Annotated in this window: 33 protein-coding genes, 1 tRNA gene and 1 riboswitch (1 of these 35 running past the window's edge); of the genes, 24 read left to right on the top strand and 10 right to left on the bottom strand. The window is 72.8% G+C overall.

The window, feature by feature from the left end; genetic code table 11:
• The 5 genes from ACWCPM_RS24425 to ACWCPM_RS24405 form a co-directional block, all read left to right on the top strand.
• Positions 1 to 546 (top strand): flavodoxin-dependent (E)-4-hydroxy-3-methylbut-2-enyl-diphosphate synthase (locus ACWCPM_RS24425; protein WP_450978378.1); only part of this gene is annotated, 546 nt, incomplete at its 5' end.
• A gap of 31 nt (positions 547 to 577) precedes the next feature.
• Complete coding sequence (dxs, locus tag ACWCPM_RS24420; RefSeq protein ID WP_450978377.1) at positions 578 to 2,608, top strand: 1-deoxy-D-xylulose-5-phosphate synthase; 2,031 nt, start codon at positions 578 to 580, stop codon at positions 2,606 to 2,608.
• Positions 2,605 to 4,032 carry an aspartate aminotransferase family protein gene (locus ACWCPM_RS24415; protein ID WP_450978376.1) on the top strand — a complete coding sequence of 476 codons (1,428 nt, stop codon included), beginning with the start codon at positions 2,605 to 2,607 and terminating at the stop codon, positions 4,030 to 4,032. Before dxs ends, ACWCPM_RS24415 begins: the two co-directional genes overlap by 4 nt.
• Before the next feature lie 84 nt (positions 4,033 to 4,116).
• Positions 4,117 to 4,737: a helix-turn-helix domain-containing protein gene (locus ACWCPM_RS24410; protein ID WP_450978375.1), complete on the top strand. Its 621-nt coding sequence runs from the start codon at positions 4,117 to 4,119 to the stop codon at positions 4,735 to 4,737.
• Positions 4,734 to 4,850, top strand: coding sequence for a DUF6126 family protein (locus ACWCPM_RS24405; protein WP_450978374.1), 117 nt, complete (start codon positions 4,734 to 4,736; stop codon positions 4,848 to 4,850). Before ACWCPM_RS24410 ends, ACWCPM_RS24405 begins: the two co-directional genes overlap by 4 nt.
• Positions 4,851 to 4,928: 78 nt before the next feature.
• On the opposite strand, the gene ACWCPM_RS24400 is transcribed toward ACWCPM_RS24405, so the two are convergent.
• Complete coding sequence (locus ACWCPM_RS24400) at positions 4,929 to 5,726, bottom strand: tyrosine-protein phosphatase (protein ID WP_450978373.1); 798 nt, start codon at positions 5,724 to 5,726, stop codon at positions 4,929 to 4,931.
• 447 nt (positions 5,727 to 6,173) lie between these two features.
• Positions 6,174 to 6,340, top strand: a riboswitch (cyclic di-AMP (ydaO/yuaA leader).
• Positions 6,341 to 6,344: 4 nt separating this feature from the next.
• Between ACWCPM_RS24400 and ACWCPM_RS24395 the strand changes: the two genes are divergently transcribed.
• Positions 6,345 to 7,328 (top strand): M23 family metallopeptidase, encoded by a 984-nt coding sequence (locus ACWCPM_RS24395; protein WP_450978372.1) that lies wholly within the window; start codon positions 6,345 to 6,347, stop codon positions 7,326 to 7,328.
• Between the two features lie 235 nt (positions 7,329 to 7,563).
• Complete coding sequence (locus tag ACWCPM_RS24390) at positions 7,564 to 8,349, top strand: SGNH/GDSL hydrolase family protein (protein WP_450978380.1); 786 nt, start codon at positions 7,564 to 7,566, stop codon at positions 8,347 to 8,349.
• A gap of 124 nt (positions 8,350 to 8,473) precedes the next feature.
• On the opposite strand, the gene ACWCPM_RS24385 is transcribed toward ACWCPM_RS24390, so the two are convergent.
• Positions 8,474 to 9,091: a TetR family transcriptional regulator C-terminal domain-containing protein gene (locus tag ACWCPM_RS24385; protein WP_450978371.1), complete on the bottom strand. Its 618-nt coding sequence runs from the start codon at positions 9,089 to 9,091 to the stop codon at positions 8,474 to 8,476.
• A 53-nt stretch (positions 9,092 to 9,144) separates the two neighbouring features.
• Positions 9,145 to 10,323, bottom strand: coding sequence for a Glu/Leu/Phe/Val dehydrogenase dimerization domain-containing protein (locus tag ACWCPM_RS24380; protein ID WP_450978370.1), 1,179 nt, complete (start codon positions 10,321 to 10,323; stop codon positions 9,145 to 9,147).
• Positions 10,324 to 10,468: 145 nt separating this feature from the next.
• Between ACWCPM_RS24380 and ACWCPM_RS24375 the strand changes: the two genes are divergently transcribed.
• Entirely contained in the window at positions 10,469 to 11,665 is a 1,197-nt protein-coding gene (locus tag ACWCPM_RS24375) for an MBL fold metallo-hydrolase (protein ID WP_450978369.1), read from the top strand.
• Between the two features lie 103 nt (positions 11,666 to 11,768).
• Positions 11,769 to 11,996, top strand: coding sequence for a hypothetical protein (locus ACWCPM_RS24370; RefSeq protein WP_450978368.1), 228 nt, complete (start codon positions 11,769 to 11,771; stop codon positions 11,994 to 11,996).
• Positions 11,997 to 12,055: 59 nt separating this feature from the next.
• Here the strand turns inward: ACWCPM_RS24370 and ACWCPM_RS24365 are convergent, their stop codons facing one another.
• The 6 genes from ACWCPM_RS24365 to ACWCPM_RS24340 are packed head-to-tail and all read right to left on the bottom strand — an operon-like array spanning position 12,056 to position 29,231.
• Complete coding sequence (locus ACWCPM_RS24365; RefSeq protein ID WP_450978367.1) at positions 12,056 to 12,853, bottom strand: hypothetical protein; 798 nt, start codon at positions 12,851 to 12,853, stop codon at positions 12,056 to 12,058.
• A 50-nt stretch (positions 12,854 to 12,903) separates the two neighbouring features.
• The gene (locus ACWCPM_RS24360) at positions 12,904 to 13,782 is read right to left on the bottom strand and encodes a TauD/TfdA dioxygenase family protein (RefSeq protein ID WP_450978366.1); all 879 of its coding nucleotides are present in this window, start codon (positions 13,780 to 13,782) and stop codon (positions 12,904 to 12,906) included.
• A 57-nt stretch (positions 13,783 to 13,839) separates the two neighbouring features.
• Positions 13,840 to 14,535, bottom strand: coding sequence for a hypothetical protein (locus ACWCPM_RS24355; protein ID WP_450978365.1), 696 nt, complete (start codon positions 14,533 to 14,535; stop codon positions 13,840 to 13,842).
• Positions 14,480 to 15,625 carry a GSCFA domain-containing protein gene (locus ACWCPM_RS24350; RefSeq protein ID WP_450978364.1) on the bottom strand — a complete coding sequence of 382 codons (1,146 nt, stop codon included), beginning with the start codon at positions 15,623 to 15,625 and terminating at the stop codon, positions 14,480 to 14,482. The genes ACWCPM_RS24355 and ACWCPM_RS24350 overlap by 56 nt, the downstream gene beginning before the upstream one ends.
• A 14-nt stretch (positions 15,626 to 15,639) precedes the next feature.
• Positions 15,640 to 25,176: an amino acid adenylation domain-containing protein gene (locus ACWCPM_RS24345; RefSeq protein ID WP_450978363.1), complete on the bottom strand. Its 9,537-nt coding sequence runs from the start codon at positions 25,174 to 25,176 to the stop codon at positions 15,640 to 15,642.
• Positions 25,173 to 29,231, bottom strand: coding sequence for a non-ribosomal peptide synthetase (locus ACWCPM_RS24340; protein ID WP_450978362.1), 4,059 nt, complete (start codon positions 29,229 to 29,231; stop codon positions 25,173 to 25,175). The genes ACWCPM_RS24345 and ACWCPM_RS24340 overlap by 4 nt, the downstream gene beginning before the upstream one ends.
• A gap of 609 nt (positions 29,232 to 29,840) precedes the next feature.
• Between ACWCPM_RS24340 and ACWCPM_RS24335 the strand changes: the two genes are divergently transcribed.
• From ACWCPM_RS24335 to ACWCPM_RS24265, 15 genes are all read left to right on the top strand, one after another.
• On the top strand, positions 29,841 to 32,060 hold the full coding sequence (locus tag ACWCPM_RS24335; RefSeq protein ID WP_450978361.1) for an ATP-binding protein: 2,220 nt from the start codon (positions 29,841 to 29,843) through the stop codon (positions 32,058 to 32,060).
• 92 nt (positions 32,061 to 32,152) lie between these two features.
• Complete coding sequence (locus tag ACWCPM_RS24330) at positions 32,153 to 32,587, top strand: roadblock/LC7 domain-containing protein (protein WP_399890654.1); 435 nt, start codon at positions 32,153 to 32,155, stop codon at positions 32,585 to 32,587.
• Positions 32,588 to 32,589: 2 nt separating this feature from the next.
• Positions 32,590 to 32,961, top strand: a complete 372-nt coding sequence (locus ACWCPM_RS24325) for a DUF742 domain-containing protein (RefSeq protein WP_450978360.1) — start codon at positions 32,590 to 32,592, stop codon at positions 32,959 to 32,961.
• A complete protein-coding gene (locus tag ACWCPM_RS24320; protein ID WP_450978359.1) occupies positions 32,939 to 33,607 on the top strand; it encodes a GTP-binding protein in 669 nt (222 codons plus the stop codon). The genes ACWCPM_RS24325 and ACWCPM_RS24320 overlap by 23 nt, the downstream gene beginning before the upstream one ends.
• 61 nt (positions 33,608 to 33,668) lie before the next feature.
• Positions 33,669 to 34,244 (top strand): GAF domain-containing protein, encoded by a 576-nt coding sequence (locus ACWCPM_RS24315; protein WP_450978358.1) that lies wholly within the window; start codon positions 33,669 to 33,671, stop codon positions 34,242 to 34,244.
• Between the two features lie 174 nt (positions 34,245 to 34,418).
• The gene (tdh, locus tag ACWCPM_RS24310) at positions 34,419 to 35,447 is read left to right on the top strand and encodes an L-threonine 3-dehydrogenase (protein ID WP_450978357.1); all 1,029 of its coding nucleotides are present in this window, start codon (positions 34,419 to 34,421) and stop codon (positions 35,445 to 35,447) included.
• 29 nt (positions 35,448 to 35,476) lie between these two features.
• Entirely contained in the window at positions 35,477 to 36,676 is a 1,200-nt protein-coding gene (locus tag ACWCPM_RS24305) for a glycine C-acetyltransferase (RefSeq protein WP_450978356.1), read from the top strand.
• A 54-nt stretch (positions 36,677 to 36,730) separates the two neighbouring features.
• Positions 36,731 to 37,633: a LysR family transcriptional regulator gene (locus tag ACWCPM_RS24300; RefSeq protein ID WP_450978355.1), complete on the top strand. Its 903-nt coding sequence runs from the start codon at positions 36,731 to 36,733 to the stop codon at positions 37,631 to 37,633.
• Positions 37,634 to 37,694: 61 nt separating this feature from the next.
• Positions 37,695 to 38,276 (top strand): helix-turn-helix domain-containing protein, encoded by a 582-nt coding sequence (locus ACWCPM_RS24295; RefSeq protein ID WP_450978354.1) that lies wholly within the window; start codon positions 37,695 to 37,697, stop codon positions 38,274 to 38,276.
• Positions 38,273 to 38,806 (top strand): GNAT family N-acetyltransferase, encoded by a 534-nt coding sequence (locus ACWCPM_RS24290; protein ID WP_450978353.1) that lies wholly within the window; start codon positions 38,273 to 38,275, stop codon positions 38,804 to 38,806. The genes ACWCPM_RS24295 and ACWCPM_RS24290 overlap by 4 nt, the downstream gene beginning before the upstream one ends.
• A 30-nt stretch (positions 38,807 to 38,836) precedes the next feature.
• Positions 38,837 to 39,196, top strand: a complete 360-nt coding sequence (locus ACWCPM_RS24285; RefSeq protein WP_450978352.1) for an MmcQ/YjbR family DNA-binding protein — start codon at positions 38,837 to 38,839, stop codon at positions 39,194 to 39,196.
• Positions 39,197 to 39,301: 105 nt separating this feature from the next.
• Positions 39,302 to 40,687: an MFS transporter gene (locus tag ACWCPM_RS24280; protein WP_450978351.1), complete on the top strand. Its 1,386-nt coding sequence runs from the start codon at positions 39,302 to 39,304 to the stop codon at positions 40,685 to 40,687.
• A 135-nt stretch (positions 40,688 to 40,822) separates the two neighbouring features.
• Positions 40,823 to 40,896 (top strand) — tRNA-Pro (locus ACWCPM_RS24275).
• A gap of 324 nt (positions 40,897 to 41,220) precedes the next feature.
• On the top strand, positions 41,221 to 42,858 hold the full coding sequence (locus ACWCPM_RS24270; protein WP_450978350.1) for a protein kinase domain-containing protein: 1,638 nt from the start codon (positions 41,221 to 41,223) through the stop codon (positions 42,856 to 42,858).
• The gene (locus ACWCPM_RS24265; RefSeq protein ID WP_450978349.1) at positions 42,855 to 43,574 is read left to right on the top strand and encodes a hypothetical protein; all 720 of its coding nucleotides are present in this window, start codon (positions 42,855 to 42,857) and stop codon (positions 43,572 to 43,574) included. The genes ACWCPM_RS24270 and ACWCPM_RS24265 overlap by 4 nt, the downstream gene beginning before the upstream one ends.
• A 128-nt stretch (positions 43,575 to 43,702) precedes the next feature.
• Here the strand turns inward: ACWCPM_RS24265 and katG are convergent, their stop codons facing one another.
• Positions 43,703 to 45,877 carry the 3' portion of a catalase/peroxidase HPI gene (katG, locus tag ACWCPM_RS24260; RefSeq protein WP_450978348.1) on the bottom strand. Its footprint extends 45 nt past the window's final position, so only the last 2,175 of its 2,220 coding nucleotides appear in the window; its start codon lies off the right edge, out of view — the gene reads right to left on this strand; its stop codon occupies positions 43,703 to 43,705.

The raw sequence follows: 45,877 nt of genomic DNA, 5'->3' as shown, positions 1-45,877 counted from the left end.
GACTACCCGCTGCACCTGGGTGTCACGGAGGCGGGTCCGGCGTTCCAGGGCACGATCAAGTCGGCGGTCGCCTTCGGTGCGCTGCTCTCCGAGGGTATCGGCGACACCATCCGGGTCTCGCTGTCGGCTCCGCCGGTCGAGGAGGTCAAGGTCGGCAACCAGATCCTGGAGTCCCTCAACCTCAGGCAGCGCGGTCTGGAGATCGTTTCCTGCCCGTCCTGCGGGCGCGCCCAGGTCGACGTCTACAAGCTGGCCGAGGAGGTCACGGCGGGGCTCGAAGGCATGGAGGTCCCGCTGCGCGTCGCCGTCATGGGCTGTGTGGTGAACGGTCCCGGTGAGGCCCGGGAGGCCGACCTCGGGGTCGCTTCCGGCAACGGCAAGGGGCAGATCTTCGTCAAGGGCGAGGTCATCAAGACCGTCCCGGAGTCCAAGATCGTCGAGACGCTGATCGAAGAGGCCATGAAGCTGGCCGAACGGATGGAGCAGGAGGGGGCGGCGACAGGCGTCCCCTCCGGCCGGGGGAAACCGGCAGTGACTGTGAGCTGACGCAAGGCACGGACCGAGAGGGGGCCCGAGAGTGACGATTCTGGAGAGCATCCGGGGACCACGCGACCTGAAGGCGCTGTCCGAGGCGCAACTTGGCGAACTGGCAGAAGAGATCAGAGAGTTCCTGGTGCACGCGGTCGCCAGAACCGGCGGCCATCTGGGGCCCAACCTGGGCGTGGTGGAACTGTCCCTCGCGCTCCACCGGGTCTTCGAGTCCCCGGCCGACCGCATCCTGTGGGACACCGGCCACCAGAGCTATGTGCACAAGCTGTTGACGGGACGTCAGGACTTCTCCAAGCTGCGCGGCAAGGGCGGCCTGTCCGGCTATCCCTCGCGCGAGGAGTCCGAGCACGACGTCATCGAGAACTCGCACGCCTCCACCGCGCTCGGCTGGGCCGACGGGCTCGCCAAGGCGCGCCAGGTGCAGGGGGAGAAGGGCCACGTCGTCGCGGTGATCGGCGACGGCGCCCTGACCGGCGGAATGGCCTGGGAGGCCCTGAACAACATCGCGGCGGCCAAGAACCGGCCCCTGATCATCGTCGTCAACGACAACGAGCGCTCCTACGCCCCGACCATCGGCGGACTCGCCAACCATCTGGCGGCGCTGCGGACCACGGACTCCTACGAGAAGGTGCTGGCCTGGGGCAAGGACGTGCTCCAGGGCACGCCCATCGTCGGGCACACCCTCTACGAGGCGCTGCACGGCGCCAAGAAGGGTTTCAAGGACGCGTTCGCGCCCCAGGGGATGTTCGAGGACCTCGGGCTGAAGTACGTCGGGCCGATCGACGGGCACGACGTGAAGGCCGTGGAGTCGGCGCTGCGGCGCGCGAAACGATTCCACGGGCCGGTGCTCGTGCACTGCCTCACCGAGAAGGGCCGCGGCTACGAACCGGCCCTCGCGCACGAGGAGGACCACTTCCACACCGTCGGCGTGATGGACCCGCTGACCTGCGAGCCGCTGACTCCCGCGGGCGGCCCGTCCTGGACCTCGGTGTTCGGTGACGAGATCGTGCGGATCGGGGAGGAGCGGGAGGACGTCGTCGCGATCACCGCGGCGATGCTGCACCCGGTGGGTCTGGGCGAGTTCGCCCGGCGGTTCCCGGACCGGGTGTGGGACGTCGGCATCGCCGAGCAGCACGCGGCCGTCTCCGCAGCCGGCCTCGCCACCGGCGGGCTGCACCCGGTCGTCGCCGTCTACGCCACCTTCCTCAACCGCGCCTTCGACCAGCTCCTGATGGATGTGGCGCTGCACCGCTGCGGTGTGACCTTCGTCCTGGACCGGGCCGGGGTGACCGGCGTCGACGGGGCCTCGCACAACGGCATGTGGGACATGTCGATCCTCCAGGTCGTGCCCGGACTGCGGATCGCGGCGCCGCGCGACGCCGACCAGTTGCGGGCCCAGTTGCGCGAGGCGGTCGCCGTCGACGACGCGCCCACGCTGGTGCGCTTCCCGAAGGAGTCCGCGGGGCCCTGCGTCCCCGCGGTCGACCGGGTGGGCGGCCTGGACGTGCTGCACCGGTCCGAAGAGCCCGAGGTGCTGCTCGTCGCGGTCGGTGTGATGGCGCCGGTGTGCCTGCAGGCCGCCGAGCTGCTCGCGGCCCGGGGGATCGGCTGCACGGTGGTCGACCCCCGCTGGGTCAAGCCGGTCGATCCCGCGCTGCCCGGCCTCGCGGCCGGGCACCGGCTGGTCGCCGTGGTCGAGGACAACAGCCGGGCGGCGGGGGTCGGCGCCGCAGTCGCGCTGTCCCTGAGCGACGCCGACGTGGACGTGCCGGTACGCCGCTTCGGCATCCCGGAGCAGTTCCTGGCGCACGCCAAGCGGGGCGAGGTGCTGGCCGACATCGGCCTCACACCGGTCGAGATCGCCGGCCGGATCGGCGCGAGCCTCGCCGTCCGGGACGAGCGGCACCGGGCGACCGCGCCGCCGGGCGCGCGGCGCGGGGAGGGCGGGCAGCGGCCCGCGACGGAGGGGCCGTCCACGGGGGTCGTCGTACCGGTGCCGGAGCAGTCCTCGAAGGCGACCGCCGCCGGGGAGACGCTGTCCAAGGAGAACCACCCATGACCACCGCGGAATCCGCGTCGACCCCGCCGGAGCCCGTGCCCGGCGGCGCGTTCGACCTCGGCGCGCTGCTCGCCGAGCGCGGCGCCGAGCGCTACGACCTGCACGCCCGGTACCTCAACCACCAGCTGCCGCGCATGCTGCACACCATCGGCTTCGACAAGGTCTACGAGCGCGCGGAGGGCGCCCACTTCTGGGACGCGGAGGGCAACGACTACCTGGACATGCTCGCCGGCTTCGGGGTCATGGGCCTGGGCCGCCACCACCCCGTGGTGCGCAAGGCGCTGCACGACGTGCTCGACGCGCAGCTCGCCGACCTCACCCGGTTCGACTGCCAGCCGCTGCCCGGTCTGCTCGCCGAGCGGCTGCTGGCGCACAGCCCGCACCTGGACCGGGTGTTCTTCGGCAACAGCGGGACCGAGGCGGTGGAGACCGCGCTGAAGTTCGCCCGGTTCGTCACCGGCAGGCCCAGGGTCCTGTACTGCGCGCACGCCTTCCACGGCCTGACCACCGGCTCGCTGTCCGTGAACGGCGAGGCGGGCTTCCGGGACGGCTTCGCCCCGCTGCTGCCGGACACCGCCGTACCGCTGGGCGACCTCGACGCCCTGGCACGGGAGGTGAAGAAGGGCGACGTCGCCGCGCTGATCGTGGAGCCGATCCAGGGCAAGGGCGTGCACGCGGCCCCGCCCGGCTATCTGCGGGCCGCCCAGGAGCTGCTGCACCGGCACAAGGCGCTGCTCATCGCCGACGAGGTGCAGACGGGTCTCGGCCGCACCGGCGACTTCTACGCCTACCAGCACGAGGAGGGCGTCGAGCCCGACCTGGTCTGTGTGGCGAAGGCGCTCTCCGGCGGCTATGTGCCGGTGGGCGCCACGCTCGGCAAGGACTGGATCTTCAAGAAGGTCTACTCGTCGATGGACCGGGTGCTGGTCCACTCGGCCAGCTTCGGCTCCAACGCGCAGGCCATGGCCGCCGGGCTCGCGGTGCTGTCGGTCATGGAGAGCGAGCAGGTCGTCGCCGGCGCCCGGGCCACGGGCGAACTGCTCAGGTCCCGGCTCGCCGCACTGGTCGACAAGTACGAGCTGCTCGCGGACGTGCGCGGCCGGGGGCTCATGATCGGCATCGAGTTCGGGCGGCCCCGGTCGCTGAGGCTGCGCAGCCGCTGGGCCATGCTCCAGGCCGCCCGCAAGGGACTCTTCGCGCAGATGGTCGTCGTCCCGCTGCTCCAGCGGCACCGGATCCTCACCCAGGTCTCCGGCGACCACCTGGAGGTGATCAAGCTGATCCCGCCGCTGATCATCGGTGAGCGGGAGGTGGACCGGTTCGTCGACGCCTTCACGGACGTGATGGACGACGCCCACAGCGGGGGCGGGCTGATGTGGGACTTCGGTAAGACGCTGGTGAAGCAGGCGGTGGCCGACCGCTGACGCTCCGGACTCGCCCCGGTGGGTGCGGTTTGCCTCTGAGGCAATAGATTTGCCCTAGAGGCAATAATCGGGCTGAATGGAGCCATGAGCTCCTCATCAGAGCTCGGGGCCGAGGCGACCGGCGTGCTGCCGGTCGTCGCCCCGCAGCTCCGCGACCTGCGCCGCCGGGCCTCCCTCACCCTGGAGGCCGCCGCACGTGCGGCGGGACTGTCACCCGCCCATCTCTCCCGGCTGGAGACCGGGCAGCGCCAGCCCTCGCTGCCGATGCTGCTGGCACTGGCCCGTATCTACAGTACGACCGTCTCGGAGCTGCTGGCTGAGACGGTCCCCGACCGGGATGCCGTCGTACGCGCCGCCGACATGGAGTCCACGGCTGCGGCCGGCTGGACGTACTGGCAGGCCGGCGCCTCCGGGCGGGGCATGCAGGCCCTGCGGGTGCACGTGCCGTACGGCTCGCAGGGCGACATCGTCCGGGTGCACGCCGGTGAGGAGTGGCTGTACGTCCTCACGGGGCGGCTGCGGCTGCGCCTGGGTGACGCGGCTCACCTGCTCGACCCGGGTGACAGTGCCCACTTCGACTCCCTGACCCCGCACCTCATCGCCGCCCAGGACCCGGGCGGGGTCGACCTCCTGTTCGTTCACACCTTGCTGCAGAGCCCCACGGCCGCGCTGTGCCTCGGCCCCGTCACAGGAGACATGCCATGAGCGACATCGAACAAAAGCTTCCCCGGGGCATCTGGCTCCGTCTGCTGATCTACATCGTGGCGGGGCACCTCTTCGCCGCCTTCCTCTACCTGCTGTTCGAGGTCGGGGCCTAGTAGTACCGCGTCGGCCAAGGTTCGCCCCGCTCCTCGCGGGCGAACCTCGTCCGACGCGGCGCCAGTGGCCCCCAGGGGTCAGTCGAGCAGGCGCTCGCGCAGTCGCTCCCGGGTCTCCGGGGTGACGCCGAGCGCCTGTGCCAGATAGGTGTCGACGTCGCCCCAGGTCTTCTCGACGGTCTCGAACGCCGCCGACAGATACTCCGCGCGCGCGTCGAAGAGGGGGCTCAGCAGCTCCATGACCTCGGGCGACCAGGACGGGCCGGAGTCGCCGCCGCGGTGCATCTTGTAGCGGCGGTGCTTGACGTTGGACTCCAGGTAGTCGGCGAGGATCGCCTCGCGCTCCACGCCGACCGCCAGCAGCGTGACGGCGATCGACAGGCCGGCGCGGTCCTTGCCCGCCGCGCAGTGCATCAGCGCGGGGACACTGTCCTCGGCGAGCGCGTGCAGCACCTGGGAGTGCTCGGCGGTGCGCTCCGTGACGATCGCGCGATACGACGCGATCATCCGGTCCGCGGCCTTGCCGTCGGCCAGGACATTGCGCAGTTGCTCCAGGTCCCCGTCCCGGACCATCTTCCAGAACTCGGCGCCGTCCGCCGGGTCCGTCAGCGGCAGGTTCACGTTGCGCACGCCCGGCAGCTCCACGTCCGGGCCCTCCAGCTCCTGGTCCGCGGCGTTACGGAAGTCGAAGACCGTGTGCAGCCCCAGGGCGGCCAGGAACACGGCGTCCTCCGCGGTGGCGTGCGCGAGGTGGCCGCTGCGGAACAGCACTCCGTGCCGCACCCTGCGCCCGTCCACCGTCGGCAGCCCGCCCACGTCACGGAAGTTGCGCACTCCGGCCAGCTCGGGCTCGGTCGACGGCACCTGCTGCGTCACGGGGGCTCCCTCCCATCGCCCCGCCGGCGCTGCTCGCCGTCGGGCACTTCCCTGACGATACGACACGCGTTCTCACATCCATGAGTTGTCCACAGGTGGTCGCCCGGGAGTGATGAAAGCGGGGGAGTGGACGGTTATCGACGCATATGCACCTTCTGCCCCAATCGCGTGCTTCGCTCCAACTCGTCGCGGAACAGGGAGACCTGGAGCGGAGTCACGTGAGCAGTGTCATATCCGTGACCGAGCGTCGTTCGTCATGACCACGCAATTCACATGGCTTCAAGGGCGTTTACCGGATTCACATGCGTCCCGATGCACGGAGTGTGACCGGAATTGGGGTGAAAGGATCAACGAAACGGTGTTCCGGCGGAACCTCTCGCTTGTCCCGTTGCGTCTCGGTCGCTTACGTTCCACCCGATCCGGACGGACGCCGAATCCTGCCGCCGCCCGGTGCCCGCGCCAACTCACCCGTGTACGGCAGGAGCGGGGGACCCACAGGCAGAACAGCCTGTCCCGGTCTCCGGAACAGGCTCGGGGTAAAGCCGCGTCCCCGCGCGGCCGGACATCTCCAGTCCGCACCCGACAGCTCACCTCGCAGGCGCCGGAGAGGAACTCGCCATGCCCGCGAAGGGTAAGCACCGCCGTCCGAAGACCCAGCGCTTCACCCGATCCATAGCCGTCGCCGGAACCGGTGGTGCCGCGCTGGCCCTCCCGCTGATGGGGGCCGCCGGCGCCCACGCCACCACGGCGCAGTCCGCCGCGGAGAAGGCCGTCTCGTCGATCCCGGCCCAGAAGACGGCCGTTCGGCAGCACGTCACCGAGAAGCAGCCCGCCGTGAAGCAGTCCGCCGACCGGTCGGGTGCCCGGACGTATTCCGTGCGGGCGGGCGACTACCTCTCGAAGATCGCCGACGAGCAGAACGTCAGCGGTGGCTGGCAGCGGCTCTACGAGGACAACCGGGAGGCCGTCGGCGGGAACCCGGCGCTCATCCACCCGGGTCTGAAGCTGACGATAGGCCAGAGGGCCGCGGCGAACACCGACGAGCCGGCCTCCTCCACCGCTGCCCCCTCGGCGAAGTCGTCGTCCGCGGAGACGCCTCAGTCCTCGGAGCGGTCCGCGGAGACCGCGCAGGCGCCCGAGTCCGCCGCGGACCAGGCTTCCGCCGCCCCGGCCGCGGACACCGCCCCCTCCACCGGGTTCTCCGCCCCCGTGGAGGGTGCCGGCATAGGCACCGCCTACCGCGTGACGGGCAGCATGTGGGCCAGCGGCTACCACACGGGCGTCGACTTCGCCGCCGCGAGCGGCACCCCGCTCAAGGCGGTCGGCGAGGGCACGGTCGTCTCCGCGGGCTGGGCCGGTTCCTACGGCAACCAGGTCGTCATCAAGCTCGCCGACGGCTTCTACGCCCAGTACGCCCACCTGTCCTCGCTGTCCGTCTCCGCCGGTCAGACCGTGGGCGCGGGCCAGCGGATCGGCCTGTCGGGCTCGACCGGCAACTCCACGGGTCCGCACCTGCACTTCGAGATCCGCACCACGCCGGACTACGGCTCGGACGTCGACCCGGTCGCCTACCTGGCCTCCAAGGGCGTCCCGATCGGCTGACGCACGCGCCGCTCATGCCGCAGAAGGCCGGTCCCCGATCCAGGGGGCCGGCCTTCGGTGTCGACCGTGTCCATGGCGTCGCCCGTTTCCGTCGGGGCCTATTCCGCAATTGACCAATCCTTTGGCCGTGGCCTTTCTCACCGCGCGTCAACCCCTTCCTACGGTCGCGTAGGTCACATTCGAAGGGGAATCATGTCCCGACGTGGCAGACGATTCGAAGAATGACAGCAGATCAGTGATCGGGTCGTACGTGGCGGTGGGGGACAGTTTCACCGAGGGCGTCGGCGACCCCGGCCCCGACGGGGCGTTCGTCGGCTGGGCCGACCGGTTCGCCGTACTGCTCGCGGACCGCCGACCCGAGGGCGACTTCCAGTACACCAACCTCGCCGTGCGCGGCAGGCTGCTCGACCAGATCGTGGCGGAGCAGGTCCCGAGGGCCGCCGGACTCGCGCCGGACCTGGTCTCGTTCTGCGCCGGCGGCAACGACATCATCCGTCCGGGCACCGACCCGGACGACGTGGCGGAGCGCTTCGAGCGCGGGCTCGCCGCACTGCTCCCGGCCGCCGGGACCGTCCTGGTGACCACCGGCTTCGACACCCGCGGCGTCCCCCTGCTCAGGCATCTGCGCGGCAAGATCGCCACCTACAACGGCCATGTGCGGGCCATCGCCGACCGGTACGGCTGCCCGGTGCTCGACCTGTGGTCGCTCAAGTCCGTCCAGGACCGCCGTGCCTGGGACGACGACCGTCTGCACCTGTCGCCCGAGGGGCACACGCGCGTGGCACTGCGCGCCGGTCAGGCCCTGCGCCTGGCCGTCCCCGCCGACCCGGAGCAGCCCTGGCCGCCGCTTCCGCCGCGCGGCGCGCTCGACGTGCGCCGGGACGACGTCCACTGGGCGCGGGAGTACCTGGTGCCGTGGATCGGCCGGCGACTGCGGGGCGAGTCCTCGGGCGACCATGTCACCGCCAAGGGCGTGTTGTCGCCGGACGACATCAAGATGCGGATCGAGTCGGTGGCCTGAGGCCGCCCGCGGGCGGCCTCGCGGCACCCGTGCGGAACGGGCCGTTCCGGCTGCCGGGCCGGTTCGGGCCGCGGGCGGGCCGCGCGAGGTCGCACGGCGGAGAAGTGGCGGAACAGGCACCCGTTCAGTGCGGTGGAGTCGCCGGCATCTCCGCGGACCGGAGTTCCCGCGCCAGCGCCTCGTCCACCCACTCCTGCGCACGCGCGCGTGACACGGCTCCCGCGTAGGACGTGATCTGGACGGCGAGCCCGTCGAGCAGGGCCGTCAGGCGCAGGGCCGCGCCCATGGGGTCGGGGCAGCGGAACTCGCCCGCCGCCACCCCCTCGGCGATGACCTCCGCGATGGCCGCCTTCCAGCGCTTGTCGAGGTCCCGGGTGACCTCCCGCAGCGCGGGCTCGCGCAGCGCCGCCGCCCAGCCCTCGATCCACAGGCGCCAGCCCTTCGCCGGTCCCGTCGGCGCGTACCAGCGCACCGCCGCCCGAAGCCGCCGCTCGGCGGTCGTGCGCCGGCCCAGCAGCTTGGCCAGATGGGCGAGGTCGTCCTCGGCCGCGTACGCGAACGCGGCGGCGACCAGCCTCTCCTTGGTGGAGAAGTGGTACAGCACCAGCGCGTTGCTCACCCCGAGCGCGGACGCCACATCGGCGATCCGCACCGCCGCGACGCCGCGCACCTCGATCTGCTCCACCGCGGCACGCAACAACTCCTCGCGCCGCTGCGCCACGCTCAACCGCACTCTCGCCACGCCGTCACCCTAACGGGCAACGTCCGCACGGTGGCCGGGCGGTGACCTTCGCGTCAGCGGTACGACCCGAAGCGCTCCGTGAGCAGCGGCAGCCGGTCCCCGGCGACGGCGTGCGCGGCGGCCCGCGGCGTGCTCCCGTCGGCCTCCGCGCGGTCCAGCACCAGTTCGGTCAGGGCGCGCAGGGAGCGCCGCGTGTACGCGAACGCCTCCCGCGCGTCCGCGCCGATGTCACCGAACAAGGTCCACCACCACCAGGCGTTCGTCGCCGAGTTGACGACCACGTCGGGCAGGACCGTCACCCCGCGCGCGGTGAGCAGCGCCTCCGCCTCGGGGACGACGGGCATGTTGGCGGCCTCGACGATCCAGCGGGCGGTGATCCGATGCTGGTCCGCGGCGCCGATCGCGTAGGAGACGGCGGCGGGCACCAGCACCTCGGCGTCGGCGGCCAGCCAGGCGTCCCCGGGAAGTTCGCGGGCCCCGGGCCGCAACGCCGTACGGTCCACCGTGCCGTACGCGTCCCGCGCGGCGAGCAACGCGTCGACGTCGAGCCCCGCCGGATCGGCGATCGTGCCCCTGACGTCGGCGACGGCGACGACCGTGAGGCCCGCGCGTGTGAGGAAGCGCGCCGTGGCGCCACCCATGGTGCCCATGCCCTGTACGGCGACCCGGGTGCCCGCGTACGGCAGGCCCGCCCGGTCCAGGGCGGCGAGCACCGCCTCCGCGACCCCGCAGCCGCCGACCAGCTCGGCCAGCCCGATCCCGTCGACCTCCACCGCGAACGCGTCGGCGAGCCGCCGCCGTGCGGCCGTCTCGTCCGCCAGCAACGGGTACACCGCCTGGATCGACGAGACCAGCCCCGCCTCGGCGGCGGCCCGGTCCACCAGGTCCTGGGTCAGACCGAGGTCCTCACCGGTGGTCCAGAAGGTCTCGATGTAGGGCCGCACGGCCCGCAGGTACCGGACCAGCAGCCCGTACGCCGCCGGGTCCCGGGGATCGCAGTCGATGCCGCCCTTGGCGCCGCCGAGGGGTACGTAACGGGCCTCCGGGTCGTAGTGCAGGGCCTCCTTCACGGACATCCCGCGCGCGAGTCCGGCGACCTCCTCCAGCGTGCAGCCCGGGCGCATCCGCAGTCCACCGCTGGCCACACCGCGCACCAGACGGTCGACGACCAGGAAGCCCTGGCGGCCGGTGACGTCGTCGGTCCAGGTGAGCGACAGAAGGGGGGCGGTCACGGAAACTCCTTGTGGCAGCGGCTGTTTCGCGTCTCGCGCGGGTTACGCGCGTACTGAATCACGAGTCAGTATGCACGTCGGGCGGCGGATGGTGTCGGTGGGGCGGACCATAATGGAGGTCCCACCGATTCCACCTGGAGGCACCGTGGCCGGTTCCCGTTCCCTGAGCTCCGGGCTCCGCGCGCTGCAGCCCGCGGCCTTCGGCGCGGAGCCGATCGGCGAGCGCATGGCGCGCATCCGCAGATCGCCCCACTTCAAGGACGGTGTCTTCCAGAACCCCGGTGGACCCTCGCGGATCCGGCCGTCGGGATCGACGCGCGACATCGCGAAGACCTACTTCGACAAGGACGCCCGCAACCGCCGCACCCCGCACGGTGTGATGCCTGTTCATCCCACGACGGCCGCCGACCTCGCGCGACCGCCCGCCACCGGCCTCAGGCTGACCTGGCTGGGGCACTCCAGCGTCCTCGCGGAGATCGACGGGCAGCGGGTGCTCTTCGACCCGGTCTGGGGCGAGCGCTGCTCCCCGTTCGCCTTCGCCGGGCCCAAGCGGCTGCACCCGGTGCCGCTGCCCCTGACCGCGCTCGGCCCGGTCGACGTCGTGGTCATCTCGCACGACCACTACGACCATCTGGACCTGCCCACGATCAGGGCGCTGGCCGGGACGGACACGGTGTTCGCCGTGCCGCTCGGTGTCGGCGCCCATTTGGAGCACTGGGGCGTGTCCGCGGACCGGCTGCGCGAGCTGGACTGGCAGGAGTCGACCAAGGTCGGCGGGCTGACCCTGACCGCCACCCCGGCCCGCCACTTCTGCGGACGCGGTCTGCGCAACACCCAGCACACCCTCTGGGCGTCCTGGGCCGTCGCGGGGGAGAGTCACCGGATATTCCACAGCGGCGACACCGGTTACTTCGACGGCTTCCGCGACATCGGCGCCGACCACGGCCCCTTCGACGCCACGATGATCCAGATCGGCGCGTACAGCCGGTACTGGCCGGACATCCACATGACCCCCGAGGAGGGTGTCCGCGCGCATCTGGACCTCCAGGGCGGGGACGCCCCGGCAGGGGTGCTGCTGCCGATCCACTGGGGGACCTTCAACCTCGCCCCGCACCCCTACGCCGAACCCGGTGAGTGGACGAAGGACGCCGCCGAGGAAGTCGGCCAGGCGGTGGCGTTCCCGCGGCCGGGTGAGCCGTTCGAGCCGGCGGGGAGGCTGCCGGTGGAGGCGTGGTGGCGGGCGGTCTCCGTTCCGATCGCGCACCCCTGGCGGCGTCCCCGGAGTGCTGAGGGTGTGGCCGAGGCGAGCAAGGGTGATCTCGACCTCGCCGGTGAGCGGTGACGTCGGTCGGGGACGAGCCCGGCGAGACGGCCCGGCCCGGTTCGGGCACGGCGAGCCGCCGTGCGGGCGGCCGACCTCGTCGTGCGGGGCTCGCTCTTTCGGGGTGACTCCCCTGACGTCGCGCGGGGGCGAGGTCACCGCCGCGACCATCCCGGTGGCCGTCGACGGCGAGGCCCTGATGCTGCCCACACCCGAGGTCCGCGCCGTCCGGCAGTGTGCCCTGCGCGTCCTGGTGCCCCGGGACGGACCGGGAGCCGCGCCGCACGAACCGCCGCCGGACCGGCGGCGGATCGTGCCCCTGCCCTCGGCCGTCCCTCGCGTCGAAGGCTGACCGAGGTCCCCTGCGGCTGACCCGCCGCCGACGGCTTCACGGCCCCGGCGAGCGCGCGATCACCGCCTCCGTAGCGATCGCGCCCCCACCAGTGCCGTGAGGAACCCCTCGGACAGACGCGCGGCTGGATTCCCGGCGGCAGGTGCGTGCGGCTCGGCCTGTTCACAGGCACGGACAACCGCTCGCACGTGGGAACCGGGGAAGGTGTCCGCATAGGCCCTGCGGTCGTCGGCGGCGTAGGCGAGCGCCAGCGCGTCGCTCAGCGCCAGCGCGTGCGCCTCGGCGAAGGCGCGCGCGTTGGCGGTGCAGCTCAGCGCGGCGTACTCGTGGCCGTAGGCGTCGGCCTCGGCCGGGGACCGGCCCTGGGACAGCGCGTAGTCGCGGGCCCCCGCATGGCCCTCGGCGTAGGCGGTCGTCCGGTCGTACGCGGCGGCGTGGAGGTGGAGCAGGACCGGATGCAGCGCGGTCCGCCAGGCGTCCGGGGTGGCCGCACGCCCCGCGGCCGCCGCGGTATGCAGACGGGCGAGTGAGGAGAACGGCACCGTCTCCGCGCCGGGCACCGTCTCGGCGACAAGGGGAAGGACCGTGTGGCGATGCCAGTCGTGGACCACCGACAGGCCGGAGCCCACCGACGGATCGGTGGTCGTGTCCTCCCCGTACCGCTCCTGGAGCAGCGCGTACAGGCGAAGGGCCCAGCCGTCGCGGACGTCGGCCGACAACTCGTCGTGGAGGGCCGTCGCAACGGACCACAGCCCTACCGGAGATGCCGGGCCGGACAGCGACCCGGACCTGGGCTCGGCGTCCGGTGACCTCGGCGCGGTCAGGAATCCCGCCGCCCCGTCGGTCGTGGAAGTCATGCGGTACCGCCCTCCTGTCCCCAGGGGATCGATGATGTGCGAGGAATGGATCAGTGGTGCAGGGGCGTGCCCTCGACGGCGATCCGGCGGCCGAGCCGCGTGAGGGGGAAGTAGTCCCACACGGCGTGGTGCTGCACGCTGCGGTTGTCCCAGACCACCAGGGTGCGCGGCTGCCATCGCACGCGGCACTGCAGCAGCGGGGTGCGGGCTATGTGCGCGTACAGCATGCCCAGCAGGGTGTCGCTCTCGGTGCGGGAGAGCTGAGTGATGTGCGAGGTGTAGGGGGCGTTCACGAAGAGCAGCTCGCGGCCGGTCTCCGGGTGCCGGACGACGACGGGGTGCTCGGTGCGCGGCACGTCGTACTCGGCTGGAGGGGTCTGCCCGGCGGCGGTCCACGGCAGGGCGCCGTCGTGCAGGGCGGTCAGGCCGCCGAGGAACTCCTTCATCGCGGGGGAGAGCAGCTCGTAGGCGAGGTGCATGTTGGCGAACAGGGTGTCGCCGCCGCTGCCGCCCTCGGGAACGGTCGTGAGGTACAGCAACGACCCGAGGGAGGGCGCCGGGTCCGCCGTACCGTCGGAGTGCCAGCCGTTGCCGGCCACGGCCCGGGAGTTTTTGTCCGCGCTGATCTCCAGGATGTACGGGTCGGCACCCTCCACGGGGAGGGTGACAGGGTGCAGTTCACCGAAGACGTTCGCGAACCGCTTGTGCTGCTCGGGGGTGAGGTCCTGGTCGCGGAAGACCAGGACGTGGTGGGACTGGAAGGCGTGCTTGACCTCCTTCTCCTGCTGGGGCGTCAGCTCCTGCGACAGGTCGAGGCCCGAGACCTCCGCGCCCAGCAGCGGGGTGAGGGGGCTGACCGAGAGGGTCTCGTACGGCTCGGCGGGCCGGGTCGTCAGACGTTCGACAGCCTGAAGGGCGTACTGCTCCATGGGGACCTCCGGGAGGGGACGGGGGGAGAGGAGTGGAACGGATGGGGGCGGGGCGGATCACAGTCCCCGGTCGAGGAGTTCGGCGACCACGAGGCGGCCGAAGGCGAGGTTGCCGTGGATCGTGTCGTCCGGCAGGCAGAAGGCGGGGCGTTGCTCTCCCGAGCGGTCGGTCACCCGGGCGCGCAGGTCGACGATCTCGACGCCGCGCGCGGCGACCTCGTCACGGACGACGTCCTGCGCGGCGTGGAACACCTGTGCGTCCGACATGTCGGGGATGCGCTGCGGAGGCATGACCGCCACCACCCGCAGACCGAGCGCGGCCGTGTGGTCGTAGAAGGCGAGCGCGCCGCGGATCATGGCCTGCACCAGGGCCGAGAAGAACGCGCCGCGAAGGAAGGACTCCGGGAAGTCGCCGCGGCGGTCGCGGTGGACGTCCCAGTTCTGCCGGGTGGCCACCGTGTGGGCGCTGAATCCGAAGGTGCACACCAGTGGCACCGGCAGCCCGGCGAGCCCCCCGGCGCCCAGGGCGTCGAGGAACTCCCGGTAGAGCCGCTGCCCTTCGGGCGCGCGCAAGCGGATTTCGGTGCCGTCGGTGTCGAAGAAGGGGCCCAGGAAATCCCGGCCCGAACCGACCGGCCCGCCCGCGAAGGGCAGTCCCGCGGCCCGCGCGGCCTGACCGACGCAGGCCGCGTGGGAGTCACCGAGCAGGAGGAACCGGGCGGGGGCCGTAGTAGTCGAGCAGGGCGTCGTCACAGGAGTGGTCCTCTCCGCCGGCGGTGGGCGGCGGCTGCGGGGGAGTGTGCGGTGTGCGGGCCGGTTCGCCCCGTAGCGCCCGGAAGAAGTGCCCCATCACGAAGGCCACGCCCTCGGGACGGACGGTACGCAGGTTGGCCTCGAAGAAGCCCCGCCGGCCCCCGGAAGCCGACGCACCCGAGGTGTCTGACGTATCCCGGTCATCCGAAGGGGCCGGGAGAACCGGGAGCCCCGGCAGTCCCGTGACGATCTCGTACGACGGGAAGTAGTCGACGCGGGCGTCCTCGTCCGCGAGCTGCCCGGCAGCCGCCCGCAGCACCGACTTCGAGAAGGTGGTCGCGACCAAGGCGTGCCGTCCGGTGGCGGTGGCCGTCAGCGGCACAGGAGAGACCGTGAGGACCGTCCGCAGACCGGGGTTGACGCCCCGGGCCATGGCCAGTGCCTGCGTGAGGTCCTCGTGCACCTGCGAGACCGTGTGGTTGCGCAGGACGTACCGGCCGGCGTCGAAGGAACCGCGGACGGTCCCCGGGCACATCGGCAGCACGGCGTCCCGCTCCGTGTCGTGCCACGCCTCGGTCAGGCCGAGGGTGAAGACGAAGACCTCCGCCTCGGCCAGCGCGGTGCGCAGCGCGGCGAGGGTGACCTCGCGGGAGCGCAGCAGCTCACCGGGCGAGGCGAACCCCTCCGGCTCCACCGTGGGCCGGTACGGGTCGTAGAAGCGCCCGTCCTCCTCCCACACCTCGCCGGGGGATGTGCGGGAGCCGAGTGCCCAGGCGATCCACTGGCGCAGAGCGGCAGCGGTATAGATGTTCCCCGTGCGGAAGGAGAACCGGCGGTAGCCGCGGGCCGATCGCTGCTCGGCGGTCAGTCCCGGGGGCGGCGGCTCCGCGTCGTACCAGTGCATGCCCTCTTCCAGCAGGGCGCGTCCGATGTGGCCGGCGAAGCAGGACCCGGCCGTGATGACGGGCGCGTCCTGGTCGATGGGCCACTTCGGCGTCCACAGGTCGGCGATGTCCAGCGGGTCCCGTTCGGCGACCGCGCTGCGCCAGAAGGAGCGCTCCGGCAGGCTCTGATAAGGGTGTGGTGCCATGGGGGAGTGCCTCCTCAGGGCTGCCGGGTGGAAGGACGCGGGCCGGCGGCGAGTACGGCGGCGACGTCCCGCGCGTGCGGCGCGGCGACGAGGCCGTAGTGGTCGGCGTCGACCCGGAGCACCCGCGAGGTCCGGGGCAGGTGTGCGTCCCAGGCACCCGACGGTGTCGGCCGCGGGGCGAGCACGGAGGTGTCCACCGGGCGTTCGGCGAGCCACAGGGTGGTGGGTGTCGTGGTGATCCGCGGCAGCCGGTGCTCGGCCATGGCGGCCAGGTTGGCCCGGCAGCAGCGGGCGAGGCGCTCGGCGTACGCCCGGCCCGGATCGGTCAGGCCGTCGGCGCGGCTGCCGCCCAGCTCACGGGCGAAGACCTCGTCCACCTGCGCCTTGTCGTACGCGGCGAACTCCGGTCCGGCGCCCGGCGGTGGAGGGTCGAGAAGGTACAGGCCCGCCGCGGGCCGCCCGTCCCGTTCGGCGAGGGCCGCCATCGACAGGGCGGTCCACGCCCCGAACGACCAGCCCGCCAGCCGCAGCCGGGGACCCGCGTCGGGGAAGGCGGCCCGCACGGCCCGCAGATAGTCGGCGGCGCGGTCGGCGATCGACCAGGCGGGCAGTCGCGGATCGCGCAGCGCCGGGTCGGGGATCAGACAGACCGTCAGTTCGCCGGGCAGGGCCGAGACCAGCGGCCGGTACGCCTGGATGTCGCCGCCGACCGGATGGACCAGGCACAGGACGTCCTCGCCGGTGCCGCGCTGCCAGATCTCGACCTCCGCCCCGGCACCCGAGTGGGCGGGTCGACGGGCGTCGCCGCCCAGCTTCCCCAGGATCTCCGTGAGGGTCACGTGGTGGCCGAGGGAGGCGAGGTCGATGTCGGTGCCGTGACGGCGTTTCACCTCCTCCAGCAGTTCCAGGAGGGTCAGCGAGTCGGCCCCCAGGTCGTACAGGGAGGCGTCGGGGTCGACGGTGTCGACGCCGAGCAGTTCGCACAGGACCTCGGTGAGGCCGGCCGCCGGTTCGCCCGACAGGGCTCCCCCGGCCGCGACCTGCCTCGCGTCCTCCCCCGACCGGGTCCGGTCGGCGGTGGGCCTTGCCTCGTAGAAGGCTTGGGCCTGCGGCAGAGGTGTCGTGCTGACCATCAGGTGCGGCAGTCGCAGGCTCAGGGCATGGGCGAAGACCGCCGCGCCGTCCTCAGGGGAGAGCGCGACCTTCAGGTGCTCCTGGTGGCGGATGTCGCCGGCCGGCGCCCGCCGCGCCATGCCGACCTCGCCCCAGATGTCCCAGCCGATGCTCAACCGGACGGTCGCCCCGCCCGCCGGGGGCGTGTAGTGGGCGAAGGAGTCCAGGCAGGCGTTGGCCGCCGCGTAGTCGAACTGGCCGACCCCGCCGTGATGGGCCGCCATCGACGAGCAGTAGGCCACGTACGCCGGGGTGTGGCGGACCGCGAGCCGTTCGATGAGCAGGACGCCGCGCAGCTTGGCCGCGGTGGCGCGGCGGGCGGTGGCAGCCACCCGCCCGGCGAGGAGTCCGCCCCAGGCCGTGCCCGCCGCGTGCACGACACCGGCGAGGCCGTCGAGGTGCGGGGCGAGCCGGTCGGCGATCGTGTCCAGGTCCTCCGCGGCGAGGTCGGCGCCGACCAGGGTCACACGGTCCCTGTACGGCCGTAGCCTCGCCGGCACCTCGGTGCCACGGGCGACCAGGACCACGCGGTTGGCGGGGTCCGCCAGCAGACGGGCGGCCAGGGTGACACCGATGCCGCCGGTCCCGCCGAGGATCAGATGCGTACCCGGCTCTGCCACCCGGTCGGCGGTGGACGGGAATGCGGGCGCGGGGACCGGCTGGACCGGGCGATGCCACCAGTAGCCGTCGCGCAGGGCGACCACGCGCGGGGCGAGCGTGTCGTCACCCAGCAGTTCGAGCAGGTGCGGCGCCCAGTCCGCCGGGTCGGGGCCGGGCAGGTCGATCCAGCGGGGGGCCACCCCCAGTTCCTGGCGGGGTGTCTCGATGCCCGCCGCGAGGAGGCCGGCCAGGGGTGTGGCGACGGCGCCGGTGACGGGCTGTGCCCGGTGCGACAGCAGCCATACGCGGGGCCTTGAGGCGTCCGGCAGGTCGGCGAGGGCCTTGCCCAGCGCGGCCACCGCGTCGAGGCAGAGCCGCTGGGCGTCCTCCAGCGCGTGCTCGTCGACCCGGCCGTCCAGGGCCAGGGGCAGCGTGTGCAGCCAGTCGATGCCGTCGGCTCCGCCGTCCGTCCGGGCAGCACCGTCGCCGATGAGGGTGAGGAGGGTCGTGAGCTGTGCCGCGTCGTCGGGGGCGACCTCGTAGTGGTCATCGGCGAGTCGGCCGAGAGCCGTCGCGGGGCGAACCCGCACCACCCGGCCGTAGTGGTCCTCGAGGAACCGCCAGGTGTCCGCACGGATGTCGCCGCCGATGCCACCGCCGAAGTCCGCGGTGACGACGACGGCGGTACGCCGTGCGGTACGGGACTTTGCGGGGCCGTCCGTCGGCGTACCGAGGACGTTCACGGCGCCGGGAGCCGCGCCGATGGCTGTGCCCGGTCCCGAGGGAACACGGGTACGGGCCCGGCGCAGCCGGGTCCACTGCGGCTGGTGCAGCCACTGATCGGCGGGCAGCCGCCGAGACGGCGGGCCGGCGTCCTTTGGAGCCCGCGAGGACGCGGACGGGGGCGCGGCCCGGCCGGGGACGCGCGGGAAGTCGTACTCGGACAGGTCGAGAGCGGGCGGAGGGAAGTCCCAGGGAGCGCAAGCCGGTCCCTCGGGCCAGGCGACGGTGCGACCGGCCGTCCACGCCTCCGCGAGGTGACGCGGGTCGCCGCTCCGCACCCGCACCTCACCCTGGGCGGCCTGGACGGCGACCGGCGTGGGCGCGCGCAGCCAGGTCGAGGCCGACGCGGCGTCCAGGCACACCGCCGCCGCACGGTGACCCAGCGTGGGGCGCCCGGCCTGAAGGTGCCGCAGCACCTGCGGATAGGCGGCGGGGTGCGCGTCCAGGTAGTCGGCGATGCGGCGGCCGTCGGCACGCAGGGCTGCCTCGCTGCTCGCGGAGAGCACCACGCACGGCACAGCGGCGGGCGCCGTGGCGGGCGTAGCAGGTGTGGCGGATCCGGGCGCCGGTACGGACGGCCGGTCGGCGGGGTGTTCCAGGAGCAGGTGGGCGTTGGTCCCGCCGATCCCGAAACTGCTGACGGCGGCCACCCGGGGCACGTCCTGGGGCCAGGGTTCGGCCGTCACCGGCACCCGGAACGGCCCCGCGTCGATCTGCGGGTTGAGGCGGTCGAAGTCCGGCGTGGGCGGGACCACCCCGTGGTGGACGGCGAGCACGGCGCGGACCATGCCGACAACGCCCGCGGCGGCACCCAGGTGCCCGATCTGGCTCTTGACGGAGGACAGCGCCAGGCCCGCGTCGTCCGCCAGGCCGTACGCGTCGCGCAGCGCGGCGGCCTCCACCGGGTCGCCCAGGACGGTGCCGGTGCCGTGCGCCTCCACATAGCCGAGGTCGGTCGCCCTACGGCCGCTGCGGCGCAGGGCGGCACGGATCGCGGCCCGTTGGCCGGAGCGGGCGGGCGCGCTGTAACTGAGCTTGTCCGAGCCGTCGTTGTTGATGCCGGAACCCGTGACGACCGCGTACACCGTGTCGCCGTCGCGGCGGGCGGCGGCGAGGGGTTTCAGGACGACCACACCGGTGCCGCTGGCCCCCACGGTGCCCGCGGCGTCCGCGCTGAACGGCCGGCAGTGCCCGTCGGGGGAGAAGATGTGCTGCGGCCGGTAGGTGTAGCCGCCGGTCAGTTCGGTGTCGACGAGGACACCGCCGACGAGCATGACCTCGGCGTCGCCCTGGCGCAGCAGCCCAGCGGCGAGGTGCACGCCGACGAGCGAACTGGAGCACGCCGACTGCACGGTGAAGGCGGGGCCGGTCAGCCCCAGGTGGTAGGCCGCCTTGGTGGCGAGGAAGTCCTTCTCGTGGTGCAGGGCCATCCGGAAGGCGTCGGGCAGTGCGTCCGGATCGCCTTCGCGCAGCATGTTCTGGAAGTAGGTGTTCTCCCCGCACGCCGCGATCAGCCCCACCCCCCGTCCGGCCGGGTCACCGATGCCGGCGTGGGCGAGCGCCTCGACGCAGCTCATCAGCAGGTGGCGCTGTTGCGGGTCCATGAGCCGGGCCTCGCCCGGACTGAGGGTGAAGCGTCCCGCGTCGAAGGCGAGGAGACCCTCCATCTGGCTGCGGGCACCGACGCGGCCGTCCGCCGCGGGGAAGTGCTCGATGCCACGGCGGCCGGAGGTCACCAGGTCCCAGAAGGCAGCCAGGTCGGGCGCGCCCGGCAGCCGCACGGCCATGCCGATGACGGCGACGGGTTCGTCGGCGGCCTCCGGGGCCGGTCGGACCACGTCGGCGTCCCGGCCGGATCGGATCGCGCCGGCGGCCCGGTCCGGTTCGGCCGCGCCCGCCACCCGGCCCGACAGGGCCCCGCCCGCTTTCCCGACCGGTCGTACCGCCACGTGAGCCGCCTCCTCCTCCCCTCCGCGTCGCCCCTCCAGGAACCGGGCGAGGGCGCGGAGCGTGACGTGTTCGAAGAGGTCCGGTACGGAGAACGAGAGCCCGTCCTCGCCCGCGCAGGCGAGCTGGAACCGCATGAGGTCGAGGCTGGTGGCGCCGGCGTCGAAGTACCGCTGCCGCACGCCGACAGGTCTGCCGGTGACGTCCTCGAACAGCGCCGTCAGACGCTCCTCCAGCGGTGACAGGGCGGCGGCAGCCGGCTCGCCCTGGCGCAGATCGTGACCGGGGGCGGTGAGCGTCGCGCGCCGGTCCAGCTTGCCGCTCGGGGTGCGCGGCAGTGCGGTCACGCGACGGAAGCGGGCGATGCGTACATGGGCGGGCAGCAGCGCCGACAGGTGTTCCGCGAGCCCGGCCGGTTCGGGGTCCTCGCCCCGGCACTCCAGCGCGGCGACCAGACGGCCGTCCGCCACGGCCGCGACCGCGTTGACCACGCCCGGGTACTGAAGGAGCGCGGCCTCGACCTGCCCCAGCTCCAGCCGGTGACCGGCGAGTTTGATCTGGGCGTCGTCCCGCCCCGCGTAGTGGAGCAGGCCCCGCGCGTCGAAGCGGGCGAGGTCGCCTGTCCGGTACAGCACGCCCAGCTCGGGGTCGTCGGTGAAGCGTTCGCGGTGCGCGGCTCGGTCGCCGAGGTAGCAGCGGCCCGCCATGGGCCCGCCGATCAGCAGCGCGCCGGTGGCCCCCGGCGCGACGGGGAGACCGCTGTCGTCCACCACCCGGAGGACCGCGCCCGCCACGGGCCGCCCGATGGCGGGGCGCAGCGGCCAGCCGGCCGGGTCGCCCTCCAGGCACAGGGCGCTGACGACATGGGTCTCGGTGGGACCGTAGTGGTTGAACAGACGCGCACCCGGCAGTGCGGCGAACCAGCGGCGGATCGCGTCGGTGCACACCAACTGCTCGCCGGCAGTGACGACTTCGCGCAGCCGCGACGGGTACCGCCCGGTGCGGACACCGTGTTCGGCGAGCAACTGGAGTGCCACGTACGGCAGGAAGACACGTTCCACCGCCGCGGACTCCAACTGTGCGAGCAGGGCGGGCGCGTCGTGCCGCCAGCCAGGATCGACCAGGTGCAGCAGTCCCCCGGAGCACAGCGTGGTGAAGATCTCCTGGAAGGAGACGTCGAAGGAGAGCATCGAGAACTGCTGGGTACGGGCCGGCCGGTCCAGTCCGCCCGCGACGCGCTGCCAGGTCAGCAGGTTGCACAGGGTCCGGTCGGGGACCTGGACGCCCTTGGGGACGCCGGTGGAGCCCGACGTGAAGAGCGTGTACAGCGGGCGCAGCCCCTCGTGCGCGTACGGCACGGGCACTGCGGCGGGTGTGCCGGCGGACATGTCGGCGGGTGCGTCGGTGAGGGTGACGACGTGGCGGGGGAGCGACGGCGGCGCGAGGGTTTCCAGGACACCGAGGTCCCGCCGGGTCACCAGCACGCACAGGGGGTCCGCCTGGTCGAGCACGTGCCGCAGGAGGGCCGACGGATAGGCCGGATCGAGGGGGACGACGGTCACGCCGAGGCGGGCGGCGGCCAGCAGCGCCACGATGTGCTCGACGGACGGCTGGAGGTAGAGCGCGACGGACGCCGGAGCGGCGGGGTCGTCCGGCAGCGGATGGCGGTCACGCACATCGGTCGCCAACGCATGGGCCCGCGCGTCGAGTTCGGCGTACGTGAGGGTCGTCCCGCCGTCCGTGAGGGCCGGAGCGTGCGGGGTGGCGGCCACCTGCCGGGCGAAGCCGTCGGCGACGGTCGGGAAGTCGGGGACGAGGGTCTCGCCCCGGCCGGTGTCAGGCAGACCGCGGCGGTGGTCGGCGATCAGTTCGCGCAAGGTGACGTCGTCGCCGCCGGTCAAGTGGTCCAGGCACCGGCGGAACAGCCGCGCCGCCGCCTGCGCGCGCTCGGCGCCGAAGTCGTCGCGGTACTCCCACAGGCAGTCGAAGCCGGACTCGTGCTCGACGACCGACAGGGTGAGCGCGCACTTGGCGCCGAGCGGCTCGGGCCACACGGGCCGCACCTCGCAGCCGCCCAGCCGCAGTGTGGAGAAGTCGGTGTTCTCCAGGACGAACAGATAGTCGAAGAGGGGGGTGCGCTCGCGGAGCACCGGATCGGACAACAGGTCGGCCAGGGCCACTTCCTGGTCCTCCAGGACGTCCCGGACGGTGTCGGCGTGCGACGCGAGCCGGATGGCCAGACCGTCGTGGGGGCGCAGCTCCAATTTCAGCAGCACGGTGTTGGCGAACATACCGACGGCGTCGGCGAACTCGGGCCGCGACCGGCCCGAGACCGGCGACGCGAGGAGGGGACGCTCCTGGCCGGTCACGCCGTACACGCTTGTGGCGAACGCGGACACCAGCAACTGGAAGCGGGTCATCCCGCGTTCCGCGGCGAGTCGGTCGAGGGCGGCCCGGCGTACCAGGTCGAGGGATGTCCGCAGCAGCCTCGCCCGGGGCCGGACGGCCACCGCCTCCGAGGCGGGCAGGACGGGCGACGGTTCGCCGTCACAGCCGTAGTGCTCGGCGAGCCGGGCCCGTCGCCGTCCGTACGCGGCGCTCGCCTGCCACTCCCGCTGCCACCGCGCGAAGTCCAGTGGCGTGAACGTGGACGCGGTGCCGGGCCCGCCCGACTCGCCACGCAGCGCGGCGGAGTAGGCGTCGCCGAGGTCGCGGAAGAGGAGGTTGAGCGACCAGCCGTCCACGGCGACGTGGTGCAGGTGCAGCAGCAGCACCCCCGCGTCCGGACCGCCCACCCACGCGGCGCGCAGCATACGGGTGTCCGTGAGGTCGAAGCAGTGGTCGAAGAACCGGTCCGCGAGGTCCCGCCACCCCTCGTCCGTGTCGCCGTCGAGGCCCCGCGGATCCAGGGCCTCGCCGCCGCCGAGCGACTCCCAGGGGTCGTACGGGTCGCCCGCCCGCTGGCGCAGCCCGTGCGGAGTGGGGACCAGTCGCGTCCGCAAGGCCGTGTGTCGTTCCACCAGCACGCGCACCGCCCGGCGCAGGGCCGTACGGTCGACGTCGCCCTGGAGGCGGAAGACGAGCGGTACGTCGTAGGCGCGGTCCTCGGGGTCCCGCTGGTGCAGGAACCAGAGGCGTTCCTGCTCCCTGGTGGCCGGCGCGGTCGGTTCGCCGGAGGCGGCCGGCACGGGTGGGTGCTCGCCGGTCGCGGCGTCCTGGGTGTGCACGGCCTCGGCGAGGGCGGCGAAGTCGGCGGTGAGCACCAGGCTCTGCGGCAGGTCGACGTGGAAACGCCGCATGACCTCGAAGCGGAAGCGCAGCGCCTTCAGGGAGTCACCGCCGTGCGGTATCCACCGGTCGTCGGGGCGCAGGCCGGCCACCCCGAGGATGCCCGCGGCGAGGTCGAGCACGGGCCGCTGCTCGTCGCTGACGCGCGCCTCGCCCTCGTACGAGCGCCGCCATGGTGCCGGGGTGTCGCGCAGCAGCGCGTCCCGGTCGACCTTGCCGTTGGCGGTGAGCGGCAGTTCCGGTACGAGATGGGTGTGGTGGGGCCGCATGTACGGGGGCAGCCCGGTCGTGAGGTGCCGGTCGTAGGCGTCGAAGGAGAGGTCCCCAGGATCGCCGCCCGGGACGACGAAGGCGAGTAGTTCGTTGCGGCCGGCCTCGTCGCGGCGGGTGCACACGTACGCCTGGCGCACGGCCGGGTGGGCGAGGACGCGTCGCTCCACCTCCCCCGGCTCGATACGGAAGCCGCGCACCTTGACCTGACGGTCGGCCCGGCCGACGTAGGTCACCCGGCCCTCGGTGTCCCGGCGTACGAGGTCACCCGTGCGGTACCAGCGCTCCTCGCCGCCCGCCTCGCCCTCCGGGTTCGCCAGCATGACGAAGCTCTGCTCGGTCTGCAGGGGCAGGTTGCGGTAACCCCGGGCCAACGCGGGACCCGCGAGCAGGAGTTCGGCGATCTCGTCCGGCTCCGCGGCGCGTCCGTCCTCGGTGCGCAGCGACGTGCTCGTGCCGGGCAGCGGTGTGCCGAGGGGGACGGTGGCGCCCGCGAAGTCCCGGGGGATCGGATGGCAGAGGGCGAACGTGGTCGCCTCGGTCGGCCCGTACACGTTGTGCAGGACGGTGCGCGAAGCGGTGTTGGCCTCGTACCATCGGCGTATCAGTCGCGCGTCGAGCTGCTCGCCGCCGACGAGGACCTGGGAGACGGTGCCGAAGCAGTCGGGCACCCTCTCGACGACGGTGTTGAACAACGCGACCGTGATGAACAGCGTGTCGATGCGCCCGTCCGTCAGCGCCCCGGCGAGCCGGTGCGGGCTGTGCACCTGCTCGTCGTCGAGGATCACGCAGACACCGCCGGTCAGCAGCGGTACCCAGACCTCGAAGCTGAGCGCGTCGAAGGCCGGGTTGGACAGGCAGGCGTACCGGGCGCCGGGCCGCAGGCCGATGTAACCGGGCTCGGCGAGCCGCAGCACGCCCGCGTCGGTGACCTCGACGCCCTTGGGGCGGCCCGTACTGCCGGAGGTGTAGAAGACGAAACCCGTCCCGGGGTCCCCGATGTCCGCCGACGTCTTTCCGGGCGGATCGGTCCTGGCGTCCCGCACCGCGTCCGGTTCCTCGTCGCGCAGGAGCAGGTCGGCGTGGAGGGCTAGGAACTCCCCGCCGATATCGGGGAGTTCGTCGTGGACGACGGCCACGGCGCCCGAGTCGTCGAGGATGTGACGTTGCCGGTCGGACGGGCTGAGCCGGTCCAGGGGGACGACGGTGGCACCGGCTCGACGGATGCCGAGCATCACGCACACCAGCCGCCAGGAGCGCGGCAGGCAGACGGCGACGGCCTGCCCCGGCCCCACCCCGAGGTCGCGCAGCCGCGCGGCCACCCGGCCGCTGAGACGGTCGAGACCGGCGTGGTCGAGCAGGTGCGTGTGGTCCTCGACGGCGACGGCGGACGGGGTGCGCCGGGCCCGGGCGAGCACCGCGTCGGCGAGAGCGGAGGCCGATCGGCTCGGGGAGGCGCCGTCGGAAGGTGCGGTGACGTCGGTGCTCATCGGGCTCCCGCCACGGGGAGGGCGGCGGCGGACGCCGGCGCGGACCGGTGGCCGTGGTGGGCCAATTCCGCCGTCAGCAGGGCACCGACACGGACCGCTTCGGCGCCTTCGAGGATCTCCCAGTGGTCACAGGCGAGGGTCTCGACCTGGAAGTCGCCCTCGGCCCGCCGCCGCCAGAAGGCACGGACCTCGGCGTGGAACGGCGTGTCGTCGCCGTCCGGCACGGCCTGAGCGAGGACCAGGCGGGTCGGGGAGGCGGCGGGCAGGTACTCCCGGGCCGTCGACCGGTTGTGGTTGTACAGCCGGAAGTAGCGCTCGATCTGCGCGTCGTCCATGCCGGGATACATCCCGTTGAACCTCACAAGCTTGTCGCGGAACTCCGCCTCGTCGACGGCGGTGATCGCCGCACGGGCCGCGGCGTCGTCGGTGGCCTGGGTGTCGAGGAGGACGACACTGACGTCACGGCGCCCGGCCCGGCCGAGGATCTCCCCCATCCGGTGGGCGACCAGCCCCCCGTAGGACAGGCCGGTCAGCACGACGGGGCCGTCGTCCATCGGGCCGAGGAGGCGCAGATACTCCTCCGCCATGGCCTCCACCGTGGGCAGGACGTCCTCGCCGGGGTTCACGCCCGGCGACTGGATACCGTAGAGCCCGGCCTCGGCGGGCAGATGCTCGGCCAGCGGGAGGTAGCAGAACGCGGTGCCCCCGGCCGGGTGGACGCAGACCACCCGTGGCCCCGCACCGCGCCGGAACTCGATGAGACTGCCCGGGGCGGAGTCGGTGCCGTCCTCGCGCAGCAGCGCGGCGAGCGCCTCGATCGTGGGCCGCGTCATGACCTCGGCGATCGGCAGATGCCGGCCGAACGCCTCCGTGACGGCGTGGGCCATCTTGATGGCCGACAGGGAAGTGCCCCCCACCTCGAAGAAGTCGTCGCCGACGCCTATGTCCGGGTGGAGCAGCACGCTCCGCCATATCCGGTACAGGGCGTGCTCGACGTGGTCGCGCGGGCTGGCGGTGTTGACCTGCGTGGAGGTCCGCTCGTGGGCCAGCGCCAGCAGAGCGGCACGGTCGACCTTGCCGCTGCGGTTGAGCGGCAGGGCGTTGAGGTCGACCACGACGGCGGGGATCATGTAGTCGGGCAGACGGCGGGAGAGCGCGGCGCGCCAGTCGCCGGCGGCACGCGCCGGCGCCGTACCCCGACCGACCCCGGCGACCAGCCGGCTCTGCCCCGCGGCGTCGCGGTCGGCGAGGACCACGGCCTCCCGGACACCGGGCAGTGCCATCAACGCCGCCTCGATCTCAGCCGGTTCGATCCGGAACCCGCGCAGCTTGACCTGGTCGTCCGCGCGCCCCGCGTAGACCGCCTCACCGTCCGGCTGCCGCCGGGCCAGGTCGCCGGTGCGGTAGATCCGCTGGCCGGGCACGAAGGGGTCGGGCAGGAACCGCTCCTCGGTGAGGTCGGGGCGGTTGAGGTAGCCGCGGGCGAGGGAGGACCCGCCGAGGTACACCTCTCCCACCACGCCCGGAGGCACGGGCCGCATACGCTCGTCGAGCAGGTAGAGACGGGTGCCGGGGAGTGGGCGGCCGATGGGGCAGGGGCGCTCCAGCGGACGCGGCGCGTAGTAGGCGGTGCTGTACAGCGTCGCCTCGGTGGGCCCGTAGCCGAAGCAGATCCGCAGGCCGGGCAGGTGCAGGGTCATGCGGTGCAGAGCGGCCTCGGTGAGCGATTCCACTCCGGTGAGCAGTGTGCGCAGCGCCAGCCCCCGCAGCCGAACGGCGGGGTCCTCGTCGATCCACTTGACGTAGGCCGGCGGCAGGAACGCCTGGGTCACCCGACACTCGCGCAGCCACGCCAGCAGGGCCTCCGGGTCGCCGCGCAGCGCCTCGGGGACGAGGTGCAGCACACCGCCGGTGGTCAGGGGGAGCAGCAGTTCGTGGATGGAGGCGTCGAAGCCGATGCTGGACCAGGCCGAACCGACCTCGCCGGGAGCCGTGCCCATGCGGTCGTGCCAGGTGGCGAAGAGGTTGAGGACACTGCGGTGCTCCACCACGACGCCCTTGGGCCGGCCCGTGGACCCGGAAGTGAAGATCACGTACGCCGTGCGGTCCGGCGCGCGGTCGGTGCCGGACGGCGGCTGCTCGCTCTTTGCCCCCTCGGCCTCGACGGCGGCGAGCGCGAGCCAACCCTCGGGTCGGTCCGTGTCATCGCCCCGGTCGCTCAGTACGACGGGGCAGGCGGCGTCCTCGACCATGCCGGCAAGCCGCTCGCGGGGCTGCCCGGGGTCGAGAGGAAGGTAGGCGGCGCCCGCCTTGAGGATGCCGAGGATGCCGACCACGAGGTCGCACGACCGTCCGGCGTGCAGGCCCACCACGTCACCGGGGCGCACGGACCTGGCGACGAGGGCGTGCGCCAGCCGGTTGGCGCGGCGGTCCAGGGTCGCGTAGTCGAGCGACCGCTCACCGTCGACCACCGCGGTCAGTTCGCCGCGCGCCCGCGCCTGGGCCTCGAAGAGCGCCGCGATCCCGGACGCCGACCGCAGGGCGAGGGCGACCGGATCGGTCTTCGCGTCGCCCACCGCGTCGGCGGCCTCCGCATCGTTCTCAGGCCCCCGGTCGCCGGACGGCGTGGCGTCGCCCTCGCGCACCAGCCGCCGCGATTCCTCAGGGTCCATCAGTTCCAGATCCCGGATGTCACGGTCGGGATGGTGGGCCATGTCGGTCAGCAGCCGCCGCAGATACTCCGCCCAGCGTCGCGCCGTGGCGTCGTCGAACAGGGCGGTCGCGTAGTCGAGATGGCCGAGCAGACGCCCCTCGGACTCGGTCACCGACAGCGCGAGATCGAACTTGGCCGAGGCGTCGGCGATCGGCAGCGGCCGGGTTTCGACGCCGGGCAGGTCCAGCAGGTTCCGGCGATCCGGGACCCAGGCCAGCATGGTCTGGAACAGCGGGGTGTGAGCGGCGCTGCGAGGCGGATTGACCAGCTCGACGATGCGTTCGAAGGGCAGGTCCTGGTGGGCCAGTGCTTCGCGGACGACAGCCCGAGTACGGGCGAGCGCCTCGGCGGCGGTCGGCGCACCGGACAGATCGACGCGCAGCGGAAGCGAGTTGACCAGGAAGCCGATGAGGCCGGCCGCGCCGGGCCCGCGCCGGTTCGCCACCGGACTGCCGACAACGATGTCGTCCTGGCCGGAAAGGCGGGAGAGCAGGATGCTCCAGCCTGTCAGTACGGCCACGAACGGGGTGGCACTGTGCGCCCGGGCCAGCGCACGCAGCGCCGAGACCACGTTCGCGCTCAGTTCGAACTCGACCCGTCCCCCCTCGTACCGCTGCTCGACGGGACGCTGTCGGTCGGTCGGCAGATCGAGAACGGGCGGCGCGTCCGACAGGGCCTGCTCCCAGTAGCGTTCCTGGTCCGCGAGGGCACCGGCCAGTACCGCCTCGCGCTGGGTTCGCGCGTGGTCGGCGTACTGCGTGGCGAGCGGTGCCAGGGGAACCGGGTCGTCCGCACGCAAGGCCGCGTAGAGCACGCTGATTTCCCGCATCATGACGTTCATCGACGCGCCGTCGTAGACGCTGTGATGGAACGTCAGGAGCAGTACGTGGCGCTCGGGGGCCAGCGTCAGTAGACGGCCGCGCCCGAGGGGACCGGCCTCCAGGTCGAACTCCTGCTCCGTCTCACGGCGTTGCAGGGCAATGACCTGGGTGCCGGGGTCGCCGAGGCCGCTGAGGTCCTGCGAGGTCAGCGCGAAACCGGTGCCGGGCGGATCGATGAGTTGCCGGACACTGCCGGCCTCGGCCACCAGTCGGGTGCGCAGCGTCTCGTGGCGATCGCTGAGCGCGTCCAGTGCTCTGGCCAGCGCCCGGTGGTCGAGCGGGCCGGTGAGCGAGAGCGCCACGGTCTCGTTGTAGGCGGCACTCGCACCGGGCAACTGCGCGAGGAACCACAAGCGTTGCTGGGCGAAGGAGGTCGGCCGGACGTGGGGGGTGGCCTCGTCGCGATTCTCGGGGTCCGCGCACGAGCGAGGCGCGGGGACGGAGGTGGAGGTGTTCTGCACCGGCTTACCTGGTCTTAGCGTCAGAGAGGACGGGGGAGAGGGGGGACACAACCGTCCGGGATCACCGCATGAGCGGATGGCGAGTTGGCGGCCCGCCGGAAACCTTCGTGGTGCTGGCGATGATCAGTTACCACCAATGCGCATGTCAACACTTGACTTTCCGCCTGGCGGGAGGCTGCCTGGCCGTCCTGCAGGTGATCGCCGTCCGCTGGTCGGGGACCGGCACGCCGGCGGGGCCGGGGCTCATGAGCCCCGGCCCCTTCCCGTGGGGCCGGCGGTCGCGGCGGCGCACGGGCGCTTATCGCGACCGGCGCTTCCTGATCGCTTCCGACCAGGTCGGATCAATCTCTGACAGCATCGACATGACCGTCACGGCGCGCTTATCGGTCTGTCGTACGAGACCTCATACCAGAGCGGGACGATTGCCGTAGGACTTTGTCAACTGCCCACCGCACATGATGCGTTGCCGACTACTGTCAGTGTCCGTCGGGCGACGCAGGGCCGAAATCCTCTCGGCGTCGTCGACCGGCACCGAGCCGCCGCATGCCCGTGTCAGGCCGAACGGGCCCGCCCCGGCTGCCGACCGCCGGACCAGTACGAGGACGCCCGATGTCACACCTCCGCGCACCCGCCGCACGCGCAGACCGCCGTGAGGGCGGGCGGCACGGGCGGCCGGTCGCCCACACCGCTCCCTCGCTGCCCGAGGCCCACATACGGCCCCAGCTGCTGCGACTCGCCGTCCTGCCGCCGCTCGCGGTCGCCCTCAGCGCCTGCGCGGCCGTGCTGTTCACCGTCCGCTCCACCGGCGCCCGCACCAGCCTCACGCTGTGGGCCGTACTGGCCTGCGCGGCCTGTGTGACGCTCGCGGGCATCGGGATCGCCGTGATCGCCGCCGGTCGCGCCGCCCGGGCGGTGCACGACCGCGTCGGCGCGCTGCGCCGCAGCAGCGCCCGCCGGGAGGCCGATCTGCGCACCCTGGTCGAGGCGTTGCGCCGCGGGGAGCTGCCACCGCAGCGCAAGCCGCGCGGCGGTCCGCCGCAGGACGCCGACGACTTCGAGCTGCTCGCCGCCGACCTGGCCCGCGCGCACGACGGCGCCGTCACCGCCGTCGTGCAGGCCGCGCAGCTCTCCAGCCAGGCCGGCAGCGAACAGAAGCTGGAGGTCTTCGTCAACCTCGCGCGGCGCCTCCAGTCGCTGGTGCACCGCGAGATCGCGATCCTGGACGACCTGGAGAACGAGATCGAGGACCCCGAGCTGCTCAAGGGGCTCTTCCACGTCGACCACCTCGCGACCCGTATCCGCCGCCACGCCGAGAACCTCGCGGTGCTCGGCGGCGCCGTCTCCCGGCGCCAGTGGAGCAACCCCGTCTCCATGACCGAGGTGCTGCGCTCGGCCATCGCCGAGGTCGAGCAGTACTCGCGCGTGCGTCTCGTGCCGCCGATCGACGGCACCCTGCGGGGGCACGCCGTCGCCGACGTGATCCATCTGCTGGCCGAACTGGTCGAGAACGCCACGGTGTTCTCCGCCCCGCACACCCAGGTGCTGCTGCGCGCCAACCTCGTCACCTCCGGTCTCGCCGTGGAGGTCGAGGACCGCGGACTCGGGATGCCCGTCGACGAGCAGAACAGGATGAACGCCCTGCTCACCGATCCCGACCAGGTCAACGTGGGCCGTCTGCTCGCGGACGGCCGGATCGGGCTGTTCGTGGTCTCCCAACTGGCCCGGCGGCACGGGATCACCGTCCGGCTGCAGACCAACATCTACGGCGGTGTCCAGGCCGTCCTCGTCGTGCCGCAGGCGCTGCTCGGCCACCAGCCCGACGCCGACCGCCCGGCCCCTCCGCCGCAACAGCACCCGCAGCCAGGGCTCGCACCGGCACCCGAGGCGCCCCGGCCCGCGCCGCCGGCACCGCCCGCGTCGCCTCCGCAGCGCCACCGGCCCGCGACCGAGGCGCCGGCCGCGCCCGGCCACGCCGTCCCCGGCGCTCCCTCAGCCCCCGTCCCGGGCGCGATCGCCCCGGCCGCCCCCTCGCCCCTGCCGATGCGCGGCACCCACAAGGAGCGGCCCAACCCGGCCGAGGCAGTGCCCGGCATCCGGCCCGGCGACCGGCCGACCGTCGAGGAACACACCGCCGCGCCGCTCGCCCCGCGCACCGGCACCGTCCGCGGCACCATGGGCAAGCCCCAACTGCCCCGGCGCCGCGCGCAGGAGCACATCGTGCCGCAGCTGCGCGGGGGCCCGGCACCCCGCCAGGACGTGGAGGACCCCGTCGGTCACGACCCCGGCCTGATGGCGGCGTTCCAGCGCGGATTCGGCCTCGCCGAGGCCCAGCAGCAGGCGGGGGCCGACCACGCGGAACCCGCGCACCCGGCACCGGGCCACCCGGAGGCCCCTTACGGGGAGTTCGCCCCGCCACCGGAGCCGCCGTCCACGGAGCCCGCACGCCTGGAATCCTCGCACTCCGGGCCCTCGCACTCCGGGCCCTCGCACCCGGAGCCCGCGCACCCGGAGCCCGCGCACTCCGGGCCCGCGCACCTCGACTCCTCGCACCTCGACTCCTCGCACCTGAAGAGCCCGCCGTCGGCCACCCCACCGGACGTCCGCCACGCGGACGTCATCCCCCTGCCGACGCAACTCCCCATGGCCGTACCGCACATGGACGCATCCCACATGGAGGGACTGCACATAGCCGTACCGCACATGGACGCATCGCAGATGGACGTACGGCACACGGACGCCGCGTACGGGGACGTGCGCCCGCACTGGGACACCGCCCGTTCGGCCCCGGACCATCCCGCCCGCCACGACGGGGGCGGACCAGCCGGATGACCGCAGCCGCCGTCGCCACCCCCACCGCAATGACCGCCGGCGCGCCCACGGGCGCGCCCGCGGACCTTCGTATCCCAAGGAGTCGATCCACCATGGCGACCGATGCCCCCACCGGCCATGTATCCGATCTCGACTGGCTGATGAGCGGCCTCGTGCAGCGCGTGCCGCACACGAGCAGCGCGGTGCTCCTCTCCTGCGACGGGCTCGTGAAGTCGGTCCACGGACTCGACCCCGACAGCGCCGACCACATGGCGGCCCTGGCCTCCGGCCTCTACTCCCTCGGCCGCAGCGCCGGTGTCCGGTTCGGCGACGGCGGCGACGTCCGTCAGGTCGTCGTGGAACTGGACTCGACCCTGCTGTTCGTCACCACGGCCGGTTCCGGCACGTGTCTGGCCGTGCTGGCCGGCCGCGAGGCCGACGCCGCCGTACTCGGCTACGAGATGGCCATGCTCGTCAAGAGCGTCCGCCCCTACCTGGTGACCGCTCCCCGGCAGCAGTCCGTCGAACCCCCGGCGATGAGGCCTTGAACGTGACGGCAGCCGGCGACGGGCCGTGGCTCGACGAGGCGGCGGGACGACTGGTGCGTCCCTTCACGGTCAGCAACGGCCGTACCCGCCCCTCCGTCGCGCTCGACCTCATCTCCCAGGTGAGGGTCACCGGAGCCACCCCTCTCGGCTATCTCGGCCCGGAGCACGCCCAGGCACTCGACCTGTGCCGGGCGCCGGTGTCGGTCGCCGAGGTCGCCGCGCACCTCAGGTTGCCGGCGGTGGTCACCAAGGTGCTGCTGTCGGACCTCGTCGACTCCGGGGCCCTCACCACCAAACCCCCCGAGTTCCAACACAACCCTACGGACCGGGCCCTTCTGGAGGCAGTGCTCGATGGACTACGACGACAACTCTGACTACGACGACCGCTCGGACCACGACTCCGACCGCGCACACGACCACGACCACGACCACGAAGCCGACCCGTTCCCCACCGCGCTCAAGATCCTGGTCGCGGGCGGCTTCGGCGTCGGCAAGACCACCTTCGTCGGCGCCGTCAGCGAGATCGCACCGCTCAGCACCGAGGAACTGCTCACCACCGTCGGTGCGGCCACCGACAACCTCGACGGCATCGAGAACAAGGTCGAGACGACGGTGGCCATGGACTTCGGCCGCATCACCCTCGACCCGGAACACGTCCTGTACCTCTTCGGCACACCGGGCCAGGAGCGCTTCTGGTTCATGTGGGACGAACTGTGCGAGGGCGCCCTCGGCGCGGTCGTCCTCGCCGACACGCGCCGCCTGGAGGAGTGCTTCGCGGCCGTCGACTTCTTCGAGGAGCGCGGCCTCGGATTCATCGTCGCCGTCAACGAGTTCGACGGCGGTCACCGCTACGACCCCGAGGAGGTGCGCGCCGCCATCGACCTGCACCCCGAGGTCCCCGTCGTGTGCTGCGACGCCCGGATCTCCGCCTCCGGCGTACAGACCCTGCTCGTGCTCGTCCGCCATCTGATCGCCCACGCACCCGTCACGCCCGCGCCCAGCCATGGCGCCCACATGTGATACCCGCACACACCGCACCGGAGCCGCATATGACGTACGCCCACAGCGACGGGACCCGGAGATGAGGTACGACCCACCGCGCCCGGCCGGTCGGCTGCTGCTCACCCCCGAGGACAAGGAGGCCCCCGCACGCACGCGGCGACTGCTCCAACTGGGCCTGGGGGAGCGTCCGGAACCCGCCCTCGACGCCTACGCCGGCCATCTGGCCTCGCTGACCGGTGCGCCGTACGCCATGGTCAACTTCCTCGGAGAGTCGGGCCAGTTCTTCGCGGGACTGCACGCGCCGGACGTCGGGCTCGTCGTGAGGGAGGACGGGAGCCGGCCGGTGATGGGCCGCTTCCTGCCCCGCGACCACGGGTTCTGCCCCCATGTGGTGGTCCGGCACAAGGCGCTGGTGCTGGAGGACGTCCGCGACTACCCGCGGTTCGCCGGAAATCCGGTCGTGGACGAGTTCGGCGTGCACTCCTATCTCGGCGCGCCGCTCATCGACACCACGGGCATGACGCTCGGCACCGTCTGCGTCGCCGATGTCTCCCCCCGCCCCTGGGGGCGTTCCGGTCTGGAGACCATCAAGGCGACGGCCGCGGATCTCGTCGCACGGCTCGAAGGACCCGGGGACGGCGGAGTTCTGCTCTGACCAGGTGAACGTCGCGCCGGACGTGTGAAGGAAAGCTGCGGCGGCGGTTAAGAAATCCTCGATGGACCAGGACGGCGGCGTACGGCAGATTGCTGTGCGATTCCACTTCCCTCCCCGTCCGGGGGCTTCTTCTGCATGCCCGCGGCAGGGATCTCACCCTCAGGAGCCGTAGCGGTGAAGGCACTGGTCAAGGACAAAGCGGAGCCAGGACTGCGGCTCATGGACGTCCCGGATCCCGAGGTGGGCCACGGTGACGTACTGATCAAGGTGCTGCGCACCGGGATCTGCGGCACCGATCTGCACATCCACTCCTGGGACGGCTGGGCGCAGCAGGCGATCCGCACCCCGCTGGTCCTCGGACACGAGTTCGTGGGCGAGGTCGTGGAGACAGGCCGGGACGTCACCGAGATCAAGGCCGGCGACCGCGTCAGCGGCGAGGGCCATCTCGTGTGCGGCAAGTGCCGCAACTGCCTGGCCGGCCGCCGCCACCTGTGCCGGGCGACCGTCGGGCTCGGGGTCGGTCGGGACGGAGCCTTCGCCGAGTACGTCGTGCTGCCCGCGACCAACGTGTGGGTGCACCGCGTGCCGGTGGACCTGGACGTGGCGGCGATCTTCGACCCGTTCGGCAACGCCGTGCACACCGCGCTGTCGTTCCCCCTGGTCGGCGAGGACGTGCTGATCACCGGGGCCGGCCCGATCGGTCTGATGGCCGCGGCCGTGGCCCGCCACGCGGGTGCCCGCAACGTCGTCATCACCGACGTGAGCGAGGAGCGACTGGAGATCGCCCGCAAGATAGGGGTCAGCCTCGCCCTGAACGTGCGGGAGGGTTCGATCGCGGACGGTCAGCGCATCCTCGCTCTGCGGGAGGGCTTCGACATCGGTCTGGAGATGTCCGGCCGCGCGGAGGCCCTCCAGGACATGATCGCGAACATGACGCACGGCGGGCGGATCGCGATGCTCGGCCTGCCCGCGCAGGAGTTCCCGGTCGACTGGGCCCGGGTCGTCACCTCGATGATCACCATCAAGGGCATCTACGGCCGGGAGATGTTCGAGACCTGGTACGCCATGTCGGTGCTGCTGGAGGGCGGCCTCGACCTCGCGCCCGTGATCACCGGCCGGTACGACTACCGCGACTTCGAGGCGGCGTTCGCCGACGCGGCGAGCGGCCGTGGCGGCAAGGTCATCCTCGACTGGACCGCGTAACCCCCACAGCACCTTTAGGAGACCCCGTCATGTTCGACTCCGTGCGCGACGACCTGCGCGCCACCCTCGACGAGATCCGCGCCGCCGGTCTGCACAAGCCCGAACGCGTGATCGACACCCCGCAGTCCGCGACCGTCAACGTCTCCGCGGGCGGCCGCCCCGGCGAGGTGCTCAACTTCTGCGCCAACAACTACCTCGGCCTCGCCGACCACCCCGAGGTGATCGCCGCCGCCCACGCCGCCCTGGACCGCTGGGGCTACGGCATGGCGTCCGTCCGCTTCATCTGCGGCACGCAGGAGGTGCACAAGGAGCTGGAGGCGCGGCTGTCGGCGTTCCTCGGGCAGGAGGACACGATCCTGTACTCCTCCTGCTTCGACGCCAACGGCGGCGTCTTCGAGACCCTGCTCGGCCCCGAGGACGCGGTCATCTCCGACGCCCTGAACCACGCCTCGATCATCGACGGCATCCGGCTGTCCAAGGCACGCCGCTTCCGCTACGCCAACCGCGACATGGCGGACCTGGAGCGCCAGCTGAAGGAGGCGGGCGAGGGTGGTGCGCGCCGCAAGCTGATCGTCACCGACGGCGTCTTCTCCATGGACGGCTATGTGGCACCGCTGAACGAGATCTGCGACCTCGCCGACCGCTACGACGCGATGGTCATGGTCGACGACTCGCACGCCGTCGGCTTCGTCGGCCCCGGCGGGCGCGGCACCCCCGAGCTGCACGGCGTGATGGACCGGGTCGACATCATCACCGGCACGCTGGGCAAGGCGCTCGGCGGCGCCTCGGGCGGCTACGTCGCCGCCCGCGCCGAGATCGTCGCGCTGCTGCGCCAGCGCTCCCGTCCGTACCTCTTCTCCAACACCCTCGCTCCGGTGATCGCCGCCGCCTCGCTGAAGGTGCTCGACCTGCTGGAGTCGGCGGGCGACCTGCGGGAGCGGCTCGCCGCGAACACCGAGCTGTTCCGGCGCCGGATGACCGAGGAGGGCTTCGACATCGCGCCCGGCAACCACGCCATCGCGCCGGTGATGATCGGTGACGCCGGCCGGGCCGGGCGGATGGCCGAGCTGCTGCTGGAGCGCGGCGTGTACGTGATCGGCTTCTCCTACCCGGTCGTGCCGCAGGGACAGGCGCGCATCCGCGTCCAGCTGTCGGCGGCACACTCGACGGAGGACGTCGACCGCGCGGTGGAGGCGTTCGTGGCGGCGCGCGCGGAGCTGGACGCCTGACCCCTCCGACCAGGGGCGATCCACCGGCGAGGCGCGTTTGAGAGAATCGATGCCATGATCGAGGCACGGCGGCTCCACATCCTCCGTGCGGTGGCCGACCACCGCACCGTCACGGCGGCTGCCGCCGCGCTGTACCTCACCCCCTCCGCGGTGTCCCAGCAGCTCACGGCCCTGGAGCAGGAGACGGGGCACCGGCTGGTGGAGCGCGGTGCCAAGGGGGTGCGGCTCACCCCGGCCGGCGAGATCCTGCTCGGCCACACCAACGCCGTCCTCGCCCAGCTGGAGCGGGCGGAGGCGGAGCTGGCCGCGTACGGCTCGGGGGCCGCCGGCACGGTGAGCGTCGCCTCCTTCGCGACCGGCATCGCCCAGGTCGTCGCGCCGGCCGTGGCCCGCCTCGCGCGGACCGCGCCCGGCATCTCCCTGCGGGTCCGGGACGCCGAGGGGGACGCCAGTCTGCCGATGGTGCTGGACCGGCAGGTCGATGTCGCGGTCGCCGTCGAGTACCGCGGGGCTCCGCCGGCCGACGATCCGCGGCTGGCGCACGCCCCGCTGTACGCCGAGCCCTTCGACGCGGTGGTGCCCGTCAGCCACCGGCTGGCGGAGACGGGCGAGGTGCCGCTGGCGGAGCTGGCCAAGGACACGTGGATCGGCCCGTACCCCGGCAACCCCTGCCATGACGTGGTGGTGCTGGCCTGTGAGGCCGCCGGGTTCCAGCCCCGCTTCGACCACTCCTCGGACGACTTCCGCGCGGTGGTGGCCCTGGCCTCGGCGGACGCGGGTGTGGCCCTCGTACCGCGTTCCGCGCTGCGCGGGGTGGACCTCACCGGTGTCGTGGTCCGTCCGGTGGACGGGGAGGCGCCCACGCGCCGGGTCTTCGCCGCCGTACGCCGGGGCGCGGAGGGGCACCCCCTGATCCGGCCGGTGCTGGAGGCGCTGGGAGAGGCCGCCCAGGCGTGAGCGGGTCCGGGGTGAGGATTCCGTAACACGGCTGTCTCATATCCGGGATAGCGTCCCGGATGTGAGACATGACGATCTCGGTGTCCCGTACGACGTCGACACCCGGCTCGGCGCGCGACTGGCCGAGCTGCGGTCCGGGCGTGGCTGGTCCCTGGGGGAGCTCGCGGAGCGCAGCGGGGTGAGCAGGTCGACCCTGTCCCGCGCGGAGCGCGCGGAGATCAGTCCCACCGCCGCCATGCTGAACCGCCTGTGCGCCGTCTACGGGCGCACGATGTCCCAGTTGCTCAGCGAGGTCGAAGGCGAGTCCGCGCTGCTGGTGCGGGCGGCCGACCAGCCGGTGTGGGAGGACCGGGCCTCCGGATTCGTCCGGCGGTCCGTGTCGCCGCCGCACGCGGGGCTGCGCGGCGAACTGGTCGAGGCGCGGCTCGCGGCCGGTGCGGACATCGCCTACGACCGGCCGCCCGTGCCCGGTCTGGAGCAGCACGTCTGGGTGCTGGAAGGGGCCCTCGCGGTGACGGTGCGGGACGTGGAGCATCCGCTCGCGGCCGGGGACAGCCTGCGGCTGCGGGTGTGGGGGCCGACGCGCTTCCGGTGCGCCGGGGAAGAGGACGTGCGGTACGTGCTGGCGGTGGTGCTGCCGTGATCGTGGAAGCGCTGACCGGGACGCAAGTGCGCGAACGTGCCGAAGAGTTGGCGGATCTGCTGGTCGCGACGGTGCACGGCGGCGCCTCGGTGGGCTTCCTCGCGCCGCTCGACCGGGCGGAGGCGCTCGCCTGGTGGCGGGGGCGGGCGGCCGGGGTGGCCGCCGGTGGACTCGCCGTCTGGGCGGCCCGCGAGGGGACACGGGTCCTCGGGACCGTGAGCCTGGCCTTCGCGGACAAGCCCAACAGCCGGCACCGGGCGGAAGTGGTGAAGCTGATGGTGCGCGGGGAGGCGCGCGGGCGGGGCCTGGGGCGGCGGCTCCTCGACACCGCCGAGCGGGCGGCCGTCGCCGCCGGCGTCACGCTCCTCCACCTCGACACCGAGACCGACAGCCCCGCCGAGCGCCTCTACCGCGCGGCGGGCTGGACGCCGCTCGGCGCGATCCCCGACTACGCGGCGACCCCGGCTGGGGTGCTGCGGCCGACGACCGTCTACTACAAGCAGGTCGGAGCACACGTCCTCGCCGGGTGACTGTCGGTGCCAGGCGCTACCTTGCGTCTCATGCCGGATGCCGAAGACGTACGCCGTAAAGCCCTGTCCCTGCCGGACACGACGGAGAAGATCGCCTGGGGCATGCCCACGTTCCGGGTCGCGGGAAAGATGTTCGCCACGCTCCCGGAGGAGGAGACCTCCCTCGCGGTGCGCTGTCCCAAGGAGGAGCGCGACGAACTGGTCCTGGCCGAGCCGGGGAAGTTCTGGGTGGCCGACCACGAGGCGCAGTTCGCGTGGGTGCGGGTGCGGCTCTCCGCGCTGGAGGACGAGGGCGAGCTGCGGGACATCCTCGCCGACTCGTGGCGGCAGGCCGCGCCGCCCCGGCTGCTGGAGGCACATCCGGAGCTCGGGCTGCCGTCCGGGGGGTGAATCTCGCCTTCTGGCTGTCGGAGCGGGGTGGCATGATCCCCGGGGGGTGGAACCGGGGCGCCGGGCGGCAGGGGCTGCCGTGGACGTGGGGAGGGGAGCGCGGGGATGGGCGGGACGCCGGACAACGTTGCCGACGTGGGGGAGCGGGGCAGCGCGGGAGAGGGCGGCCGGGGCCGTGCGGGGAGCGGTCCGGGCGGTGGCGAGACCCGTTCGGGGAGCGGTCCGGGCGAGGACGGTGTTGAGGCGGCCGTACCGCCGGTCTGGTCGCGGGACTTCGGGTTGTTCTTCGCCGCCCGAGCCGTGGCCCGTCTCGGCGACACCATGCTCCCGGTGGCGCTCGCCGCCGGCCTGCTCCAGCACGGGTACGGGGCCGGCGCGGTGGGCCTCGCCATGGCGTCGACGGCCGGGGCGTTCGCGGCGCTGGTCGTCTTCGGCGGGGTCGTCGCCGACCGCTTCAGTACGCGCAAGTTGATGATCTGGGCCGACGCGGTGCGGCTGGGCACACAGGCACTCACCGCGGCACTCTTCTTCGCGGACCGCGTGGTGCTGTGGGAGATCTGTGCGATAGGCGTGGTCAACGGTGTCGCGAGCGCCGTCTTCCAGCCCGGTGTCGCGAGCATGGTGCCCCGGCTCGCCTCCGACGTCCAGGGCGCCAACGGCGCCGTGCGCATCGCCGAGTCCTCGGCCCAGCTCGTCGGCCCCGCCGTCGCGGGCGTCCTGGTCGGCGTCGCGTCGGCGGGCGGTGTCTTCGCCGTGCACTCCGCCACGTACGCGGTCAGCGCCCTGTGCCTGCTGCTCCTCCGGCTGCCGCCGCTGCCGGGCAGCCTGCCCGCCGGGCGCGGGGCGAGTGCCTTCAAGGCCGATCTCGTGGAGGGATGGCGGGAGTTCAGGTCGCGCACCTGGCTGTGGGCGGTCATCGCCGTGTGGTGCCTGTACATGATCACGGTCTTCGGCCCGACCGTGCCGCTGGTGGCGACGGAGGTGGTCCAGGAGCACGGACCGCGCGCCTACGGGTTGGTCAACTCGGCCCTCGGCGCCGGCACCGTCGTCGGTGGGCTCGTCGCCCTGCGGCTGAGGCCGCGCCGGATGCTGAGGGCCGGGGCGATCGCCCTGTTCGGCTTCGCGGGGTTCCCGGCGACGGTCGGACTCGGACTCGGCATCCCCGCGATGGCGCTCGGGGCGGCCGTCGCCGGGGCCGGGATGTCGTTCTGGGGCGTGATGTGGGCGACCAGCGTGCAGACGCAGGTCCAGCCGGCCGTGCTCAACCGCATCCACGCCTACGAAGTGGCCGGCTCCCTCGCGATGCTGCCCGTCGGCCAGGCCCTCGCGGGGCCCGCCGCGGCGGCGCTCGGCGCGGACCGGGTCCTGCTCGTGGCCGGTGTGATGAGCGTCGTCGTCGTGTTGTCCCTGCTGGCGGTGCCGGCCATCCGGGACCTGGTACGCGTCGACACCCACCGCTCCCGGACATCGGCGGCCGCCGCCTCGCGGTGATCGCCGCGAGGCGGCTCGCGCGGCGACCACGTGCCGCGCGGGCCGCGGGCGACAAACGGATGCGCGACCACCGACCCGAGTGCGGTATTGTTTCCCTGCGCGTTCACCCGGGGGAAACCCCAGGTCAGACCGCACCGGGACGTGGCGCAGCTTGGTAGCGCACTTGACTGGGGGTCAAGGGGTCGCAGGTTCAAATCCTGTCGTCCCGACTGGAGACAGTCGTAGATCAGGGCCGGTTTCGGAGGTATCCGAAACCGGCCCTTGATCGTTCTTCGGGACCGCGGGGAGATCGTCGCCCACCTGGAGACCAAGGGCCGCACCAGCCGCGGGAGCCCCCCTTCCCGCGGTGCGGCGATCTTCGTCTCGGCCCGGTCCGCCGCCGGGCGGATACGCGCAGGACGGTTCCGCGCGGGTCTGGGTTGCAAAGGTCTGTCCTGCCGCAACCGTCATGCCCGAAAATATGTCTCTCATCCCGTGCTCGATGCTCCGGGGCGGGTGAGGTACCGGGGCACGGCGGCCTTGGGGGGACGGACATGAGCACTTGGACGGTGCCGGGATACACCGAGTCGCTGGAACTCGGTTCGGGGGCGAGCGGACGGGTCGTGCTCGCCGTTCATGTGGAGACCGGGGTTCCGGTCGCGGTGAAGTACCTCAACGACTCCTTGCGCACCCGGCCGGGTTTCGTCCAGGGGTTCCGCTCGGAGGCGCGGCTGCTGGGCGGGCTGGGGAGCCCGTTCGTCGTCGGCCTGTACGAGTACGTCGAGAGCCCCGACGGGGCCGCGATCGTGATGGAACTGGTCGACGGCATCTCGCTGCGCACCCTGCTGACCAGGCAGGGCCCACTGCCACCGGAGGCGGCGCTCACCGTCCTCAAGGGCTCGCTGCTGGGGCTGGCCGACGCGCACCGGGTCGGAGTCGTCCACCGCGACTACAAGCCCGAGAACGTCCTGGTCGGCACGGACGGGTCCTCCCGCCTGGTCGACTTCGGCATCGCGGTGGACTCCGGCGTCAGCGCGCGCATCGCCGGGACGCCGGCCTATATGGCGCCGGAGCAATGGACCGGTGCGCCCGCCTCGCCCGCCGCCGACGTGTACGCGGCCACGGTCACCTTCTTCGAGTGCCTCACCCGCCGTAAGCCGTACCGGGGCGAGAACTTCGCCGAGCTGGCACTGCGGCACCTGGACGCGCCGATTCCGGTGGAACAGGTGCCGGAGGCGGTACGGGGTCTGGTGGCGCGCGGCCTGGCGAAGAACCCGGCACAGCGGCCCCCGCACGCCGAGGAGTTCGTGCGGGAACTGGAAGCGGTGGCGGAGGCCTCGTACGGGCCCGACTGGGAGGAGCGTGGACGCAGAGCGCTCGCCGCGCTGGTCGCGTTGCTGCCCCTGCTGCTGCCGTCGGGCCGTACGTCCCCGGCCTCCACGACGGACTTCGCCCGCACGGTGCTGCGTCAGCCCTCCCCGGGAGGCCGGCTGCGGCCGTGGCTGCCGGGCCGGACGGGACTCCTGCTGTCGGCGGCCCTGGCGCTGCTCGGCGTCCTTCTGGCATATGGTGTCCGGCCGGCCCCGGCCGCTTCCCCGGACGAGGCGGTGCGGGCGCTGGCGACGACCAGCGCGCGACCCGGGGCCGGCCCCGTCGCGCAGTCGAGCGAGACGCCCACACCGACGCCCTCCGCCTCGGCGACGAGCGAGGGTCCGACGCCCTCCGCCTCGACCAGCACCAGCCCGACGCCGACGGAGTCGTCCAGCGCTCCGGAGACGTCGTCCGCTCCGAGTCCGTCGGAGGAGCCCACGGACCCGGTGACCACGACGCCACCGCCGGTGACCGAGCCTGTTCCGCCCGCCGTGAAGGACATCGCGGTGACGGAGTTCCGGCAGACCGGGCCGTCCACGGCCACGGCGACGCTGACCGTCACCGCCGACGGCACCGGACCACTGACCCTCGCCGTCACGTGGTTCTCGGGCCAGGACCGGGATGAGCCGGGGGCGCCCGACGGGGCCGCCCAGGCGTTCGAGCTCAGTGGAGACACCACCTACAGGGTCACCGTCGACCATGCCTTCCAGAACGCCGACTGTTTCTGGTACTGGACGGTCCAGGCGGCGACCGACCCCGCGAGCGCCGACGGCGGCGCGTCCCAGCGGATCGGAGTCGGCGGCGGGGTGTGTGTGCGATGACCACACCCGACGACCGTGTCCCCGAGGAGCCCACCCGCAGTCCGGGCGGCCCTTCCGCCGACGCCGAGTACAGCGCGACGGTGCTGGGCAGCCACTGGTTCACCGGCCCGGAGCACGAGGAACCCGCCACGACGGCCCTGGACGAGTCGGCCACGACGGCCCTCGACGAGTCGGCCACGACGGCCCTGGAAGGGTCCGCCGCGACGGCGGCGGACCGGGTGGAGGGCACGGTCCTGCACTTCGGCCCCGGCGTCACGGCGGCGACGGCCCACCGCATCCACGGCACACAGCCCGTCGCGCCCGCCACGCCGCCGCGCACCCCACGCGGCCGGCTCCGCCCTTACGCGCTGCCGGCACTGGTGTTCCTCTGCGTCCTCGCCCTCCTGGCGTGGCAGCGGCTCGGCCCCTCGGTGGAGGTGCGCGACGTGTCGGTCACCGCCCGCCCGCAAGAGCTGGGCTGCGGAGGGACGGCGCAGATCCTTGCCCAGGTCACCACGAACGGCCGCCCGGGTACGTTCACCTACCGCTGGTTCCGCAGCGACGGCACGTCCTCGGGCGTCCTGCGCGAACGTCTGCCGCGCGGTCAGCGTCACGCCACCCTCAGTCTCCGCTGGACCTTCGAGGGCGAGGGCCACCACGCCGGCCGGGCGGAACTCCGCGTCCTCACGCCGTCGAAGCGCACGGCGGTCACGAGGCTGACCTACGACTGCCGATGACCTCGCGGTGGCCCGTTCGGCCGAAGTGGCCACCGTGGGCGCCGCCTTGCTCCCCGCACGACGACCGAGGCCGTCCGGTCCCGCACCCAGAGAGGGGCGGGACCGGACGGCCTCGGTGTCGTATCGGGTCAGACCAGGTCGAACCGGTCCAGGTTCATGACCTTGTCCCACGCGGCGACGAAGTCCGTCACGAACTTCCCCTCGGCGTCGTCGCTCGCGTAGACCTCCGCGACCGCGCGCAGCTCGGAGTTGGAGCCGAAGACGAGGTCGGCGCGGGTACCGGTCCACTTGACCTCGCCCGTGGCGGCGTCGAGGCCCTCGAACGTGGACTGGTCCTCGGACGTCGACTTCCACGACACACCCAGGTCGAGCAGGTTGACGAAGAAGTCGTTCGTCAGCGTGCCCGGGTTCTCGGTGAGGACGCCGTGCTTCGACTGCTGGGAGTTGGCACCCAGGACGCGCAGACCGCCGACTAGCACCGTCAGCTCGGGAGCGCTCAGCGTCAGCAGGTTCGCGCGGTCGAGCAGCAGGTACTCGGCCGGCAGCCGGTTGCCCTTGCCGAGGTAGTTGCGGAAGCCGTCCGAGGTCGGCTCCAGCGCGGCGAACGACTCGGCGTCCGTGTGCGCGTCCGTCGCGTCGACGCGCCCCGGGGTGAAGGGCACCTCGACGTCGTGGCCCGCGTCCTTGGCGGCCTTCTCCACGCCGACCGCGCCGCCGAGGACGATCAGGTCGGCCAGGGAGACCTTCTTCGTGGAGCCCGCGTTGAACTCCTGCTGGACGCCCTCCAGGGTGCGCAGGACCTGGGCGAGCTGGTCGGGGTCGTTGGCCTCCCAGCCACGCTGCGGCTCCAGGCGGATCCGGCCGCCGTTGGCGCCGCCGCGCTTGTCGCCGGAGCGGAACGTCGAGGCCGAGGCCCACGCCGTGCCGACCAGCTGCGGGACGGTCAGACCGGAGCCGAGGAGCCTGGCCTTCAGCGCGGAGATCTCCTCGGCGCCGATGACCTCGCCCTGGGCCTCCGGCAGCGGGTCCTGCCACAGCAGGGTCTCGGCCGGGACCTCGGAGCCGAGGTACTGCGACTTCGGGCCCATGTCGCGGTGGGTCAGCTTGTACCAGGCACGCGCGAAGGCGTCGGCGAACTCCGCCGGGTTCTCGTGGAAGCGGCGGGAGATCGGCTCGTAGATCGGGTCGAAGCGCAGCGACAGGTCGGTGGTGAGCATCGTCGGCAGGTGCTTCTTCGACGGGTCGTGCGCGTCCGGGACGGTCGCCTCGGCGTTCTTGGCCACCCACTGCTTGGCGCCGGCCGGGGACTCCGTCAGCTCGTACTCGTACTCGAAGAGGTTCTTGAAGAAGCCGTTGCTCCACTGGGTGGGCGTGGTCGTCCAGGTCACCTCCAGGCCGGAGGTGATGGTGTCACCCCCCTTGCCCGTGCCGTAGGTGCTCTTCCAGCCGAGGCCCTGCTCCTCCAGGGAGGCCGCCTCGGGGTCGTTGCCGACGTGGTCGGCCGGGCCGGCGCCGTGGGTCTTGCCGAAGGTGTGGCCACCGGCGATGAGGGCGACGGTCTCCTCGTCGTTCATCGCCATCCGGCGGAACGTCTCACGGATGTCGCGGGCCGCGGCCACCGGGTCCGGGTTGCCGTTGGGGCCCTCGGGGTTGACGTAGATGAGGCCCATCTGGACCGCGCCGAGGGGGTTCTCCAGCTCGCGGTCGCCGCTGTAGCGCCGGTCGTCGAGCCAGGTGGTCTCGGGACCCCAGTAGACGTCCTCCTCCGGCTCCCAGACGTCGGCGCGGCCGCCGCCGAAGCCGAACGTCTCGAAGCCCATCGTCTCCAGGGCGACGTTGCCGGCGAGGATCATCAGGTCGGCCCAGGAGATGCTCTGGCCGTACTTCTTCTTGACCGGCCACAGCAGACGGCGGGCCTTGTCCAGGTTGGCGTTGTCCGGCCAGCTGTTCAGCGGCGCGAAGCGCTGCTGGCCCGCGCCGGCGCCGCCGCGGCCGTCGCTGATGCGGTAGGTGCCGGCGCTGTGCCAGGCCATCCGGATGATCAGCGGACCGTAGTGGCCGAAGTCGGCGGGCCACCAGTCCTGCGAGGTCGTGAGCACCTCGGCGAGGTCGCGTTTGACGGCCGCCAGGTCGAGGGACTCGAACGCCTCGGCGTAGTCGAAGTCCTCACCGAGCGGGTTGGACACGGCGGGGTTCTTGGCGAGGATCTTCAGGTTGAGGCGCTCGGGCCACCACTGGCGGTTGCCGCCACCCTGTGTGGGGTGAGCGGCGCGCCCGTGCGGGACGGGGCAGCCGCCCGCGCC

This window comes from Streptomyces sp. NPDC002309, from assembly GCF_053593375.1.
Note: the sequence above shows the minus strand (reverse complement) of the source record. Positions and strands in the feature narration are given on the sequence as shown.

Bases quoted from the DNA above. Each gene is read 5' to 3' on its own strand.
- ACWCPM_RS24270 (WP_450978350.1), top strand. From the start codon at position 41,221: ATGAGCACTTGGACGGTGCCGGGATACACCGAGTCGCTGGAACTCGGT.
- ACWCPM_RS24300 (WP_450978355.1), top strand. From the start codon at position 36,731: ATGATCGAGGCACGGCGGCTCCACATCCTCCGTGCGGTGGCCGACCAC.
- ACWCPM_RS24320 (WP_450978359.1), top strand. From the start codon at position 32,939: ATGGACTACGACGACAACTCTGACTACGACGACCGCTCGGACCACGAC.
- ACWCPM_RS24315 (WP_450978358.1), top strand. From the start codon at position 33,669: ATGAGGTACGACCCACCGCGCCCGGCCGGTCGGCTGCTGCTCACCCCC.
- ACWCPM_RS24360 (WP_450978366.1), bottom strand. From the start codon at position 13,782: ATGGAGCAGTACGCCCTTCAGGCTGTCGAACGTCTGACGACCCGGCCC.
- ACWCPM_RS24330 (WP_399890654.1), top strand. From the start codon at position 32,153: ATGGCGACCGATGCCCCCACCGGCCATGTATCCGATCTCGACTGGCTG.
- ACWCPM_RS24365 (WP_450978367.1), bottom strand. From the start codon at position 12,853: ATGACTTCCACGACCGACGGGGCGGCGGGATTCCTGACCGCGCCGAGG.
- ACWCPM_RS24265 (WP_450978349.1), top strand. From the start codon at position 42,855: ATGACCACACCCGACGACCGTGTCCCCGAGGAGCCCACCCGCAGTCCG.
- ACWCPM_RS24285 (WP_450978352.1), top strand. From the start codon at position 38,837: ATGCCGGATGCCGAAGACGTACGCCGTAAAGCCCTGTCCCTGCCGGAC.
- ACWCPM_RS24280 (WP_450978351.1), top strand. From the start codon at position 39,302: ATGGGCGGGACGCCGGACAACGTTGCCGACGTGGGGGAGCGGGGCAGC.
- ACWCPM_RS24350 (WP_450978364.1), bottom strand. From the start codon at position 15,625: ATGGCACCACACCCTTATCAGAGCCTGCCGGAGCGCTCCTTCTGGCGC.
- ACWCPM_RS24305 (WP_450978356.1), top strand. From the start codon at position 35,477: ATGTTCGACTCCGTGCGCGACGACCTGCGCGCCACCCTCGACGAGATC.
- ACWCPM_RS24415 (WP_450978376.1), top strand. From the start codon at position 2,605: ATGACCACCGCGGAATCCGCGTCGACCCCGCCGGAGCCCGTGCCCGGC.
- ACWCPM_RS24410 (WP_450978375.1), top strand. From the start codon at position 4,117: ATGAGCTCCTCATCAGAGCTCGGGGCCGAGGCGACCGGCGTGCTGCCG.
- ACWCPM_RS24335 (WP_450978361.1), top strand. From the start codon at position 29,841: ATGTCACACCTCCGCGCACCCGCCGCACGCGCAGACCGCCGTGAGGGC.
- ACWCPM_RS24345 (WP_450978363.1), bottom strand. From the start codon at position 25,176: ATGAGCACCGACGTCACCGCACCTTCCGACGGCGCCTCCCCGAGCCGA.
- ACWCPM_RS24395 (WP_450978372.1), top strand. From the start codon at position 6,345: ATGCCCGCGAAGGGTAAGCACCGCCGTCCGAAGACCCAGCGCTTCACC.
- ACWCPM_RS24405 (WP_450978374.1), top strand. From the start codon at position 4,734: ATGAGCGACATCGAACAAAAGCTTCCCCGGGGCATCTGGCTCCGTCTG.